Origin of the sequence: Flavobacterium silvaticum (genome assembly GCF_012911565.1) — a bacterium.
Lineage (GTDB): Bacteria > Bacteroidota > Bacteroidia > Flavobacteriales > Flavobacteriaceae > Flavobacterium > Flavobacterium silvaticum.
Genome location: NZ_JAAMPU010000095.1, coordinates 1 through 57671, shown reverse-complemented (window position 1 = coordinate 57671; position 57671 = coordinate 1). Strand labels below are relative to the sequence as shown.

General features: G+C 43.8%; 50 protein-coding genes and 4 tRNA genes (1 of these 54 running past the window's edge). 41 read left to right on the top strand and 13 right to left on the bottom strand.

Translation table 11 applies throughout. The features are described 5' to 3' along the window. From G6047_RS01705 to G6047_RS01675, 7 genes are all read left to right on the top strand, one after another. A protein-coding gene (locus G6047_RS01705; RefSeq protein ID WP_169525741.1) for a GSCFA domain-containing protein crosses the window boundary here: on the top strand, nucleotides 1–118 show its 3' portion. 833 nt of this gene lie to the left of the window's left edge; 118 of the gene's 951 nt are visible here — the last part of the coding sequence; the start codon falls outside the window, past its left edge; the stop codon is at nucleotides 116–118. A gap of 103 nt (nucleotides 119–221) precedes the next feature. Next, nucleotides 222–740, top strand: coding sequence for a DUF6252 family protein (locus G6047_RS01700; RefSeq protein ID WP_169525740.1), 519 nt, complete (start codon nucleotides 222–224; stop codon nucleotides 738–740). Nucleotides 741–850: 110 nt separating this feature from the next. Further along, complete coding sequence (locus tag G6047_RS01695; RefSeq protein ID WP_169525739.1) at nucleotides 851–1126, top strand: hypothetical protein; 276 nt, start codon at nucleotides 851–853, stop codon at nucleotides 1124–1126. A 52-nt stretch (nucleotides 1127–1178) separates the two neighbouring features. Then, on the top strand, nucleotides 1179–3113 hold the full coding sequence (locus G6047_RS01690; protein WP_169525738.1) for a tetratricopeptide repeat-containing sensor histidine kinase: 1935 nt from the start codon (nucleotides 1179–1181) through the stop codon (nucleotides 3111–3113). After that, the gene (locus G6047_RS01685; protein WP_169525737.1) at nucleotides 3110–4894 is read left to right on the top strand and encodes a tetratricopeptide repeat-containing sensor histidine kinase; all 1785 of its coding nucleotides are present in this window, start codon (nucleotides 3110–3112) and stop codon (nucleotides 4892–4894) included. The genes G6047_RS01690 and G6047_RS01685 overlap by 4 nt, the downstream gene beginning before the upstream one ends. A 190-nt stretch (nucleotides 4895–5084) precedes the next feature. Further along, complete coding sequence (locus tag G6047_RS01680; protein ID WP_169525736.1) at nucleotides 5085–5732, top strand: response regulator; 648 nt, start codon at nucleotides 5085–5087, stop codon at nucleotides 5730–5732. A gap of 34 nt (nucleotides 5733–5766) precedes the next feature. Continuing rightward, a complete protein-coding gene (locus G6047_RS01675) occupies nucleotides 5767–6384 on the top strand; it encodes a DUF4230 domain-containing protein (RefSeq protein ID WP_169525735.1) in 618 nt (205 codons plus the stop codon). On the opposite strand, the gene G6047_RS01670 is transcribed toward G6047_RS01675, so the two are convergent. From G6047_RS01670 to G6047_RS01645, 6 genes are all read right to left on the bottom strand, one after another. After that, nucleotides 6381–8141, bottom strand: a complete 1761-nt coding sequence (locus tag G6047_RS01670; protein ID WP_169525734.1) for an aromatic amino acid hydroxylase — start codon at nucleotides 8139–8141, stop codon at nucleotides 6381–6383. The genes G6047_RS01675 and G6047_RS01670 overlap by 4 nt on opposite strands. Nucleotides 8142–8270: 129 nt before the next feature. After that, on the bottom strand, nucleotides 8271–9023 hold the full coding sequence (locus G6047_RS01665) for a lamin tail domain-containing protein (RefSeq protein ID WP_169525733.1): 753 nt from the start codon (nucleotides 9021–9023) through the stop codon (nucleotides 8271–8273). Nucleotides 9024–9179: 156 nt separating this feature from the next. Beyond that, nucleotides 9180–9725: a DUF4136 domain-containing protein gene (locus G6047_RS01660; protein ID WP_169525732.1), complete on the bottom strand. Its 546-nt coding sequence runs from the start codon at nucleotides 9723–9725 to the stop codon at nucleotides 9180–9182. Between the two features lie 43 nt (nucleotides 9726–9768). Beyond that, nucleotides 9769–9939 carry a hypothetical protein gene (locus G6047_RS01655; protein WP_169525731.1) on the bottom strand — a complete coding sequence of 57 codons (171 nt, stop codon included), beginning with the start codon at nucleotides 9937–9939 and terminating at the stop codon, nucleotides 9769–9771. Between the two features lie 28 nt (nucleotides 9940–9967). After that, a complete protein-coding gene (locus tag G6047_RS01650; RefSeq protein WP_169525730.1) occupies nucleotides 9968–11959 on the bottom strand; it encodes a urocanate hydratase in 1992 nt (663 codons plus the stop codon). Next, on the bottom strand, nucleotides 11956–12132 hold the full coding sequence (locus G6047_RS01645) for a DUF5522 domain-containing protein (RefSeq protein ID WP_169525729.1): 177 nt from the start codon (nucleotides 12130–12132) through the stop codon (nucleotides 11956–11958). Before G6047_RS01645 ends, G6047_RS01650 begins: the two co-directional genes overlap by 4 nt. A gap of 31 nt (nucleotides 12133–12163) precedes the next feature. Between G6047_RS01645 and G6047_RS16740 the strand changes: the two genes are divergently transcribed. The 5 genes from G6047_RS16740 to hemL all read left to right on the top strand — a co-directional run bounded on the left by G6047_RS16740 (nucleotide 12164) and on the right by hemL (nucleotide 17565). Next, the gene (locus tag G6047_RS16740; protein ID WP_235946477.1) at nucleotides 12164–12490 is read left to right on the top strand and encodes a hypothetical protein; all 327 of its coding nucleotides are present in this window, start codon (nucleotides 12164–12166) and stop codon (nucleotides 12488–12490) included. 154 nt (nucleotides 12491–12644) lie between these two features. Beyond that, nucleotides 12645–14465: a T9SS type A sorting domain-containing protein gene (locus G6047_RS01640; protein WP_169525728.1), complete on the top strand. Its 1821-nt coding sequence runs from the start codon at nucleotides 12645–12647 to the stop codon at nucleotides 14463–14465. 55 nt (nucleotides 14466–14520) lie between these two features. Next, complete coding sequence (locus G6047_RS01635; RefSeq protein ID WP_169525727.1) at nucleotides 14521–15414, top strand: 1-aminocyclopropane-1-carboxylate deaminase/D-cysteine desulfhydrase; 894 nt, start codon at nucleotides 14521–14523, stop codon at nucleotides 15412–15414. Continuing rightward, a complete protein-coding gene (locus G6047_RS01630) occupies nucleotides 15407–16282 on the top strand; it encodes a glucosaminidase domain-containing protein (protein WP_169525726.1) in 876 nt (291 codons plus the stop codon). Before G6047_RS01635 ends, G6047_RS01630 begins: the two co-directional genes overlap by 8 nt. Beyond that, nucleotides 16282–17565 carry a glutamate-1-semialdehyde 2,1-aminomutase gene (gene hemL / locus G6047_RS01625; protein ID WP_169525725.1) on the top strand — a complete coding sequence of 428 codons (1284 nt, stop codon included), beginning with the start codon at nucleotides 16282–16284 and terminating at the stop codon, nucleotides 17563–17565. Before G6047_RS01630 ends, hemL begins: the two co-directional genes overlap by 1 nt. 49 nt (nucleotides 17566–17614) lie before the next feature. Here hemL and G6047_RS01620 read toward each other — a convergent pair whose 3' ends face one another. The 3 genes from G6047_RS01620 to lysS all read right to left on the bottom strand — a co-directional run bounded on the left by G6047_RS01620 (nucleotide 17615) and on the right by lysS (nucleotide 20260). Then, nucleotides 17615–17932 carry a hypothetical protein gene (locus tag G6047_RS01620; RefSeq protein ID WP_169525724.1) on the bottom strand — a complete coding sequence of 106 codons (318 nt, stop codon included), beginning with the start codon at nucleotides 17930–17932 and terminating at the stop codon, nucleotides 17615–17617. Between the two features lie 71 nt (nucleotides 17933–18003). After that, entirely contained in the window at nucleotides 18004–18450 is a 447-nt protein-coding gene (locus G6047_RS01615; protein ID WP_169525723.1) for a hypothetical protein, read from the bottom strand. Between the two features lie 109 nt (nucleotides 18451–18559). Next, entirely contained in the window at nucleotides 18560–20260 is a 1701-nt protein-coding gene (gene lysS / locus G6047_RS01610; protein ID WP_169525722.1) for a lysine--tRNA ligase, read from the bottom strand. A gap of 80 nt (nucleotides 20261–20340) precedes the next feature. Between lysS and lipB the strand changes: the two genes are divergently transcribed. After that, nucleotides 20341–21060, top strand: coding sequence for a lipoyl(octanoyl) transferase LipB (gene lipB / locus G6047_RS01605; protein ID WP_169525721.1), 720 nt, complete (start codon nucleotides 20341–20343; stop codon nucleotides 21058–21060). 1 nt (nucleotide 21061) lies between these two features. Here lipB and G6047_RS01600 read toward each other — a convergent pair whose 3' ends face one another. Further along, complete coding sequence (locus G6047_RS01600) at nucleotides 21062–21661, bottom strand: ribonuclease HII (protein WP_169525720.1); 600 nt, start codon at nucleotides 21659–21661, stop codon at nucleotides 21062–21064. A 196-nt stretch (nucleotides 21662–21857) separates the two neighbouring features. Between G6047_RS01600 and G6047_RS01595 the strand changes: the two genes are divergently transcribed. The 6 genes from G6047_RS01595 to G6047_RS01570 all read left to right on the top strand — a co-directional run bounded on the left by G6047_RS01595 (nucleotide 21858) and on the right by G6047_RS01570 (nucleotide 33257). Next, nucleotides 21858–25115 carry a SusC/RagA family TonB-linked outer membrane protein gene (locus G6047_RS01595; RefSeq protein ID WP_169525719.1) on the top strand — a complete coding sequence of 1086 codons (3258 nt, stop codon included), beginning with the start codon at nucleotides 21858–21860 and terminating at the stop codon, nucleotides 25113–25115. 10 nt (nucleotides 25116–25125) lie between these two features. Further along, the gene (locus G6047_RS01590) at nucleotides 25126–26625 is read left to right on the top strand and encodes a RagB/SusD family nutrient uptake outer membrane protein (protein WP_169525718.1); all 1500 of its coding nucleotides are present in this window, start codon (nucleotides 25126–25128) and stop codon (nucleotides 26623–26625) included. Nucleotides 26626–26648: 23 nt separating this feature from the next. After that, nucleotides 26649–27536 (top strand): DUF1735 domain-containing protein, encoded by an 888-nt coding sequence (locus G6047_RS01585; RefSeq protein WP_169525717.1) that lies wholly within the window; start codon nucleotides 26649–26651, stop codon nucleotides 27534–27536. Between the two features lie 475 nt (nucleotides 27537–28011). After that, nucleotides 28012–29604 (top strand): S8 family serine peptidase, encoded by a 1593-nt coding sequence (locus G6047_RS01580; protein ID WP_169525716.1) that lies wholly within the window; start codon nucleotides 28012–28014, stop codon nucleotides 29602–29604. A 112-nt stretch (nucleotides 29605–29716) separates the two neighbouring features. Continuing rightward, entirely contained in the window at nucleotides 29717–31708 is a 1992-nt protein-coding gene (locus tag G6047_RS01575) for a putative porin (RefSeq protein ID WP_169525715.1), read from the top strand. Nucleotides 31709–31895: 187 nt separating this feature from the next. Beyond that, entirely contained in the window at nucleotides 31896–33257 is a 1362-nt protein-coding gene (locus G6047_RS01570) for a pyridoxal-phosphate dependent enzyme (RefSeq protein ID WP_169525714.1), read from the top strand. Nucleotides 33258–33410: 153 nt separating this feature from the next. Here the strand turns inward: G6047_RS01570 and G6047_RS01565 are convergent, their stop codons facing one another. The 3 genes from G6047_RS01565 to G6047_RS01555 are packed head-to-tail and all read right to left on the bottom strand — an operon-like array spanning nucleotide 33411 to nucleotide 36788. Beyond that, nucleotides 33411–33884, bottom strand: a complete 474-nt coding sequence (locus tag G6047_RS01565; RefSeq protein ID WP_169525713.1) for a nuclear transport factor 2 family protein — start codon at nucleotides 33882–33884, stop codon at nucleotides 33411–33413. 4 nt (nucleotides 33885–33888) lie between these two features. Next, a complete protein-coding gene (locus G6047_RS01560; protein WP_169525712.1) occupies nucleotides 33889–35562 on the bottom strand; it encodes a peptide-N-glycosidase F-related protein in 1674 nt (557 codons plus the stop codon). 41 nt (nucleotides 35563–35603) lie between these two features. Further along, nucleotides 35604–36788, bottom strand: coding sequence for a hypothetical protein (locus tag G6047_RS01555; RefSeq protein ID WP_169525711.1), 1185 nt, complete (start codon nucleotides 36786–36788; stop codon nucleotides 35604–35606). Between the two features lie 47 nt (nucleotides 36789–36835). On the opposite strand from G6047_RS01555, the gene G6047_RS01550 reads away from it, so the two are divergent. The 22 genes from G6047_RS01550 to G6047_RS01445 all read left to right on the top strand — a co-directional run. Continuing rightward, nucleotides 36836–37078, top strand: a complete 243-nt coding sequence (locus G6047_RS01550) for a PspC domain-containing protein (protein ID WP_169525710.1) — start codon at nucleotides 36836–36838, stop codon at nucleotides 37076–37078. 40 nt (nucleotides 37079–37118) lie between these two features. Next, a complete protein-coding gene (locus tag G6047_RS01545; RefSeq protein WP_169525709.1) occupies nucleotides 37119–37976 on the top strand; it encodes a helix-hairpin-helix domain-containing protein in 858 nt (285 codons plus the stop codon). A gap of 10 nt (nucleotides 37977–37986) precedes the next feature. Then, entirely contained in the window at nucleotides 37987–39129 is a 1143-nt protein-coding gene (locus tag G6047_RS01540; protein WP_169525708.1) for an acyl-CoA dehydrogenase family protein, read from the top strand. Between the two features lie 109 nt (nucleotides 39130–39238). Then, entirely contained in the window at nucleotides 39239–40138 is a 900-nt protein-coding gene (locus G6047_RS01535) for a hypothetical protein (RefSeq protein ID WP_169525707.1), read from the top strand. A gap of 135 nt (nucleotides 40139–40273) precedes the next feature. Then, a complete protein-coding gene (gene rpsU, locus G6047_RS01530) occupies nucleotides 40274–40468 on the top strand; it encodes a 30S ribosomal protein S21 (protein WP_169525706.1) in 195 nt (64 codons plus the stop codon). Nucleotides 40469–40533: 65 nt separating this feature from the next. Next, nucleotides 40534–41436 carry a tyrosine-type recombinase/integrase gene (locus tag G6047_RS01525; RefSeq protein ID WP_169525705.1) on the top strand — a complete coding sequence of 301 codons (903 nt, stop codon included), beginning with the start codon at nucleotides 40534–40536 and terminating at the stop codon, nucleotides 41434–41436. 16 nt (nucleotides 41437–41452) lie between these two features. Next, nucleotides 41453–41755, top strand: coding sequence for a ribosome hibernation-promoting factor, HPF/YfiA family (hpf, locus tag G6047_RS01520; RefSeq protein ID WP_169525704.1), 303 nt, complete (start codon nucleotides 41453–41455; stop codon nucleotides 41753–41755). Nucleotides 41756–41844: 89 nt separating this feature from the next. Beyond that, nucleotides 41845–41918, top strand: a tRNA-Thr gene (locus tag G6047_RS01515). A gap of 69 nt (nucleotides 41919–41987) precedes the next feature. Beyond that, nucleotides 41988–42068: transfer RNA gene (locus G6047_RS01510), tRNA-Tyr, on the top strand. 341 nt (nucleotides 42069–42409) lie between these two features. Then, nucleotides 42410–42481: transfer RNA gene (locus tag G6047_RS01505), tRNA-Thr, on the top strand. A gap of 51 nt (nucleotides 42482–42532) precedes the next feature. Beyond that, nucleotides 42533–43726: an elongation factor Tu gene (gene tuf, locus G6047_RS01500; protein ID WP_169525703.1), complete on the top strand. Its 1194-nt coding sequence runs from the start codon at nucleotides 42533–42535 to the stop codon at nucleotides 43724–43726. Nucleotides 43727–43782: 56 nt separating this feature from the next. Next, nucleotides 43783–43853 (top strand) — tRNA-Trp (locus G6047_RS01495). Nucleotides 43854–43867: 14 nt separating this feature from the next. Then, the gene (gene secE, locus G6047_RS01490; RefSeq protein WP_169525702.1) at nucleotides 43868–44062 is read left to right on the top strand and encodes a preprotein translocase subunit SecE; all 195 of its coding nucleotides are present in this window, start codon (nucleotides 43868–43870) and stop codon (nucleotides 44060–44062) included. Between the two features lie 10 nt (nucleotides 44063–44072). Further along, entirely contained in the window at nucleotides 44073–44624 is a 552-nt protein-coding gene (gene nusG, locus G6047_RS01485) for a transcription termination/antitermination protein NusG (protein ID WP_169525701.1), read from the top strand. 66 nt (nucleotides 44625–44690) lie between these two features. After that, entirely contained in the window at nucleotides 44691–45128 is a 438-nt protein-coding gene (gene rplK / locus G6047_RS01480) for a 50S ribosomal protein L11 (protein ID WP_169525700.1), read from the top strand. Nucleotides 45129–45142: 14 nt separating this feature from the next. Continuing rightward, nucleotides 45143–45832, top strand: a complete 690-nt coding sequence (gene rplA, locus G6047_RS01475) for a 50S ribosomal protein L1 (protein WP_169525699.1) — start codon at nucleotides 45143–45145, stop codon at nucleotides 45830–45832. 19 nt (nucleotides 45833–45851) lie between these two features. Next, entirely contained in the window at nucleotides 45852–46367 is a 516-nt protein-coding gene (rplJ, locus tag G6047_RS01470; RefSeq protein WP_169525698.1) for a 50S ribosomal protein L10, read from the top strand. A 69-nt stretch (nucleotides 46368–46436) separates the two neighbouring features. Next, the gene (rplL, locus tag G6047_RS01465; protein WP_169525697.1) at nucleotides 46437–46814 is read left to right on the top strand and encodes a 50S ribosomal protein L7/L12; all 378 of its coding nucleotides are present in this window, start codon (nucleotides 46437–46439) and stop codon (nucleotides 46812–46814) included. Between the two features lie 244 nt (nucleotides 46815–47058). Next, entirely contained in the window at nucleotides 47059–50871 is a 3813-nt protein-coding gene (gene rpoB, locus G6047_RS01460) for a DNA-directed RNA polymerase subunit beta (protein WP_169525696.1), read from the top strand. 103 nt (nucleotides 50872–50974) lie between these two features. Beyond that, on the top strand, nucleotides 50975–55282 hold the full coding sequence (gene rpoC / locus G6047_RS01455; RefSeq protein ID WP_169525695.1) for a DNA-directed RNA polymerase subunit beta': 4308 nt from the start codon (nucleotides 50975–50977) through the stop codon (nucleotides 55280–55282). Between the two features lie 5 nt (nucleotides 55283–55287). Next, on the top strand, nucleotides 55288–55602 hold the full coding sequence (locus G6047_RS01450) for a DUF3467 domain-containing protein (RefSeq protein ID WP_169525694.1): 315 nt from the start codon (nucleotides 55288–55290) through the stop codon (nucleotides 55600–55602). 247 nt (nucleotides 55603–55849) lie between these two features. After that, on the top strand, nucleotides 55850–57671 hold a 1822-nt coding region (locus G6047_RS01445), incomplete at its 3' end, for a beta strand repeat-containing protein (RefSeq protein WP_169525693.1).

The window sequence follows — 57671 nt, the reverse complement described above, 5'->3', positions numbered from 1 at the left end:
GAAAGCATCGGAACACAGACCTTTCGATTTGAATTCCGATTCTTACAAGCGTCATTTGGAACTCATCGACAAGAGAATTTCGGCGTTGCAGCTCCAGTTCCCTCACATGGAATTCTAAAATACGGCAAATGCCTTATTGCCGCAGTTTGGGCTTAGTCGCAGATTTGTAACGGATTAAAACACCGAATCAAATCAAATACTAACTCAAATTGAACAGACAAATGAAAAAGTTTCAAATTTTCGGAAAAGCAATTTTATTTACGGGATTGATCGCGCTTGCTTCGGCTTGCAACGGTGATGAGGCTGTAGGGACAGGCGGACAATCTGGTTCCTATATTACGGCAAGTGTCAACGGATCTGGTTTTGAAGCAGCGGTAATGGGCGTTTCTACAGTAACGGCGGTACGCACAGGAACAGGTGCAGGAAACCTGATTATGATTACAGGAGCTAATCCGGACGCACATGCCATCACCATCAACCTTTTTGGAATCACCGCAACAGGCGATTATAATGTGACACCGGATTCTGACAGCGTGATGGCTTATGTAGACGGCATGGGTTCTTCTACGGCGAGTTATGATACAGGCGAATGCGAAGGCGCGACAGGAGTGGTACACGTAACCCAGATAAGCGATACGCAAATTGAAGGGACATTCGAGTTCACAGGAAAGTCTGAAGAAAACAGTTGTGCCGCAAAATCAGTTACCAACGGATCTTTCCGCGGCATTTTTATGCAGTAATAAATAGTTGTGTGGTAGCCGATCATATTATCGGCTTTTTGGAAGAATACGGCAATTGCCGTATTTTTTTTTAGTTGGTTGTGACGGAACTTTGAAGCAAAATTTCCACAATGATCCTGTCATCGGTGTTTGTATTTTTAGTCATGAGCTGCATTCTTGTCTGGCACCAGATCAAGATTCGTCGGCAAACGCTCATGCACGAACAAAGCATGCTGGCATTACATCAAAAGTTCGTCGAGGAAAACTACAACAACCTGATTGCAAAAGGGCAGGTGAAACTCAGTGACGAGATGCTCAACAGCATACGGCAGTCGAACACTATTATCGGTAGTGACATCTATCTCGCGTTCCGGGATACTATGGGCCAGCTTTATGGTAAGGAATAACTTAGGCTTGGATTTCAATACTTTATTATATTCGCTCCAAACCTGGCTTACAATGATGTATCGGATTTCACTTTTATTTCTTATCGCCGTTTTTCTTTTTGGCTGTTCCGATTCCGAAAGGCAAAAATCCGGTGAACGGTTATCGTCCAATCAAACAGCGATCATATCCGACTATTCCAAGGTCGATGCCTATATGCTCAAACCGATGGATTCGCTCACGGCGCTCGCTGCCAGAATGGAGATAAAGGCAATGCCTGAATCTGCAAAATACAAAGCAATGGCTCAAATCGTGACCGGCGTTGCGTATTCGGGGAATGCCAGGTTCCAGCTGTCGTTCAAATCGTTCGAAACGGCTTTGAAGCTATTGGAGAAAAAAGGGAACGACACGTTGCGGGCGCGGGCTTTATGCGGAATTGGAAATTATTACAAGAATACCAGCGACTACCCAAAGGCGCTGCAGTTTTTCCTGAGCGGATTGACCATTTACGAACGCACTAAAAATACGCGTGGCCTTATTGCGACCAACGGAAATATCGGGTCTGTCTACATGGAAAAGAATGATATGAAGCTGGCGCGGGAACACCTTGAAAAAGCGCTACGCATCGGAAAGGACAGCAGGCATAAATTCGCTTACCTGAATTCGGCACATACATTAGCCAATGTTTATGGCATTTCAGGTGAATTCCAAAAAGCGATGGAGTTGGATAAGATGGCTATAAAAATCTGCGATAGCATTGGCTTGGATAAATTGAAAACAGCTTTCCTGGACAACAAGGCGAATTGTTATTTCTACAGCGGACGCATCGACAGTGCGGAATACTATTTCAACGAATGTCTCAAAATTGATTTGAAGACAGGCGATAAAAAGCAAATTGCCGATACGTACAGCAACCTCGGAAATATAGAACTGGCACGTAGGCAATATGCAAAAGCGGAAACATACGTGAAACGAAGCATTTCCATGATTGGTGATATGGAAAGCAAGCACAACATACTCAAATGTTATCAGATCCTTATTGATATTTACAAAGCTTCGGGCAAAAAAGATCTGGCCTTGAAAACCCAGGATGAATATATGGATGCATACGCCCGCGAGATGAATGAGAAGAAGGAAGAAGCCCTGGCCGAATTCAAAGTAGTCCATGAAACCGAAAAAAAAGAACAGATCATTGCCCGCAACCGCATCGAACTTCTTGAAAAAGAAGATGAGGTACGGACGCGCAATTCGTGGATTGTCATTATTTCACTGCTTTCGGTGTTTTCTGCATTAGTACTTTTCCTCATCTATCGGCAACAAAAACTGCGGAATTACCAACAGGAGCAGGAGCACGAACTCAAAACGGCGATTGGTCGCATAGAAACCCAGAACAAGCTCCAGGAACAACGCCTGAGCATATCACGCGACCTTCATGACAATATTGGTTCCCAGCTTACTTTTGTGATTTCTTCGGTCGATAACCTGAGATACGCGTTTGATTTAAAAGGCAGTAAACTTGATGATAAACTCCAAAACATAAGTCAGTTTACCCAATCGACAATCGTGGAATTGCGCGATACGATCTGGGCGATGAACCATGCCGAGATTTCGTTTGAAGACTTGCGTTCCCGAGTCTATAATTTCATCGAAAAAGCACAGCTTGCAAGACAGGATATTGCATTTTCATTCGACATAGACAGCGGGCTTGGCGACCTCAAATTCAGTTCGGTCAAAGGCATGAACATTTATCGTACAATACAGGAAGCCATCAACAATTCGATAAAACATTCAAACGCGTCGAAGGTTTCGGTCTTTATCAAAAAAGAAATTTCGGGCATTGCTATTTTGATTGAGGACGATGGAAACGGTTTTGAAACCTCGGGCGTCGAAGGAAACGGGCTTCGGAATATGAAAAAACGTATCGAAGATATTGGCGGAACGTTCGCGGTTGTTTCATTTGTAAACAAAGGAACACAGATACAAGTGAACCTAACCGATCCCAAAGCATGAAACGGCTTTGGTTTTTCCCGATGCTTTTTTGGGCTGTACCTCTTATCGCCCAGAATCGGAAAACCATAGATTCGCTTAACAACATTCCATTTGAAACACGATTGGCACAGGCGTCCAAACTCGATGTGGTGTATTTAAAAAATGCCTCCGATTCCAAAAAGATAAAGTACGGTTTGGGCGAGGGAGAAAGTTACTCAAACCTGTCGCTCGTCTATAATTACAAAGGGAAATACAATCTGAGTACAGATTATGCCTTTCGCGCCATACAGGTTTTCGAACGCATTGGCAACCGTAAAAAAGTCGCCTTCCAATATGGTGAACTGGGTTATCAGATGAAACGCCGGAACATGCCCAAAGCACAGTACTATATGCTCAAAGCAAAGTCACTGGCCGAATCGATACCAGATACCACTTCACTTTTGAGCATCTACAACAATTACGGCGTGCTCAAGGAAATGCAAAATCAATTGGACAGCGCGCTGTATTTCTACAAAAAAGGATTGGTCATCAAGCGACATATAAAAGATGTTACCGGAATTCCGTTCAGCCTGAACAATATTGCCATAATTTATACGATGGAAGGCAACTATGACCAGGCTTATGCGTTGTTTTCCGAAGCGTTGCAGATGCGGCTTTCCAAAAAGGATTCCGTAGGTATTGCAGAAAATTATTGCTATTACGGGGATTTCTATTCGGCCAAAAAAGAATTCAGGCCGGCACTTGACAATTATCGCAAGTCGCTTGAAATCTCAAAGAAAAACAAATACGCCCACCTGATCCAATACAATTACGAGAGCATCGCGCTGATGCATCAAGGATTGGGCGAATACAAGCAGGCACTTGAGAATTACCGCCAGTTTGAAAAGGTAAAAGACAGCACCGTCAACTTTGATACGAATGCGCGTATCGCAGAGCTTGAAGTGCAATTTGAAACCGGCCAAAAAGAAAAGCAACTTGTTGAAAGCCATAATAAACTGTTACAGGAACAGGCAGAGTCGCGAAGGAAAACCATACTGTTTCTATTTATTTGTTCGGGAGTTTCATCTCTTGGCATCATCGGTTATTTATTGTATCGGCAACAAAAACTCAAGAACCGGCAAATCTTGCAGGAACATGAATTGAGATCAGCAATAGCAAATATCGAAACACAGAATAAACTGCAACAGCAGCGGTTGTCCATTTCACGCGACTTGCATGACAACATCGGGTCGCAGCTTACGTTCATCATCTCATCTGTCGAAAACCTCAAATACGCCTTTGATATTGCGGGTTCGAAATTAGATACGAAATTGTCAGGAATCAGTGAATTTACGCGTGATACCATTGTAGAATTGCGAGATACGATCTGGGCGATGAATTCGGGCGAAATAAAATTTGAAGACCTTGTTTCCAGAATCAGCAATTTTGTCGAAAAAGCACGTGAAGCGCAAAGCCAGATTGATTTTGAGTGTGTGCTTCCTCACGAAATGGAAAACCTTAGCATGAATTCGGCTGTTGGAATGAATGTGTACAGATGCATCCAGGAAGCCATAAACAATGCGATTAAATATTCCGGAGCGACTAAGATCAGGGTTGAGATTCGTCAATCGGAAACTATCGGAATTGACATTTCAGATAATGGTTCCGGTTTCAATCCTGAAAAAGTTGCACTTGGAAATGGATTGCACAATATGAAGAAGCGCATGGCCGACATTGGCGGCAAACTGCGTATTGAAACATCAGTTGGTAAAGGAACCAGAATCCATATCGATTTGGATCAATCGTTAATCCGCAAGACGTAAAAAATACGCCAAATGCCGTATTTTACGAATCAGGCCGGAATCTCATCTTTGTGGAAATCACAATGAAAATGGTGGCGAAGAAAATAGAAAACGTAAAGTTCTGGTGCGTCGTGACCATCATTGTATCCATACTGATCCTGAATTTTATATTCCTGATTTTTTATTGATAAAAATTGTAAGTTAGTTCTGGATGAACATCAAAATCGGCATTGTAGACGACAATCATTTCCTGACGCGCGCGATTCAGGAGAAGCTGTCTTTTTTTGAAGATTTGTCGGTTCGGTTTACGGCTGCCAACGGAAAGGAATGCATCGATAAACTTGAACAAAGCCATAACATCGATTTGATCCTGATGGATATCGAAATGCCGCAGATGAACGGAATCGAAGCTACATCGGTCATCAAAGCGCGTTTCCCGCACATCCGCATCATCATGCTGACGGTTTTCGATAACGACGAAAACATCTTCAATTCGATAAAAGCCGGTGCCGACGGTTACCTGCTCAAAGAAGTCAACGCGCGTGATCTGCATCAGGGAATAGTCGAAACTTTGAATGGAGGCGCGGCGATGAATCCGTCGATTGCCCTGAAGACGTTGAAGCTGTTGCGCAATCCGGTAGATTTCGATGCGCGGACATCAGACGACGTCAAATTATCCACACGTGAAATCGAAGTGCTCGAACAATTAAGCAAAGGATTGAATTACAACAATATTGCGGAGAATTTGTTCCTGTCGCCGAGCACGGTGCGCAAACACATCGAGAACATCTACACCAAACTCCAGGTGCACAACAAACTCGAGGCGATACAAAAGGCCAAAAGCAATAATCTGATTTGATCGAATTGCCTATCTTTAAGAAAAAGATAGCCTGATGCGCAAATATCTGTTGGTTGCCGTTTTGACGTTGCTTGTGTTTTTTGCGATACGCTATTTTATAGAACGCAAAGACGATTCATCGACACTCGAATACAACACCCAACTGATCCAGAAACAAATTGAAAATGTAGGCAAACTTGTGGTCACCGAAGGCCATTTCGCCGAAGTCATCACCTACAAAGACCGCGATAAATACCTGATGGATATGTTGTCTTTCGAGAAAAAAGCATTGGTCATTGTCAATGCAGATGTGTCGGTTTCGTATGACCTGCATCAGGTTACATATGATATAGACAAGAAAAATAAGACCATTGAAATTCTCACGATTCCAAAAGAAGAAATCAAGATTGATCCGCAACTGACTTTTTATGATGTAGAACAAACGACACTGAGCCTGTTTACAGGTGATGATTACAACAAGATCAACAAAAAGGTTCGCGATGATCTGATGAAAAAAGTCAGAGCCTCAAGCCTGCAATCGAACGCTCAGAACCGATTGGTCAGCGAGCTTTCAAAAATGCTTATTTTGACCAGTTCGATGGGCTGGACACTTGAATACAAAGGAAAACCTGTCGCCGATGAAAAGCAATTAGGCCAGCAACTCAAAAATTAATTCGCTTTTTCCTCCTCAAAAATAAGCTCGAGGCCGCCTTTGATGAGGTGTGCGATTTGAGGTCGCTTGGTTTTCAATTCTTCCAGATAGGATAATGCCTTTTCTGAAAGTACTGGTTGGTTCGCATCTTTGAGTAATTCAGCGATTTCAACAGATAGCAACCAATCTGTCGGGAATCTGGAAACCAATTCTTCAAAAACCGAAGCCAGTTTTTCAATTCCGTTTCCGCTTTCACGAATATCACGGACTTCACGATAGAGTTTTTCAAGTGCCGAACGGCTTTCAGATTCAGCTGCTTTTATGGTTTTAGAAGAAGGAACGTGCGTGATCAGATCAAAGCTTTTTACATCTGCAGGGCCTGAAAATGCCGAGACTACTTTTTTCCCGACGGCCATATCATACGTCCCCCATTCCGGCTGGAACAGGATTTCGTCTCCGTGTTTCACCGTACAGTTTTTAAAGCTGATGATGATGATTTCGCCCTGAAGATTCCTTGAACCTGTAATGATTTCGCCGGAAACCGTGATTCCGCCTTCGAATTCAAGCGTGATTTTTTCTTCTTCGTAGATGTCGTAAGCACGCAAATCACGCGGACTCATGTCTTCGATGGCAAGGTTAATTCCCTTGAGTTTGCCAATCGGGCTTCCAAAGCCTTCTGCGTGTGTATTCGTTCCATGGCCCACGAGTTCTTTTTCGCGATAGGACAAGGCTGTTTTTCCGGTCGTCTGGATGTAAACAGGTTTGGATTCGTGTTCGATTACATTTGTGAAAACTCCTGATATCTGGATTCCGGTACTTAATTCTATGGTTCCAAGTGCTTTTGAATCGATGAGTTTTTTGATTCCACGAAGCCCGCCGGTACGTAATGCCATGGTGTTTGCAAAATCTTCGAGAACCTGGCTCAGGAAAGCAAAATCGGGCGTGACGAACAGTTGAGGCTGGGGCTTTGTGATGTCGAAACTTTGCTCGGCTGCATCGATGGAATACGGTAGTTTTCTGACAGCATCGGTCATGCACCAGGCGCTTTCACCAATCGAGGATAACAAGCCGGCACCGTAGATTTTTGGGTTTTCAGGGGTTCCGATCAGGCCATATTCTACAGTCCACCAATGCAGGTTGCGGATTTGTGCCATCTCAGATGCTTCACCCATATTGTTTTGTAAATCTTCGACAGCCTGTTCTGCCTTTTGGATATCTTCTGCCGATGTTCCTTCGGCTTCCTTTAAAATCGAAAGCAAACGGATAGCTTCATACAATTCATAGTCTTTGTGGGAAGATATCGCTTTGCAGCCAATTTCACCAAAACGGCGCAAATATTCGGCGTATTCCGGATTCGCGATGATAGGTGCATGTCCGGCGCCTTCATGGATTATGTCCGGAGCAGGCGTGTATTCAATATGTTCGAGTTGACGGATGTCTGAAGCGATAACGAGAACATTGTAGGCCTGGAATTCCATGAATGCATTCGGCGGAATGAAACCGTCTACGGCAACGGCAGCCCAACCGATTTCTTTAAGAATTCGGTTCATGCCATACATATTGGGAATCTGGTCTATTTCGAGGCCGGTTTTTTTTAATCCATCAAGATAGGAGTGATGGGCGACCTTGGATAGATAAGCTACATTCTTACGCATCACATATCGCCAAACGGCCTGGTTTATTGGAGTGTAATCCTCATAATCCTGTGGTTTGATGAATTGTTTCAAATGAACCGGAAGCCGGTCAATTAATGGGTTGCTTTCGAATGTAGCGCTCATGCAGACATTTTTTGTAGTCGGGTAAAATTAGTAAAATGACAGTAAGACATAAGCAATTAAATCATAAAAAAACCGCTGTCTATTTATGACAGCGGTTATAATTTGGTTGACAGATTTCAGAATGGTAAATCAGTGTTTTACAAGTATTTTGCTTGTTGTATTTCCAACTTGTACGAAATACAGACCGTTAGAAAGATTTTGAGTCGGGATTTGGCTATCAGCTGAAATAACGCAGTTATACAGTTTTTGTCCAGATTCAGAATACACGTTCACGTTTACGGAAGCGTTGAAATTTCCACTGATTTTTATTTCGGTGTTTGCCGGGTTCGGATAAACGGCAAGATTCGCAACAGTTACACCGGTAAGTCCCAGTGATTCATTGTTCACTCCGAAAGTTTCTTCCTGGATCACGAATTCACCTGTTCCGTTCGGAATGCGTGCGGCGCTCATATTTGCTGTTTGCGGCCCAAATTCGACGCTGTCGATCGTGATCATATTTGGATCTGTCAATACCACGAATTCCCCGTCAACAGAAAGTTTCCAGGTGGCATGAAGCGGCCCTTGGTCTGCATCGTCATCTGCCCAAACAATCAGGTAACCGCCTGCGGGAATCAAAGTTCCTTGTGGAAATTGCCATTTTGTAGGATCGGCGGCATCATCTGAAAGGTAGAAATTGCTTAAGTCGACTTCAAAATCATTGTTGTTATATAGCTCAACCCAATCTTCGAATTCACCGGCATCATCTGTCACCGATGCGTTATTGCTCGCCATGAATTCATTGACCACAACGCCGGTTCCTTGAGGGAGAACGCCGTTAGTGCTGTTTTGTGCCAGGGCAATCGAGCCAAGAACGAGGAATGCAAAAGAGTAAATTTTTCTCATAGTTAGATTTGTTACGTTACAATTGCAAAAATTCGCTTTTTATCACGGTATAGAAAATGATTTACACGGGTTTAACGATTTGATAATATGGCGTTAGAATTTGTGTTCCGATTGTAAATAAAAAAACCGCGAATCTGGTCGCGGCTTTAGATTGTATTATTTTTTTGGAGCTCCGGGAGGAAAGTTCTGCAGGATGGCGCTTACGAATTCGTTTGCCCTTTCATCTTTCTTGTCGACATCTTTGGTCAATGTTCCTATGCCTTCGCCTTGCCACAACAATTCTTTCTTTTTGGCGTCGATGAGGTCAATGAATAATGTTCCTTCTGTGTATGTGTTGACACTGGTGTTATATCCGCCGCCCCACATGTACGGATTCCAACCCCAACCCCAACCGTAGCCCCAGCCGGCGTTAAATTGATTTACGTCTACTTGTGTTCGGGCTTTGGTGAAAATATTTACGAGTAAATCAGGTGTTTCACTTTTGGTATAGCCTTTTGCAGCCAGGGAAGTTTCGATGGAACGAAGGATTCTTTTTTTGTCGAGGTCTGATATTTCGGCCTTGTCGATTCCGGTCTTATAGAAGCCGTACGTTTTGTAGGCAGAAAAATCGACACTTTTGTCATAGTCTGATGCCACTCGCACAGCGCAGCAGGAACTCACCACAAAGGCAAGCAGAACGGGTAATACTTTAATGGTTTTCATAGCGATTTAATTAGCGATTTTTAATTTTTAATGATCTTAAAAATCATAGGTTTTTTTCTTTCTTTTCACGAAAACTTCTTACAATCGCCACCACACTGAAACCAATGGAAATCGAAACGGCCAACGCCTGTAGCAATAAGCCACTCATGAATTTGGCAAGAAGCAAAAAGCCTATTCCCATTATCACTAGCGAAATGCTATTCAGTTTGTCCATTTGGATAATCGGTTCCAAAAAACCACAATTAATTAGTAAAGATGGCGTCGTCTACTTCGTTTGGTATAGTAACGCGGAGTAAGGGTTCCGATTGCATCGCCTGTTTGATGGCGAAGACAGCTCCGTCGTTCCTGGCCCAACTGCGGCGTGAAATACCGTTGTTGACGTCCCAGAAAAGCATCGATTTGAGTCGCTTCCCTGATTCTTCGGAGCCATCAAGAACCATACCGAATCCGCCGTTTATAACCTCGCCCCAACCTACGCCTCCGCCGTTATGTATGCTGACCCAGGTTGCTCCGCGAAAGCTGTCGCCGATTACATTCTGTATGGCCATATCTGCTGTAAAGCGCGATCCATCGTAAATATTCGATGTTTCACGGTAAGGTGAATCTGTACCGGAAACATCGTGATGGTCGCGTCCAAGGATTACGTTCTGGATTTCACCTTTGGCGATGGCATCGTTGAATGCTTTTGCGATATTGATCCGGCCTTGTGCATCGGCGTATAGAATTCTAGCCTGTGAACCGACTACGAGTTTGTTCTCACGTGCGCTGCTGATCCATTTGATGTTGTCTTCCATTTGCTGACGGATTTCAACCGGTGCAGACTTTGCCATTTGCTCAAGGACGGAAAGCGCAATTGCATCGGTCTTAGCCAAGTCTTCGGGGTCACAGGAAGCACAAACCCATCGGAATGGCCCGAATCCGTAATCGAAACACATAGGTCCTAAAATATCCTGCACATAACTCGGGTATCTGAAATCGATGTTGTTTTTTGCCATCACATCGGCTCCGGCACGTGAACTTTCGAGCAAAAAAGCATTTCCGTAGTCAAAGAAATAGGTGCCTTTTGCGGTGTGCCTGTTGATTGCGGAAACCTGTCGCCTCAATGATTCCTGTACTTTTTCTTTAAACTTTTCTGGTTCCGATGCCATCATCGCATTCGATTCCTCAAGAGACAAGCCAACCGGATAATAGCCACCGGCCCATGGATTGTGAAGCGATGTCTGGTCGGAACCCAAATCGATGAAAATATCTTTATCTGCGAATTTCTCCCAAACATCAACGACATTTCCGAGATAGGCGAGGGAAACCGTTTCTTTGGTTTGTTTTGCCTTTTGAACACGTTCGATCAACGAATCAATGTCTGTCAGAACTTCATCAACCCAACCTTGTGAATGACGGGTGTGCACAGCTTTCGGATTGATTTCGGTACAAATGGTGATGCAGCCTGCGATGTTTCCGGCTTTTGGCTGTGCGCCACTCATTCCGCCAAGGCCAGATGTCACGAATACTTTTCCTTCAAGGCCTTCGCCGTTTTTGGAGATTTTGCGTCCGGCGTTCATGACCGTGATCGTTGTTCCATGTACAATGCCTTGCGGCCCGATATACATATAGCTTCCGGCTGTCATTTGTCCGTATTGAGTCACGCCAAGTGCGTTGAATTTTTCCCAGTCGTCCGGAGCTGAATAATTCGGTATCATCATGCCGTTTGTCACGACCACTCGTGGCGCATTTGCATGAGATGGAAAAAGCCCCATAGGATGCCCGGAATACATGGCCAGCGTCTGTTCGTTTGTCATTTCTGACAGATATTTCATGGTGAGCAGATATTGCGCCCAGTTCTGGAACACGGCTCCGTTTCCGCCATACGTGATCAATTCGTGCGGATGCTGGGCCACGGCATAATCAAGATTGTTCTGGATCATGAGCATGATGGCTTTTGCCTGGTCGCTTTTTCCGGGGTATTCTGAAAAAGGCCGTGCCTTCATTTCATAATCCGGACGGAATCGGTACATATAAATGCGTCCGTAAGTTTCGAGTTCGTTTGAAAATTCAGCGGCAAGTTCCTTGTGGTGGCGCGGCTCAAAATAGCGAAGTGCGTTTTTTATGGCAAGCTTTTTTTCGTCCGGAGATAAAATCTGTTTGCGTTTCGGGGCGTGGTTCACGCTGGTATCATATGGTTTTGAAGCAGGTAATTCGGCAGGAATGCCAACGGAAATTTGTTCCTGGAAAGTCATTTCTTGAATTTATTTGTTTTTTTGTCGTAACCGTAAGGGCAATGGCGGCATCCGCTGCGGCAACAATAGCCTCGTTTGAGGTGGTATTTTTCTGTGAATACTTTATAGCCTTCGGGTGTCAGATAGTAATCTTCACCTTCAATCAGCTTATTTTCGCCTGTATTGCCATTCATGTTACGGCAAATTTAGGAACTTTGACTCGTGATGTTCGTAGTCATTTCAAAATATTTGGTTCCGAAAGGTTTTCGCGGAATAACATTGTTTCCCTTTATTTTTTTAAGGGAAAAAAGTCATGCATCTGATAAAATAATCCTTAACCATGAAAGAATCCATTTGAAACAGCAACTGGAAATGCTTATTTTGCTTTTCTACATTTGGTATGGTTTGGAGTTTATGTATCATCTCGTCAGAAGCAAAAACAGCAGAGTCGCATATCTTAAAATCAGTTTTGAAAGAGAGGCATATGCCTTTGAAAAAGACACTCTATACTTGAAGAAAAGAAAATTCTGGGCCTTTTTAAACTTCCTGTGAGTTACGTCAAAAGGCGTATTGGTGTAGGATTTTTTTGATTGGATATGGACCAGAAATAATCCTTTTGGATGACATTCGTATATTTTAAATGCTTTTGGTGCATAATTGTTTTATTTTGAAGGAAATAAAAGTATTTTTATAAAAATTTTTTGTGATGAAAAAGGTCCTGTTTCTGGCAACATTATTCTTTTTGGCAGCTTTGCCTGGAAGCGCGCAGCTCTATGTAAGCCCCGGAAGTTACGTCTACAATAATAACCAGTATGTTTATGTGAAGCAAGGAGTGAACCTTCAGAACAATTCCAATTTTTATTTAAGGAATGGCGCACAGCTTCTCCAGGGCACGACAGGTACAAGTGCGAATCAGGGTCAGGGAAATTTGTCTTTGTACCAGGAAGGTACCGTAGATAATTTCGAATACAATTACTGGTGTTCTCCTGTTGGCGGGGCATTGGCCGCAGTAGGGAATTCAAACTTTGGGATTACGCAATTATACAGTCCGGTTGATGTGACAAACAGTACGGCAGCTATCATGCTTCCTACTTCCAATACAAACGGAATCGCATCGCCTTTGTCGATTTCACAGCGCTGGGTTTTTAAATATACCATGAGCACCAACTATTCTGCCTGGTCTCAGGTGAATTCGGCATCTACGATTGCTGCAGGTGAAGGTTTTACCATGAAAGGAACTTCCGGGACGGATATGACCATGGTCAACGGTGTCGCCAATAATCCCGGGGCTGCACAACGTTACGACTTCCGTGGAAAACCTAACGACGGAAATATCAACATTCCACTTGCAACAGGGCAGTGGACGCTTACCGGTAATCCATATCCATCAGCAATAGACCTTGCGGCTTTTCTTGTGGCCGAAACAAATTGTACCGGTTCGGCTTACTTCTGGGAACAGGACAAAAATGTGAATTCGCATTTGCTTGTGGCGTATCAAGGTGGTTATGGAACGTATTCAGGAGGAACTAATATTTATGTGCCAGCTGTCTTTACCAATTATGATGGCGCCGGAATTCCACTGGCGACGGTCGGATCCGGATCGTCTTATGCGCGTCGTTTTTCGCCTATAGGTCAGGGATTTATGCTCGAAGGTGCTGCCAATGCAAGTGCTGTCATGAAAAATAGCTATCGTGTCTTTACAAATGAAAATGCATCGACATCTGTTTTTGAACGTGTGATGGCAAGTACTGAAAGTGAAGAGCCAACATTCGATAATTTGCCTCAGATTCCATCGGTTTCAGGATTTGATTATAGTTCGGTCAGCAATGCTCCGACACCACAGATCCGATTCAATGTTTCGTTGAATGATTCGGGAATCCGCCAGATTGTACTTGCGTTTAAAGATGAAGCTACAGATGGTATCGACCATGCGCTCGACTCAAAATCGCCAGGTGATGCACTTCCGGCAGATTTATATTTTGCGATTGAAGGTAAAGAGTTCGTCATATCAGCAGTAAACTTTGATGTGAATAAAAAGATTCCGATAGGTCTTAAGAATGCCGCCGATGCATCTTACAAAATAACTGTAAGTGAAATGATCAATTTTGACGAGGCGGATCATGTCTACGTTCATGATAAATTAAACGATGTGTATCACGAGATTACATTGGACGAATTCCAGATCGACATGCCTGCGGGAAACAACAGCGAGCGTTATGAGATTACGTTTACCGATCAGGCTCTGGGATTGCCTCAGGCTACGAAACAGGAATTGCTTGTGACCCAGAATAATGCAAGCCAAGTGTTGACGATACATAATCCGGGCTTGGTTGATGTGACCGATGTCTATCTTTTCGATATCTCCGGCAAACGCGTAATGGAACTCAAAAATCAGGAGCGAAAAAGCAGTTATGAATTGTCGACTGCGGGGTTAAGCGAATCTGTGTATGTGGTCAAGATCGTCTCGAAGGAAAAGAGTGATTTTGCCCAAAAGATACTCGTCAGTCACAGTAAAGCATCGGAATAAATAAAAATATCAAAGCAGCCTCAATGGTTGCTTTTTTTTGTTCTTTGTAGCACTTATGTCTTCTGTATTCAACCAAAAAATACTGCTCCCGAATTGTTCTGCCGATGTATGGCTCAAAAGAGAAGACCTTATCGATCCGGAAATTCCGGGTAACAAATTCCGCAAGCTCAAATACAATATTGATTTCGCCATTGCAAACGGTTTTGATACACTGCTGACTTTCGGAGGTGCTTTTTCCAACCATATCGATGCGGTCGCTTATGCCGGAAAACGGTTTGGATTAAAAACGATTGGAATCATCAGAGGCGATGAATTGGCTTCAAAACCTTTGAATCCGACACTTTCACGAGCGGTAAGAAACGGCATGCGGCTTCATTTTATCAACCGTGAGGAGTATCGGAAAAAAAATGAGGAATCATTCATAAACCACCTGAATACAAGCTTTGGCAAATTTTACCTGATTCCGGAAGGTGGGACGAATGAGCTTGCGGTACGCGGTTGTGAAGAAATTCTCACTGATGCAGATTTTGAGTTTGACTATATTTGCTGCGCCGTTGGAACTGGCGGAACGCTGGCAGGATTGTCACGATCGCTTGGTGAAAGACAGAAACTTTTGGGTTTCAGTTCACTCAAAGGGGATTTTTTAAAATCGGAAGTGGAACAATGGACAATGCGAAGCAATTTTGACATCATCACTGATTTCCATTTTGGCGGTTATGCCAAAGTCGATTCGGTATTGGTTGCTTTTATCAAACATTTCGAAGCACAAAATAAAGTCACGATCGATCCCGTTTATACAGGCAAAATGCTCTTCGGGATTGATAAGATGAGCGAGAGCGGTTTTTTTAAAAGTTCTGATCGCGTTTTGGCCATCCACACCGGCGGTCTTCAGGGAATTGAAGGAATGAAACAGAAAATGTCATCGATAGATATAGAATCAAATGAATAAGAGAATCCTGTTGCTAGTACTTTTGGCTATTTTTGCCAGCTGTAATTCTTCCAAACAGACAACCTACAAGCGACCGTCGACTTCCCATAAAAAGGCTGTTGTCCGTAAACCCACGACAAAAGTAACTACGACTAAATCGGCTACTGCTTCCTCAAATTCGGGGAATTCATCAGCTGCCTCAAAATCAGAAACACTTGAAGCCGTTACAAGGGTAAAGGTGACTACGGAAATGGTAAACGAATATATTGCCAAGTTCGAACCGATTGCGCGCGGAAATATGCAACAGTATGGTATTCCGGCCAGTATCATCCTCGCTCAGGGAATTCTGGAATCGGGTGCGGGAACAGGTCCTTTGAGTTCATCTGCAAACAACCATTTCGGAATCAAATGCCATAAGGATTGGACAGGTGAGAGTGTGAGGCATGATGACGATTCGGAACAGGAATGTTTCCGCAAATACAACAATCCGGCAGAATCGTATCGCGATCATGCCTTGTTCCTTACCGGAAGACAGCGGTACTCGGCTTTGTTCGAATTAGATAAGGACGATTATAAGGGTTGGGCAAAAGGACTTCGTTCAGCAGGTTATGCAACAGATCCGAAATATCCTGAAAAACTTATCGGGCTTATCGAACGATACAATCTGCAAAAATACGATGCCATGGTTTTAGGTGTCGATTATGAGCCGGTTCCGCAACAATCCACGTCTGTCATGATTGCTGATAATTCCTCACAATATCAGGTGATTGCCGGAGATACATTATATTCTATTTCCAAGCGATTCAACATTACGGTCGATCAGTTGAAGTCTATGAATAACCTTCAGGATAATGCGCTTTCAATCGGCCAAAACCTAAGAATAAAATAATGCGATATCAAAGAAGCAGCGCTTTGTTTACCGAGGCAGGGCAATATATTCCCGGAGGTGTGAATTCTCCGGTTCGGGCTTTCAAGGCTGTAGGCGGAACACCGGTTTTCATGAAAAGCGCAAAAGGGGCTTATCTTTTTGACGAGGATAACAACCAATACATAGATTATATAAATTCATGGGGACCGCTGATTCTGGGGCATGCAAATGAAGCTGTTGAAAAGGCTATCATTCATCGGGTTAAATCAGGAACCACATTCGGAACACCGACTGCACTCGAAACGGAAATTGCTTCCCTTGCGGTTTCAATGGTTCCGAATATCGATAAGATACGGTTTGTAAATTCAGGGACAGAAGCATGTATGAGTGCAGTACGGCTCGCCCGCGGATTTACCAAACGCGATAAAATTATAAAGTATGCTGGTTGCTATCACGGCCATTCCGATTCTTTCCTGATAAAGGCAGGAAGCGGAGCCTTGACATTCGGTTCTCCGAATAGTCCGGGTGTAACAGAAGGAACTGCGAAAGACACCTTGCTGGCCAAATACAACGATTTGGATGAAACGACTCAAATCGTGAACGCAAATCCAGATTCGATTGCCGCAATTATTTTAGAACCCGTTGCGGGAAATATGGGTTGTGTGCCGCCCGAACAAGGATTTTTGAAAGGACTTCGCGAGTTATGCGATGCCCACGGTATTCTGTTGATTTTTGACGAAGTCATGACCGGTTTCAGATTGGCACGCGGTGGCGCACAGGAACTTTTTGGAATAAAGGCAGATATTGTTGCTTTCGGCAAAGTAATAGGAGGCGGATTACCAGTTGGGGCTTTTGCGGCACGAAATGAAATCATGGATTATCTTGCTCCTTCAGGGCCCGTTTATCAGGCTGGGACACTTTCCGGAAATCCTATTGCAATGGCTGCGGGATTGGCGATGCTTAAATCACTTGAAGCGGATAGAAGTGTTTTTGAGCGTCTGGATCAAAAAACCGCTCGTCTTGAAAGTGGGATTAGAAGTGTATTGTCTTGCGGATCTGAACCTTTTACTATTAATCGTTGCGGCTCAATGATATCGGTGCATTTTTCAGATACACCGGTCGTAGATCTTGATACAGCTTCTGTTGCCGCGACAAATACCTTCAATGAATTCTTTCACTTTTTGCTTGACAGAGGTGTGTACATTGCGCCATCAGCCTACGAAACGTGGTTCATTTGTGATGCATTGAGTGATGCTGATATTGATCGCACCATTGAAGTGATAAGTGCATTCGCAAAACGATAAAACAAAAAAATCCGTCGGTTAAGACGGATTTTTTATTTCTGAAACTCAATTATTGAGTAATCTGTAGGAATAATTCTTTATTGCCTTTAAGCTTTGTCATTTCTTCCTTGCTTAAAAAACCTTCCATTTTCTTTTCAAGCATCCACGGAAGTTCCTGCTTCACTTTGTCGCTTGATTTTGGATCTTCTTTGATTTTATGCTTGTAATCCATCAATTGTGTCAGGATGTCGCTCTTTTGCTTGTCAAGACCCAGAAATTTTTGTGCAGCTGCAACTTCTGTTTGTGTGGTGCTTTTTTTGGCTTCCTGAGCTGTTGCAGATAAGCTACAGGCAAGAGCGATGGCGGCCATTGCAATTATTTTTTTCATTTTTCTATAAATTTATCAGATACGTCTCCAAATCTAAAGGAATTTAGTTTAATCTGCAAAAGAAATGCAATTTATTCCTGTTCGTGTTTGGGTTGTTTGTGGTTTTTTCTCGTTTCTTTATTGTGTCTTACTGCTTTGTCCTGCAATCTCTTCCAGGTCTCATATTGGTTTTTATCCAGGATTTTTTTTGCTTTTTCGTTAATGGCGATTCGCTGGTCAAGCATTTGGCTTTTATGAGCGTAGATTTCGTCGGCGGTTGGCTTTTGTCCGGATTCGCGTTTGGCTTTCATTTCGTCCATCATGGCTTTTCCAGATGTCATTTGTTCATCAATTAAAAGTGCCATGTCTTTTTGTTGGGAATTGCTCAGGTCAAGGTCAAGTGTGAGTTTTTTTAAGCGGAGCGACTTCTTTTGTTCCAGTGTCAGTTCGGGATGTTTCTTGTCATGATGACGATTTTCCGGTTGGGCAAATGCTGCCATATTTACCAGTAGGATCAAAGTTGCAATTACAGGTTTCATAAATCGTTTCTTTTAAAATTCGGGCCTAGGATGCATCTGTTTCCAAATCGTTTAACGGCAAAAAAAAAGAGAAGCCTAAACTTCTCTTAAATTGTAGTAGACAGGATGCTTATCCGGCTAATTCAACCGTTTTGCTGTCACCTTCCACGATTACTTTTACAAGTCCTTGTTTTGACAGGCCTTTCATGGCGGCATCCCATTTTTTACCGCTGAGACCGGCTTGGATTTTCAACGCGTCAAGCGCAAGTGATTTGGTCGCCTTGAGGATTTCTGCAATGGCTTTTTCATCTTCGGTCAATGCAGGTGCGTTTTTCTCGGGACGCATCTGAGGGAAGAACAAAACTTCCTGTATTGATGCATTATTTGTCAGGAACATGATCAATCTGTCCATCCCGATACCAAGCCCGGAAGTTGGTGGCATTCCGTATTCAAGTGCACGAAGGAAATCGGCATCGATGAATTGGGTAGCTTCGTCATCCCCGCGTTCGGCCAGTTTCAATTGTGCTTCGAAACGTTCGCGTTGGTCGATAGGGTCGTTAAGTTCGGAATAGGCGTTCGCGATTTCTTTTCCGCAGACCATCAATTCAAAACGCTCGGTCAATTCCGGATGTTCACGGTGTTGCTTGCACAACGGACTCATTTCCTTTGGATAATCGGTTATGAATGTAGGCTGGATAAAGTTTCCTTCGCATTTCGCTCCGAAAATTTCGTCGATGAGCTTTCCTTTACCCATAGTTTCATCAACCTGGATTCCCATTGATTTTGCTGCAGATGCAATTTCCTCTTCTGTCTTTCCGGAAATGTCGAAACCTGTGAATTGCTTGATGGCATCGGTCATCGAAATTCTTGGATACGGCGCCTTGAAATCTACTTTGTGTTCTCCGAAAGTCGCTTCAGACGTTCCATTGACGGCAATTGCACAATGTTCCAGAAGTCTTTCGGTGAAATCCATCATCCAATTATAATCTTTATAAGCCACATAAATTTCCATGGCCGTGAATTCCGGATTGTGGGTACGATCCATCCCTTCGTTGCGGAAGTTTTTGGAGAATTCGTAGACACCGTCGAATCCGCCGACGATGAGTCTTTTCAGATACAACTCGTTAGCGATTCGCATATACAATGGAATGTCGAGTGAATTGTGATGAGTAATGAACGGACGCGCCGCTGCTCCGCCGGGAATGGGTTGCAAAATTGGCGTTTCGACTTCCAGATACCCTTTTTCGTTGAAGAAAGAACGCATCGCATTGAATAGTTTCGTCCTTTTTATAAAGGTTTCCTTTACGTTGTCGTTTACAGTTAAATCTACGTATCGACGACGGTAGCGTTGTTCGGCATCGGCAAAGGCATCATGGATTTTTCCATCTGCATCTGTCTTTACAACCGGAAGCGGGCGAAGGGCTTTTGCAAGAACCGTCAATTCGCTCACGTGGACAGAAACTTCGCCGACCTGTGTTTTGAATACTTTTCCGGTTATTCCGATAAAGTCGCCAATGTCAAGCAGCTTTTTAAAAACGGAATTGTACATGACGCGTTCTTCATCCTGGGAGATATCGTCACGTGAAATATAGACCTGGATTCGGCCTTCGGCATCCTTGATTTCTGCGAAAGAGGCTTTTCCCATGATGCGCTTACCCATCAAACGACCGGCGAGCGTAACCTCTTTACCTTCAAATGAGGCAAAGTCGTTTATGATTTCCGATGAATGTGCGGTTACCTTGAATTCATTGGCCGGATAAGGTTCTATGCCGAGTTGGCGTAGTTCGGTCAATGCCTCGCGGCGCAAGAGTTCCTGTTCAGATAAGGCCATGGGATGCTTGATTTTAAGAGCGCAAATGTACGGCAACGCCCTGAGATTTACAACGGTGATAAATGACGTATCTTTGCGATATGAATAAGACAGTTTTGCTAACCGATCTTGGCCTTCGCGATTACAAGGAGGTTTGGGAAATGCAGGAGGAATTGTTTCGCAATATCGTCGACCTGAAAATTGCTAACAGACGAGAATCTAAAAATGACGAGACGCCAAATTATCTTCTGTTTGTAGAACATCCGCACGTTTATACTTTGGGTAAAAGCGGTCATGCCGAAAACATGCTTTTGAATGAGAAGCAGCTTGAAGCCAAAGGAGCTACTTTTTACAAGTCGAATCGCGGAGGCGATATTACCTATCACGGGCCTGGGCAGATTGTAGGTTATCCGATTCTGGATCTTGATAATTTTTTTACGGATATTCATAAGTACATGCGCTATCTGGAGGAAACCATAATCCTCACTTTGGCTGAATATGGATTAAAGGCAGATAGAAGTCCGGGGGAAACCGGAGTCTGGCTAGATGTCGGGACGCCTTTCGCAAGAAAAATAGCGGCTTTAGGGGTTCGTGCTTCAAGATGGGTCACAATGCACGGATTCGCCCTTAATGTCAATGCAGATCTTGGCTACTTTGACAATATAATTCCTTGCGGCATCAGAGGGAAAGGAGTTACGTCTCTTGATGTTGAAATCGGGCGTAAAGTTCCGCTTGATGAAGTCAGAGAAAAATTAATCGGTCACTTTGCGCATCTTTTTGAAGCGAAAATGGTATCTGCCTTGGTTTTGTCAGATAACTAAATCAAAATTCCAGTTCCAATTGTTCCGGAAGTAACCTGAAAGAAGTCCGGTGATAGGGTGAAGGGCCGTATTTCCGGATGGCTTCTCGGTGTTCCAATGTTGGATAACCTTTGTTCTTCTTCCAGTTATAGACCGGATATTCCTCATGAAGCTGATTCATCAAGTCATCCCGATATGTTTTTGCAAGTATTGAAGCCGCGGCAATGCTTAGGTACTTACTGTCGCCTTTTATGATGCAAGCGTGCGGAATATTGTCAATTGGTTTAAATCTGTTTCCATCTACTATTATATAGGAAGGAATTGTCTGAAGTTTGTGGATGCATTCCTGCATGGCTTGTATCGATGCGTTCAGAATGTTGATTTTATCGATTACTATATGGTCTATATGAGTGACTGAAAAGCACAGTGCTTCTTTTTCTATGAGTTCCCGAAGTTGGAATCGGCGGCTTTCAAGTAATTGTTTGGAATCTGTGATGAATTCATTGTGAAAATCATCTGTTAAAATTACGGCAGCTGCAGTTACCGGGCCAGCCAGGCAACCTCGTCCGGCTTCGTCTGTTCCTGCTTCAATTGGAAATGATGAGTATCTGTTACTTAACATTAATTTAAAATTACAGCAAATTTATCAAAATGACGCAACCTTTTTAATTCTATGTCATCATTGAGTCAGTTATTTGAAAATATTCCAGTGAATTGGGCTTTTCGCATTAAATAAGTCAATAATATTTAATTCCAATATTTGCTTATTTAAGTTTTTATTAGGAAGTTTGCGGAATAACTAACTCAAATAAATTAATATGAGATCGAAGTTTAAATGGATTTTTACGCTGTTAGTAGCGTTTTCTTTACAAATTGCTTTTGCTCAGCAGAAGACGGTTACTGGTACCGTTACGTCTGCAGCAGACAAAATGCCATTGCCTTTTGTGAATGTTAAAGTTCAGGGGGTAGCAGGTGGCATCCAGACAGACATCGACGGTAAATATTCTATTTCCGTCTCTGTAGGTCAGACACTGGAGTTTTCATTCACAGGAATGCAGACAGTTGCCCAGAAAGTTGGTGCTAATAGCACAATCAACATTACGATGCAGGAAGATTCGACTTTGCTTGATGATGTTGTGGTTGTTGGGTATGGTACGACAACTAAAGAGCAGTTTACTGGAACTGCTGCGAAAGTAGATATGAAGAGTGTGCAGGCGAAGACTCAGTCGAACATCACTCAAGCGTTAAGGGGTGAGGTTGCAGGTGTAAACGTTATTACTACTAATGGTGCGCCAGGTAGTGATGCAACAATTCGTATTCGTGGTTTCGGTTCTGTAAATGGTAATCGCGACCCATTGTATGTTGTGGATGGTGCTCCTTTTAGTAGTGATATTAGTGCAATTAATCCTGCTGATATCGAAAATATGACGATATTAAAAGATGCTGCTGCTACTTCGATTTATGGATCTCGTGGAGCAAATGGGGTAATATTGATAACTACGAAAAAAGGTAAAGCTGGAAAGTCTGTTATTTCAGTAGATTTTAAAACCAGTATTAACACGCAAATGCTTCCGACTTACAGCGTCATTGATTCTCCTGAAGAATACATCGAAACTGCATGGAGTGCTCAGCGTAACAGAGCTTTTTTAAACGGAGAAGCAAACCCTGCTGTATGGGCGAGTAATAATTTATATGCTACCGGAACTACGACCGGCATAGATCCTCATTACAACATTTGGAACGTGGATGGGTCTCAACTAATTGATCCTGCTACCGGAAAAGTTGCAGCAGGTGTACAGCGTAAATATACTCCTACTAAATGGTCCGATGCTGCTTTTAGAACTGCGTATCGTCAGGAAGCGAATTTGCAGATGAGCGGTGGTAACGAAACGACTCATTACGCTACATCTTTCGGATATCTTGAAGATGAAGGGTATGCAATCAACTCAAGTTATAAACGTTATACGGCACGTCTCAGCGTGGATCACAAACCAAAAGACTGGCTAAAAGTCGCGGGTAATATGGCTTATACGGGTGGTCGTTATGTAAACTCATCAAGTGACGAAAATTCTTCAGGATCTTCAGGGAATATTTTTGCTTTGACAAGCACAACTCCTGCAATTTATGATGTTTATTTGAGAGATGATAATGCTAATCTTGTAGCAGATCCAATTTTCGGAGGCTCTCAATATGACTACGGTGGGTTATATGGACGTCGTGCTTGGAACCTCACAAATGCGATTGCGGATTCTAATTACGATTTGGCTAAAACTGAATCAAGTACATTGCTTGGTAATTTTAACATCAATGTTGATTTGACGAAGGGTCTAACGTTTGAAACAAGATATAGTGGTCAGCTGCAAACCTACAATGAGGTTCAGCGAAATAATCCATTTTATGGTGGTTGGTCAGGAGCAGATACTTACGGTTTTCTTTACAACTCAAGATATACTGAGACGAATCAAAACTTTTTGCAACTATTAAGGTATAATAAAGCTTTCGGACAGCATTCTTTTGAGGCTTTTGTTGCGCATGAAACAACAAAATGGCAACAGAAGAGAATGGAAGCTTCCAAGACTCACGTAATTCTACCACAGTCTCCAGAATCTGAAGATCTAGATAACTATACTTCTCCATATGGAGTTGCATCGTCCTACACTTTGGGATATACTTTGGAAAGTTATTTCGCGCAACTTAATTATAACTACGCGCAGAAATACTTTTTAACAGGATCAGTAAGAAGAGACGGGTCTTCAAGATTTATAAATGACAAATGGGGAACATTCGGCTCAGTTGGTTTGGGTTGGGTAGTGTCTAAGGAAAATTTCCTTTCTAAAGCTAGCTTTGTTGACTATCTTAAGTTAAAAGCGAGTTGGGGTGTAATAGGTGACCAAGGAACTTCGCTGCGTTACGGTTGGCAAATTTTGAATATAAACCAGACTGATTCTGGAGATTATTCTTTCACTCCAACTAACGAACTTGCAAATCCTGATCTGACTTGGGAAACATCTTATATCTCTCAGGTTGGCTTCGAAAGCACGTTGTTTGACTTTCTAGATGTTAACGTAGAATATTACGTTAAAGATACAAAAAACCTGTTTTTTACTCAACAGTTATCACTTTATGAGGGCTACGAGACGCAGCAATATAATGATGGAAAGATGCGTAACAGCGGATTGGAATTCGATGTTGCTGCTCAACTAATCAAATCAAAATCGGCTGAAGATTTCTCTCTTACTGTTGGAGTAAACGGTGAGTTTCTAAAAAATGAAATTCTTGAAATGCCAAAAGACCAAGCTGGCCAGCCTAAAATATTGAATGGTACTTTAGCTAAAGGTCATTCTATATTTGATTTCTATATGCGTGAGTGGGCAGGAGTTGATCCAGCCACTGGAGAGGGCCTTTGGAATTTATATTATAATGACATGAATAGTAATGGTGTTTTCGATTCTTCTGATGAGGCTATTTCGACTTTGACGATTTATGAAAGCACACACCCTGATGCTAACGTCCAAAAGACAACTACCAATAATTTAAGTCAAGCAACGCAGAAGTTTGTTGGAAAGTCTTCAATACCAACAGTTAGAGGTGCATTCCGTGTAAACGCTACTTACAAAAACTTTGATATAAGCACTCAATTTGGTTACAGTATTGGGGGGTATGTTTATGACAATGGTTATTCTACTCTTATGAGCAACTCCAATTTGATTGGTTCGGATAACTGGAGTACAGATATTAGAAATGCTTGGCAGCAGCCTGGAGATATTACGAATGTGCCTAGATTATCTTCTGGATACGCAGTAAACGATACGCAAGTTAATGGTACTTCTACGAGGTTCCTCACTAAAGCTGATTATTTGTCTATAAATAACGTTAGATTAGGGTATACTCTTCCAAGCAGATTTATTGACAGGATGGACATTAAGTACTTGAATTTGTACGTTTCTGGCGATAACCTAGCAATGTGGAGTGCACGTAAAGGTCTTAACCCACAAACGATTTCTGGAAACGCTAACAACTCTGGAATCTATATGCCAATGACTACGTTCAGTTTAGGTGCAAAAATTGAATTCTAAAAAAAAAATTATGAAAAGAAAATTAATTTGCTCAGTTTTACTCACTTCCCTTCTTGCTGTGGGATGTAGTGAGGACTTTTTGGATCCTGTAAGAAATGATACTGTGCTGACGACGGCAGACATTTCTGATTATGTTGATGTGAATCCAGCTTTAGTTGACGGTTCTCTTGAAGGAATATATAGTTATATGATAACTCCGCGTGGTGTACTAGGCGCAGCAGCTAACCGACACTACGATTTCGGTCATAAATCCTTGGATATCTGGTCTGATATGGTTTGCGGAGACATGGCGCTTTCTGCTAATTCATACGGTTGGTATCAAGATACTGCTAATATGATTGTCACTGTCGATTATACTCAAGAAGAAAATCGAATTATATGGCAATATCTGTATAAAGTGGTGAGTCTCTCCAATCTAGTAATTAACTCATTGGGAGGTAATGATGCCGTTCAGGAAACAGATCAGACGCGTCATGCTATGGGACAGGCTAAAGCCTTGCGTGGTTATGCTTACTTCTATCTTACGCAGTTTTTCCAAAAGACCTATAATCCGGAAGAGTCTATCTTGCCATATACAGATGGTGAGACTTCAATTCCATCCAAAGTGCCTGCCTCTCAAATTTACGATTTGATTATTAGTGACTTGACAGAGTCTATCGATTTGCTTGGCGATTTCACTAGAGAGAACAAGCACCAAATTGATAAGTCAGTGGCTCAAGGACTATTGGCATACACTTACGCTGCTATGGGCGAAAATACGCAGGCTAAGGCGCTTTGTGACCAGATTATTGCGTCAGGATATCCGTTGACCACTACTGCTCAATTGTCTTACCCAGGTGCTGGTTCAGGATTTAATGACGTTACTACGCCTTCATGGATGTGGGGTTATGACATCACGGAAGCTATGGGGCAGCAGTTAATCAACTGGTGGGGTCAGGTGGATTACTATACTTTTAGTTATGCTGCCGCTGGTGATAAGAAGGCAATGGATAACAATCTGTATTCAAATTTCCCAACTAATGATGTACGCAGATCTCAATTTTCAACCGTAACTTCTCGTTTGTTAATGCCGACCAACAAATTCTTCGATCCTGGAAGAACTGCGTCTGGACAACAAGTGATTACTACAGATTATATTTTTATGCGTGTAGATGAATTTTATCTGTTAGGTGCTGAATGTGCCGCCAAAGCTGGTGACGAAGCTGGAGCCAAGACTTTGATGATTCAGTTGCTTACTGGGCGCCTCGGGGGTGCTACAAATGCTCAGAACTACATAAACCCACTATCTGGTCAGGCTTTGCGTGACGCTATTTACTTGCAAACGCGTCTTGAGTTGTGGGGTGAAGGAAAGAGCTATTTCGCTATGAAGCGTAATCAGGCTACGGTTACCAGAGGTACTAACCACGTATTCAGGCCAGGTGCATCGTTTCAATATAATTCAGACGAAATTTCATTTCAAATACCTCAATATGAAATGAATAACAACCCGGCAATTACTTCTCAGAATTAAGCAATTAACTTAATTATTATATTATGAAATTAAATAAGATATTCCTTTTTCTGCCTGTCTTACTCATATCTATTTTCACTTTGGTTAGTTGCGAAGATGATTCTGTAGATAAGGCCAGCACGCCCAATGACCTTGTTTCATTTGGAGATTATCCGCAGGTAGTAGGTATTAATAGTGGTGAAACAATTCAAATTGAAGGCAAGGTTTATGCTACAACCACAACGAGTTCTGATCGTGTAATAAATTTACAAGTCATTTCACAGTCGTTATATAATGATGCTAATCCTGCTGACCAGGCTGTGGCAATAACTACTGCTAACCCCGATTATTTTTCGGTTCCTGCAACAGTAACTATCCCTGCAGGTTCACGTGAAGGTGTTTTTCAGGTTTCAGTTACAGGCCTCGATTTATACGATGAAAACGGCGTAAACGGAAAGCGTATCGTAATTGGTATAGTTCCTTCTACAGATTACGCTTCAAATGCAACCTATATAGGTACTCATGCTGTTTTGCCTACGGATGTAGAAGACTTCGAGGTAATTAGCGACCGCATGGTTTTGAAAATTCGCGAGAATTTTCTCTGTAGCGAAAATCACATTACTGTCCAGATTTTTACCGACGGATATGGCGAAGAAACGTCTTGGGAGCTATATGATGCTGATTTGGTTTTGATTGCTAGTGGCGGTCCTTACGCAACAGCGACTCCAGGTGGAGGTGAAACCCGTGACTTATGTCTTGCAGATGGACATTATGTATTTGTAGCATATGATGCTTTCGGTGACGGTATGAACGATGGTACTAACGCCGGTTATTATAAGTTAAGCAAATATGATGCTGAAGGTACAGAAACTGTTATCGCCCAAAATGGTACTTTCGCCACTGACGAAACAGTAGAATTTGATTTGCCATAATAATTAGTGAATCATATTATAAATTTAAGGCCGCTCATGAGCGGCCTTTTTATTGATTTATACAATTATATATAAATGTTAAATGATTTTTACCTTTTAAATAAATGTTATCTTTGGCTTTTTCATTTCCAAAAATGCTATATTCATGAATAACTTTAACTTATTATCATTGTTGTTATTAGCCGGTTTTTCGCTTCAGGCACAAAGTCCGTCCGATATCAAACAAATTACTTCACAATACAATACTCAGGAGATAGAGCTTTTAAAAGAAAGGTTGTCTGCTAAAGAGCTTGCTAAACAGAATCGTGTTGCAGATTTTTTGATGCAAAATCCTTCGTCTAAACTGGAATTCTACAGCGAGGGTACTAAATATCGCATGATTGATATTATCCAAGGTAATCCAGTATATATTGCTACTGATAATGCCAATGCTGCCAAAGCCACGCGTACATACAGGCTTTATCCAGGGGGATCCATGGGTTTGTCTCTTGATGGCGATGGAATGTCTATGGCCATGTGGGATGGTGGATGGGCTCGTAAGACCCACGCCGAATTCAATGTTGATGGAACTTCAAAAGTAACCACAGCAGATGTAGCGTCTACTACCGAATCAGATGGTCATGCTACTCACGTAGCTGGTACTTTGGTTGCCAAAGGTGCTGTTTCATCTGCTAAAGGAATGGCTCCAAAGGCTAGCTTGCGTTCCTATAACTGGACGAATGATATCACGGAAGTGATCACTGAGGCGGCAACAAACGGCCTTTTATTTTCTAATCACTCCTATGGTGTTCCTATCTATAATGATGCAGGTGAAATGCAGGTGCCTAACTGGTTTATGGGCTGCTACAATGATGATGCACAGGATTGGGATGCTGTCGCTGTTGCCAATCCCTATTATCTTATGGTTACTTCTGCGGGTAATGAAGGTGGCAGTTCCTATGATGGAGGAATTGCTCCGGGGCTTGATAAGCTTACAGGGGAAAAGAACTCTAAAAATAATCTCGTAATAGCTAATGCTAACCCAACAGTACATCCTATTACAGGGGTTATTTCTGCGCTTCCAATCAACTCAAGCAGCAGCCAGGGGCCATCAGATGATGGACGTATCAAACCTGACTTGGCTGGCGATGGAACAAATCTATTCTCGTCTTACAATACAGACGATACCTCCTACGAAACATTGACAGGTACTTCGATGGCCTCACCTAACGTAGCCGGATCTTTATTGCTGCTGCAACAACACTATCGCAATCTGTATCCAACATATATGCGTTCTTCTACCGTTAAGGCTTTGGTTTGTCATTCAGCGTTGGACGATCCTGAAACACCGGGTCCAGATCCAAGATTTGGTTGGGGATTGTTGGATGCCCAGGCAGCCGCTACTGTAATTTCACAATCTACAACAGGTCAGAGCCTTCTTTTGGAGTTGACGTTGGAAAGCGGACAAGACTATGTATATCATTTCTCTTCAAATAGTTCCGATCCAATCAAAGCTACAATATGCTGGTTGGATCCAACCGGAAACAGCCAGGCCGGTCAGTTGAATAGTACTACGCCTGCATTGGTAAACGATCTTGACCTGCGTATCTCGAATAGTTCAGAAACATACTTCCCTTGGAAATTAGATTTGGCGAACCTTACCGATGGTGCAGTTAAAGGAGATAACATTGTTGATAATGTAGAGCGTGTGGAAGTCGATGAGGCTGCTACAGGAGATTACACTCTTACGGTATCAAATAAAGGTTCATTGAATGGAGGCAGCCAGAAATTCTCACTGGTGCTTTCCGGTGCGGGAATCGTACTCGGTGTAGACGATCATTCAATGGGAGAAATGGGAGTTTGGCCGAACCCGGCAAAGAATCTGGTTAACATTAAACTTACCAATCCAATAGGAAAAGGAACTATCAATATGTTCGATGTTTCCGGTCGTCAGGTTTATAGCCAAAACGTAACAGATAATGCTAACTTGGTCTACAGCGTCAATACAGAATCCTTGTCAAGAGGCGTATATTTCCTTAAAGTAAACAGTGGTTCACAAACCTATGTCAAAAAGGTTATCCTCGAATAATACGGATTCGAATAAAATAATAAGCGGGCCTGTGCCCGCTTTTTTATTGGTCTTTAAAACGGATTTTTAATTCGTCGGTGACTTTTTATACCTTTACCCTCTTTTGAGCGCAATGAGATTATTTTTTGTAACAGCCTTTCTATTTGTCTTTTTTTCCGGTAACGCTCAAGTACAACTGAGGGGCGCCCGTTCAGGCTCTGGTTCAGATTCAGATTCCGAAAAAAAATCAGATACCATAAGAAAGTCTCTCCGCGGCTCCTCAAACAAAGATAAGATTGCCCCAATCGACCAGTATCGCATCATCAACCTCGAACGTGATACCACTTATTTCGATACGTCGCTGACTATCAAAAAAGAATACGCCCACAATTACTTAAGGAAAGATACTTTTGGCCTGTTGCCATTTGCAAACGAAGGCCAGACCTATATGACGCTTGATCGTTCCAAACCCAAACGGTTGTTTCCGCAGGCAGGTTATTCGGCAAAAATGTTCGCTTTTTATCAGCCTGAAGATGTCGATTACTATTCCGTAGCGACACCAGTTACCGAGCTATACTTCAAAACCACAATGGAACAAGGCCAAAGTGTAGATGCCTTCCTTACCGTCAACGTAAACCCCAATTTTAACTTCTCACTCGCCTATAAGGGATTGCGTTCCATTGGTAAATATATCAACCAGTTGTCAAGCACCGGAAACTTCAGGTTCACGACAAGTTATTCGACAAAATCCAAGCGCTATATCCTCAATTCACATTATATGTCGTTCGACTTCCTCAACGGCGAAAACGGCGGATTGATAAACATTGAAGATTTCGAAAGTGAAGACGACCGTTTTAAAAACCGCGCCCGTCTCGATGTCTACATGCGCGATGCCAAATCGTTCATCAAAGGCAAGCGGGTGTTTTTCGATCATTCGTTCCGGGTAAACGCCAACGATGTCCAAAACAATCTTTCCGTCTTCCATCAGTTCAACTACGAAAACCAGTATTACGAATACAATCAGGCTACGCTGGGCACGGCTGTTCCGGTTTCAGAAGGTTCCACCACAACAACTACGATCCAGCGCTTCGGTACATCTTATAAAGCATCCGGAATCAACGACCAGGCACATTACAATAAAATGTACAACAAAGCCGGTATTGAATTCGAAAACAAAACCATCGGCCACTTCAAGGCATTCATAGAAGACTTCCGTTACAATTATTATTTCGGGCGCATCCTGATCACTGAAGACAACATAAACGACGGAACGTTGTCAGGGGATACCCAAACCCTCGGCGGAACCTATTTCTACAAAAAGGGCAATTGGAACGGGGAAGCCACGCTTTCCAATTCCGTCGCTGGCCAATCCACGTCGTTGTTCAATGCAAAGGCTTCATACCAAATCAATGAGAAGAACAAGCTCAAACTGGAGTATCTGCGCCAAAGCAGCATTCCGGATCATATCTACAACCTTCAGCAAAGCAGTTATGTAAATTACAACTGGTCGAATGATTTCCGCAATGAAAAACGCAACGCCGTATCTGCCGAAATCCTCACCCAGTGGGTCAATGCCTCAGCTTACATCAGTAATACCACGGATAAACTGTATTTCGCCAATACGTCGGATGATGACAATTACCAATTGATCAAGCCGTTCCAGTACGAGAAAAGCATCCAGTATATTTCCGTAAGGGCCAACCGCGAATTCAAATTCTGGAAACTCGCGTTGGACAATACCTTATTGTTCCAGCAGGTGCAACAGGACGACCCAATAATGAACGTTCCCAAGTTCGTGACCCGAAACACGCTTTATTTTCAGAATCATTTCTTCAAAAAGGCGTTGTTGCTCCAAACCGGTGTCACCTTCAACTATTTCACGAAGTTCTACGCCGACGATTTCAATCCGGTCATCAACGAGTTTTTCGTCCAGAGCAAAAAAGAAATCGGCGGCTATCCCATGCTCGATTTTTTCCTCGATGCAAGGATCAAGACCTGCCGCATCTATTTCAAGCTGGAGCATTTCAATTCCGCGTGGACGGGCAACGATTACCTTACCGCACCAAATTATCCGTACCGTGACTTCATGATCCGGTTCGGGCTCGAGTGGAATTTCTTTAAATGATTCTTGGGCGTGCCGGCGCATGAAGCTTTCTTTTCTGCTGCCACAATCATTGGCGCCGTCGGGCTCACGGCACTCGCTTCCTGTACTCGTTCCTCATACAAGAGAGCTCAGACAAATGCCGCAATCCCTCACGCGGCACCAAACATATAAAACCAAATCATTACTTTTGAAGCCGAATAGCATAAAAATGAAATACGCAGACAACATCCTCGGAACCATCGGCAACACGCCAATGGTCAAACTCAATAAAGTCACCAAAGAAATCGATGCCCTCGTTTTGGCCAAGGTCGAAACCTTCAATCCCGGCAATTCCGTCAAAGACCGAATGGCCGTCAAGATGATTGAAGATGCCGAAGCAGACGGACGGCTTAAACCCGGCGGAACCATCATAGAAGGTACGTCCGGCAACACCGGAATGGGTCTGGCACTCGGAGCCATCGTCAAAGGCTACAAACTCGTGTGTGTCATCACCGATAAACAATCGAAGGAAAAAATGGACATCCTTCGCGCCGTCGGGGCCAAGGTGGTCGTTTGCCCAACAGATGTGGAACCTACGGATCCGCGATCCTATTATTCCGTGTCGCGACGCCTGTCCGAAGAAACCCCGAATTCGTGGTATGTCAATCAATACGATAATATGTCGAACACCCAGGCGCATTACGAACAGACCGGCCCTGAGATCTGGGAACAGACAGACGGAAAGGTAACGCACTTTGTCGTTGGGGTCGGAACCGGCGGAACCATTTCCGGTGTTGCCAAATACATCAAGGAACGCAACCCTAATGTAAAGATCTGGGGCGTCGATACGTATGGATCAGTCTTCAAGAAATACCACGAAACCGGAATCTTCGACGAAAACGAAATCTATTCGTACATCACCGAAGGAATAGGCGAGGACATCCTTCCCAAGAACGTCGACTTTTCTTTGATCGACGGCTTTACCAAAGTAACCGATAAGGATGCTGCCGTCTACACCCGCAAACTCGCGCTTGAAGAAGGCATCTTCGTAGGGAATTCCGCCGGTGCCGCAATCAAAGGAGTTTTGCAATTGAAAGAACATTTCAGGCCCGATGATGTCGTGGTCGTCCTGTTCCACGATTCCGGAAGCCGTTACGTTGGCAAAATGTTCAACGATGACTGGATGCGCGAACGCGGTTTCCTCGAAGAAGAAGTCGCCAAGGCCGAAGACCTGATCAAAGACCATCTCGATAAACCACTGGTTGTGGTGCGTACCGAAGAACTCGTATCCCACGCCATCGAACGGATGCGCAAATACAAAATCTCCCAGATTCCGGTGATAGACATCAACGGTTTTGTCGGTTCGCTCGACGAATCGGACTTGTTCCGTCATTATGTGACCGATAAAAACCTGGCCGAAAAGCCGGTGCGTGAAATTATGGGCAAACCGTATCCGGTAGTCAAAGCAGGAACGCCGGTCGAAGAAATATCGAAATTATTCTCAAAAGACAACCAGGCTGTTTTGGTTGAGTTAGGTGAAGGCCGTCATCATATCGTAACCAAATATGACATCATCGGTTCGATAAAATAAATTTCGGAAGTTATTAAAGCAAGAGGCGGGAAGTAAAATTGGGTAAGACAATTTTATTTCCTGCCTCTGGTTTTTTGGTGCGATATGGATAGATTTAATATCGGTCTGATTGTGGCGAAATGTCGGTTAAAACCAAAATCGCCACAGGAAGTATCAATGCAGACTGACTACTTTGGCGATTTTCCAGGTTCCGTTTTCATTCTTCCAGATGATGATGAATTTGCTTGGCTTCGATTCGGCATCGGGTTCCTGGTTGTTGAAAAATTTGTGGAAGCCTATTTCGACTGCGCCGTAGCCATTGATCGGGTACACCTCGATGCTTCCTTCGATCAGCTGTCTTGAAACTTTTCCGCAGATATTTTTTTTAGTCGCTTCTATAAGTTCGCTTTTGGATTGCATCAGGCCGCCTTTGTCATGGAAGAATTCAATGTTGTCGGCATAAATCGAAGCTTGCTTTTCCAGATCGCAATTGTTGTAGGCATCAAAGAACGTTTTGTCCATTGCTGCGATTTCGTCGAATACCTTTTTATCGACGGGTTCATACTTAGGGATTTGATTTTGGCCGGACCTACATGCGATGAAGCACATCAGGATTGGAAAAACAAGAATGGGAAAGTATCTTTTCATAAGATTATTTCGGTTTGTTATTTTCTTCGGCGACAGTTCCTTCCAAAACGCCCGAAACCGACCACGAACTAAAGCTCCCGCCTTCGGGTTCGCCCACAGGAATTTTTACTGAAATGGTATGTTGTCCAGCAGATAAGTCTCCAAGTTCAATCCAAATCGGGTTCGTCGCAATTCCCGGACACCAGTTCGACCGGCTGTAATCTGACGAAGACAATCCATTATCGAAATTCCCCGATGCCGGATTGCTCAACCGGTACGAGCCGCAATCTGTCCGCCAGGGCGTAAAAGAAAAGACTTTGTTCCCGTCGAGGAAAAGGGTGTTTGGTTTCGGAATGAATTCGTCCCCGTTTTCCCAGCCGCCGTGACCTGTAGTAATGTATCTGAGCTTTGCATTTTTGAGCGGTTTCTGTAAAGTGAATGCCGTTTTCATGCCATCGCCGGATTTGAGTTCCAGATTGAATTCACGTCCCGATGCTCCAATCTGGCTGCTGTTGAACAACGCAAACGCAACAGTATTGGTAGGTATCATAATCCCATCGCTGTCGTGAATGCTAAGATTCGCACTCACGTTGTGCCCGCCTTTGTCATAATTGCCAATGGTGACCCCGACCAGAATTTCTTTTCCGCTCAAAGCCGGAATCAAATCGGTAATTTCCTGACGGTAGTAAACACTGTCCTGCCACTTGAGATTCTTCTGCTCCAGATCATTGTATTTGCCGATGCCGAAAGGCGTGATAAAGTGGATAAGCTCAAGTGTCTGCAATGACGGATCTGAATTCAAAAGGATTTCATTGTTTGTATTTTGGGAATACTCAGATTTGTCTGCCAATGCTTTGAGGACGGCATCGGGATCATCTGTCGGAATCACAAATAAAACGCCTGTCCTGTCGTATGCATCGCCGAGTGAACGTTCCGATACATCGGCAAACAGCTGGCAGTTTTTGGGAATTTCGGGAAGCTTTATTTTTTTGATCAGCGTCGATCCGTCGTTCAATCGCAACATCCCAGCATTAGATTTCATTGACGGATCAAAATTGACCTGGACGTTATCGAACAAATTCACGCGAGTAAACCTGCTTTTCCAGACCAGGTCGCGATAGGTAACCTTGTCGACCGGCTTCGCGGGTAAAGCTGCGTTCAACGACTCAGGAATCTTTTTGATCTTTTCGATTTTGATTGCCTGTATCACATAATTTCCATTGCGGACCACTTCAAGCACAAGCCCGAGTTTTTGTCCCAGAACCGATGGCGCGGCATTGATTCCGGCCGTTGTATACCAAACTTCAATCGTGTTGGAATTGATGACCGTCTTTGCCATCTTACAATCATAACCCAATATTTTTTTGGTCTTATCGATAAATTCGAATTGTTGTTTTTCGATTGAAGTGGAATCGGTCGTTGCGGCAAACGTATTTTTTGAAAGCCCGGCAATCTGTGTATATCTGCCTTTTGACGGCTCAACACGTAACTGTTCGGTTGGGAATTTTGCCGTAGCATTCATCATGGATTCAGATGTGATCCAGTTGCATTGTGAATCGGCGTACACCCAGATGTTTTCTTTGTCGTCCGGTTTTCCATTCGAGAAGCGCTGATAGCTGATTTTTACCGGAGCATTGATTTTTTGCGCTGTCGATACGAAGCCTATCAATAAAAAAAAGAGCAGGTACTGAAATTTCATCCGGATTGGTTTTGAATGACAAATATAAGTTGCAATCCGGGTTATTTAGGATTGGATGATTCGGGATACAGCCCGATTCGGTGCGTGCGCAGTTGATAGCTTCTCGTCAGCGTTTCCCCATTCAGTTTGTATTTCACGGCTCGTGATTGCTGGGCCGGCATATGGCAGCCGATACAGTTTGACGGATTCGATGCGATGGTTTCTGGCGAATGTTTGGGTGCCGCATGGCAACCCATGCAAGTTTGGTTGTACATCTTATCATTCGCAGGTTTGTCTTTATGCGGATTATGGCAGGTCATACAATCCATCGTCCTGCTTTTCTGGAAACAGTTGCTCTGCGTGAGTAAGCCGTATTGGTTTCCGTGGACATCGTATTCTGTATTCGGGGACGGGCTGTAGAAATTTGACATCGCATCGCCTGGCCTGAACTCAAAACGCGATTTCATTTTCATGCCGTCGTTTCCGGAGTGACATACGGCACAGGCATCGAGCCGTTGTTGTCGTGTAAGTTGTGAAAAGCATGCAATCGATCCTTTTACCGGAGATTTTGCATGACTCTTACCGGGGCCATGGCAGCGTTCACAATCAATTCCGTGGACAACGGTTTTTGGATCGATGTCATCTGTCATTTCCATATTGACCATGTTGCGTTGGTCAGATCTTGTCGTCAACGGTCTTTCGGCCGCATTGGAAGTATGGCAGGCGAAACAGTCTTTTGGAATCGAACGTTCAAAAAAAGGTTTGTCAGATGGATAACCCGGACTCGTTCCCCATTGTTTTTCGCCTATGTAATAACTGACGGGCATTTCATAAAGCTTCTTTTTATTCCACGAACCGAACGTCTGCGCGTGCCGGAAACCAAAAACCATGTCGAGGGCATAAGACTGGATCATTTTTCCATGCTGCATCACCTCTAAGTCCAATGTCGAATCTGCTTGTGCGAGTGCAATCGATTCGCCCGAACCAAACGTAAACAAAGCGCCGTTTTTATGGAATTTTTCAAATTCAGACAACCGGACATCCGCAGTTGAATTGAAGTGGCCCGTATGAATAAAATCATCGTGGATTTGTTTGTGGCAGGAAGTGCATTCGTTCGGGCCGGCATAGTCTGTCCCGCGTGGGTCGAAATATTCCGAAGCTTTTTCGGAACAACTTAGGAATGATGCTATCGAAAAAACAAGCAGTGCTTTTGAAATGAATTTTCGATATGAAGAGACAATCTGCAAGAAATCATGTATTTTAGTAGAATCGAATATACGCCAAAATTATGTTGATGGAACAGCGTCGCCTTCCGTGGGTCATCCGGCTCAAATACTACCTTGAAAAATATGGGTTCCAGGTTTCTTCACGCCTGGCCGATAAACTTGGGATGCGTGCCAACAGCGTCCGCCTTTTCTTTATTTATATTTCGTTTGTCACCGCCGGGCTTTGGTTCGGAGTTTACTTGACACTTGCGTTCTGGATCCGGCTCAAAGATCTCGTTCGTGCCAAACGAAGTTCTGTTTTTGATTTATAGCCAATTTCAATTATCCGCCATCCAAAAATGTACACGCCTTATGAAAAATCCACTTTCCCTTTATTTTCGGTTTGACCGGTTGCAGCGCTATGGCATCATTATTTTGCTTTCGCTGGTTTTTATCCTTCAGGTCGTTTATTTTACAATTTTGTGTTCAGATGAATCTTCTTCATCCGGCTTTTCACGATGGCCTGAAATGGAAAAGGCACTCGCGAATCTGCCAAAAGAGAAACCGGCAAAGCCAAAAAACTATCCGTTCAATCCCAATTTCATTACCGATTACAAAGGATATCGATTGGGTTTGACGACCGATGCGATCGACCGGTTGAAAGCCTTCAGGGAGAAAGGACTGTTTGTCAATTCTGATCTGGAATTCAAACAGGTCACCGGAATTCCCGATTCTACATTGAAGCGTATTTCCCCATTTTTCAAATTCCCCGATTGGGTCAAAAACAAAAACAGGAAAACCGATTGGAAGTTTCCCGACAAGAAAGTTATCGAAAAGCAAGATCTGAATACCGCCGATTCCGAGGAGCTTGAGAAAGTCTATGGAATTGGCGAAGTACTGGCGAAACGGATTCTGGAGACAAAAGAGAAACTCGGAAGTTTTGCGGATTCGCAACAACTATTGCTCGTATATGGATTGCGTCCGGAAGTTGTCGAAAAAGTCGAGGAACGATTTTATGTCAAGGCGAATACAAATTTTAAGAAGTTGAAGATCAATGATGCCGGATTGAAAGAAATCGCTGCTTTCCCGTATTTCAATTATACAAGTGCCAAAAAGATAATTTCGGCCCGGACCATGTCTGGAAAAATTCAGAATACTGATGATTTGTCAAAAATTGTCGATTTAAATGGTTATAATTTAAAAACAATAGCGTTATATTTGGAATTCTAAAATATATTTTATGAGTTTTGAATATTTGGAAGCTGAATCCATGATCAGTGAGGCCGTTCGTGATTTTGCAGAACAATATATCCGACCCCATATTATGGAGTGGGATGAATCTCAGACTTTTCCTGTCGAACTGTTTAAAAAGCTTGGTGAGATGGGATTTATGGGAGTGCTGGTTCCTGTGGAACTTGGCGGTTCTGGAATGAATTACCATGAGTACATTAATGTAATCGAAGAAATTTCCAAGGTCGACCCTTCCATCGGATTATCGGTGGCGGCCCACAATTCGCTTTGTACGAATCATATCCTGACTTTTGGGAATGAGGAGCAAAAGCTGCGTTGGATACCGAAGCTGGCAACTGCCGAACATATCGGTGCCTGGGGTTTGACCGAACACAATACAGGTTCAGATGCCGGTGGAATGAATACCACTGCCGTTCGCGACGGAAACGACTGGATCTTAAACGGTGCAAAGAATTTTATCACCCACGCCATTTCCGGAGATATCGCTGTTGTCATTGCACGTACCGGAAACAAAGGCGATTCGAATGGAACTACTGCTTTTGTGCTTGAAAAAGGAATGAAAGGATTTACATCGGGTAAAAAAGAGAACAAGCTTGGTATGCGCGCCAGTGAAACCGCCGAGTTGATATTCGCCGATTGCCGCGTACCAGATTCGAATAGATTGGGCAATGTGGGTGAAGGATTCAAACAGGCTATGAAAATCCTTGACGGCGGGCGTATTTCAATTGGAGCATTGTCGCTCGGGATTGCAAAAGGTGCGTTTGAAGCCGCACTCAAATATTCAAAAGAACGTGAGCAATTTGGAAAACCGATAAGCGAGTTTCAGGGAATTGCTTTTAAACTGGCCGATATGGCAACCGAAATCGAGGCTTCGGAATTATTGCTTCACAAAGCGGCACATTTAAAAAATAACCATCAGCCTGTCACCAAAATTGGAGCGATGGCAAAAATGTATTCATCCGAGGTTTGCGTAAAAGTGGCAAATGAAGCGGTCCAGATCCATGGTGGTTACGGGTATACAAAGGATTTTCCGGTGGAGAAATTTTACCGCGACGCCAAATTGTGCACGATTGGTGAAGGAACTACGGAAATACAAAAGGTTGTAATTTCCCGAAGCCTGCTGCGCGAATAAAAAAGATGCATTTTTTGATATATAAACGAATCTGAAAGGGTTCGTTTTTTTTTGCTTCGATAATAGATTTGAAATCCAGACGTTTGAAAGAAAACCAATTGATAAACGTATGAAAATTAAATTTCTTCCCATTTTAGGGATTCTGCTTTTTTTGGCGGCATGTTCCGAGGATAATTCCAACGAGGAACCTGCGACTTTCAACCTCACACATTATAAGGAAACCAGATCTTATACATTTCAAGGTGTCGACTATCAAAATATTAGGGATGTCCAGATTGAAGGCAATAAAATTCAGTCTTACACTTACGAATCATTTACGGATGGAATAAGTCAAGGCCTGATATCTGAGGACGATTACACTTATAATGGTGATGGAAGGGTGATTGCCAAAATAAATTCTGATTCAGATTCGAGACAGTATTATTATGACTCCCAGCAACGTGTGATAGGAATAAGTGCGGTAATTGGAGGCACTGAAGCATATGTGCGTTTTGTTTATTTGCCAGATGGAATTGTTTATAATGAAAGGATCAATGCTCCATACGACGATTCAAATGCGCACATATCGTCTCGGTGCATTATCAAATTGGATGATGAAGGTCATGTGATTTGGGCAGGTGTGGATCCTGATAAAAATGGCATTGCGGATTCAGTACGGAATTATGTATACTCAGGCCAGGATCTTTCGCAGGTCGTTTTTCCCGATGGTTCCGTAAGCAACTTTGTATATGGTACAGCCAAAAATTCGATGCTTTTCCTAACATTGCAATCGTATGGGCATGATATGTATAATCTGATCAATGCTCCATTATGGGCACAGGGGAATGAAGAACATATCCGAGACATCATGGATTCGGAACATCTTTTAGTTGATACTGACACGGATTCGTCAATGCTGGAACTTTTTGAAAATAATTTTGTACAAAAGATTACCAAATATGAATACCATGAATGGACGGGAGAGCCGGTTACAGTAATTACATCAACTACTGAATTTTTCACAGACTGACATACGCGTGAGAAAATTATTCTTTATTAGATATTGATATTATTTATTCCGGATAAAAAGAATAAAAAATAATAATAGAAATAAAAAATAATCCTATCTTTGCCGCTCAAAATTTTAACGAAAGGAGGTGTCCACATGCTGATTATACCAATTAAAGACGGAGAAAATATCGATAGAGCGCTTAAGCGTTACAAGCGTAAATTTGACAAAACCGGGACTGTACGTCAATTGCGTGCGCGTCAGGCTTTTGTAAAACCGTCTGTATCCCGCAGAATGGAAATCCAGAAGGCGTCTTATATCCAGCACCTGAAGGATAGCCTCGAAAGCTAGAAATTCATTTTGCTAAAATACTTACCGTCTGCTTAAAGTTTTATCTTTGGGCAGACGGTTTTTTTATGACTCCAAACTTCCAGGCCTTCGAATCGTATCTGCTGCGTGAGCGCAACTACTCCGGTCATACCGCCAAGGCTTATTTGGCCGATTTGGAAGAGTTTCGTGTTTTTCTGGAAATGGACCGACTTTCAGTTCCGGAAGAAGCGAGTTACGGCGAAATCAGGAACTGGATTGTAGCCTTGGTTGAAAGTGGATTGCAACTGTTATCGGTCAACAGAAAGATGTCTTCGCTTAAAGCGTTCTATAAATTTCTTCAAAAGATTGGTGTTGTTTCGGTCAGTCCGATGGCGAAACACAAATCGCTAAAGTCTCCCAAAAAAATCCAGCTGCCTTTTTCGGAAACTGAAATGGATGAAGTAGTTACGCTTGAATTCAAGGATGGTTTTGAAGGTTTTCGGGACAGATTGATCATTGATTTGTTTTATGGCACGGGAATGCGCCGAAGCGAGCTGATCCAGCTGAAACTGGCTAATGTAGATTTAGGCTCGATGACCTGCAAGGTGCTGGGGAAGAGGAATAAAGAGCGTGTTGTGCCTTTGGTTCCGGGGTTGGCTGATTTGATCCGTACATATCTTTCTGAAAGAAAAGCACTTGAAGAAATTACCGATACTGAATTTTTCTTTGTTTCTATAAAAGGAGTTAAATTGACCGATTCCTTTGTGTACCGATTGATTAATCGCTATTTTAGTAGTGTGTCGGGCAAGATAAAAAAGAGCCCGCACATCCTGCGACATTCCTTTGCGACGCATTTGCTTAACAATGGTGCCGATTTGAATTCGGTCAAGGAATTGCTCGGTCATGCAAGCCTGGCATCAACACAGGTTTACACCCACAGCAGCCTTGCGGAACTCAAACAGGTCTATGGCAATGCGCACCCACGGAATCGCGGAACACAGGAATACTAATTTAAAACAAGTGATTATGAAAGTTAATGTGCACGCGGTGAATTTCACTATCGACGGCAAACTCGTAGACTTCATCCAGGAACGGGTGGACAAACTGGAAAAATATTATGACAGGGTGGTATCGGCGGAAGTATACCTCAAGGCTGAAAATATTAGTGAGAAAGAAAATAAGAATGTCGAAATGAAAATACATGTACCGGGTGACGAATTCATAGTCAAAAAACAATGTAAGAGCTTTGAGGAAGCTGCCGATCAATGTGCTGAATCCATAGAAAGATTATTGCTCAAACGCAAAGAAAAGATCAGAACACACATCTGAAAAATTTTTCAGAAAAATGTTTTGAATACCAAATTAAAAGATATACATTTGCAGTCCGTTAGAAATAGCGGGCTTTTTTTATGAATAATGCCGGTGTAGCTCAGCTGGCTAGAGCAGCTGATTTGTAATCAGCAGGTCGTGGGTTCGAGTCCCTCTATCGGCTCAAAAGAGCAAAATTACTGTCAGTTTTTACTGTCAAATGTTCTTTAAGGTATTGTAATGAAAAAGGTTAGGGGAGATACTCAAGCGGCCAACGAGGACGGACTGTAAATCCGTTGAGCAATCTTCGCAGGTTCGAATCCTGCTCTCCCCACAAAATTTTTGATTTAAGCCGTGTCGCGACTTTGTTTGTGCCAGTGCTAGGGTCAAAAATTAATGAGGTTCCGTCGTTAACGATTTTGGTTTCGGTGAACTCTTGAAAGTTGCCCATCGGTCTTGCATTTGAAAAGCAGGGTATTGACGGGGTCTTTCAGGTGCTTTGGAAACATAAATTCAAGTGAAAACTACCATTTTCCCACGGACCTTAAAATAAAATAAACTTGCGGTGTCTGCCGGAAGTTTATGGCAATCCTTCGGGAGTGCCAGATTCTAACTTTTGAACCTTAAACAGCTTCCACTTGTTTATGGTTCAAAATTAGGATTTTAAATGACCTTGCCGGTGTAGCTCAGGGGTAGAGTGCTTCCTTGGTAAGGAAGAGGTCACGGGTTCAAATCCCGTCATTGGCTCAATTTGAGAATTTGAACACTAATATATAACTAAGATTAAAATCAAGTAAAATGGCAAAAGAGAATTTTAACCGGAACAAGCCGCACCTTAACATTGGTACGATTGGGCACGTTGACCACGGAAAAACGACCTTGACTGCTGCTATCACTAAGGTATTGGCAGAAGCCGGTTTTTCTAAGACAGCTGCAAAATCTTTCGACCAGATCGATAACGCTCCGGAAGAAAAAGAAAGAGGTATTACTATCAATACTTCACACGTAGAATACGAAACAGCTAACCGTCACTACGCTCACGTTGACTGTCCAGGTCACGCGGATTACGTTAAGAACATGGTTACAGGTGCTGCCCAGATGGACGGTGCTATCCTTGTTGTTGCTGCAACAGACGGGCCAATGCCACAGACTCGCGAGCACATCCTTTTGGGCCGTCAGGTTGGTATTCCAAGAATCGTTGTCTTCATGAACAAAGTGGACATGGTTGACGATGCTGAGCTTTTGGAGCTTGTTGAAATGGAAATCCGTGACCTATTGTCTTTCTATGAGTACGATGGAGATAACGGACCAGTTATCCAGGGTTCTGCTTTGGGTGGATTGAACGCTGATCCAAACTGGGTTCCTAAAATCCTTGAACTAATGGAAGCTGTTGACAACTGGATCGAAGAGCCAGTACGTGACAACGCTAAGCCTTTCCTTATGCCGGTTGAAGACGTGTTTACTATTACAGGTCGTGGTACTGTTGCTACAGGACGTATCGAAACTGGTGTAGCTAACACAGGTGATCCGGTTGAAATCATCGGTATGGGTGCTGACAAATTGACTTCTACAATCACTGGAGTTGAGATGTTCCGTAAAATCCTTGACCGTGGAGAAGCTGGAGATAACGTAGGTCTTTTGTTGCGTGGTATCGATAAAGCTGACATCCGTCGCGGTATGGTTATCATTAAGCCAGGATCTGTTAAGCCACACGCTAAGTTCAAGGCTGAGGTTTATATCTTGAAAAAAGAAGAAGGTGGTCGTCACACGCCATTCCACAACAACTACCGTCCGCAGTTTTACGTTCGTACAACTGACGTAACCGGAACTATCCAGTTGCCTACAGGAGTTGAGATGGTTATGCCAGGTGATAACTTGACTATCGAAGTTACTTTGTTGAGCCCAATCGCTTTGAGCGTAGGTCTTCGTTTCGCTATCCGTGAAGGTGGACGTACAGTTGGTGCAGGACAGGTTACTGAGATCCTCGACTAATTAGATTAAATTATATAAGAAACCAGCGGTGCCCTTGTGCTGCTGGTTTTTATCAAACGGGTGTAGTTCAAGGGTAGAATAGCGGTCTCCAAAACCGTTGATGGGAGTTCGAATCTCTCCACCCGTGCAAATAAAGTACAAATGAAGGTTTTTAATTATATATCCGAAGCATTTGGGGAGTTGCGTGACAACGTGACCTGGCCGGAATGGGCAGAGGTTCAAAAATACACCATAGTTGTGGCTGTATTCTCGGTTGTTTTCGCATTAGCTACCTGGGGTGTCGATGAGACTTTCTCCAAAGCTCTTGCAGGTTTCTTCACTTGGGTAAAAGGATAAAAAATTCGCGATGACAGACAGTAGTTTGAAAAAATGGTATGTTGTCCGTGCGGTTAGCGGTCAGGAAAATAAGGTCAAGAATTATATCGAAACCGAGATCAACCGGTTGGGTATGAGTGATCATATTTCCCAGGTTCTTGTCCCGACTGAAAAAGTGGTTCAGGTACGCGACGGCAAAAAAGTCACCAAAGACCGTGTGTATTTTCCGGGATACGTGATGATTGAGGCAAACCTTGTTGGTGAGATTCCCCACATCATCAAATCCATCACCGGAGTTATTGGATTCCTTGGCGAAGTAAAGAACGGAGATCCCGTGCCTTTGCGCCTTGCCGAAGTTAACCGTATGCTTGGTAAAGTCGATGAATTATCTGTTAAGGCAGATGGTCCGAACATTCCGTTCAACATCGGCGAAACCATCAAAGTTATCGACGGGCCTTTCAACGGGTTCAACGGTACAGTCGAGAAGATTAATGAAGACAAGCGCAAGCTCGAAGTCATGGTTAAGATCTTCGGACGTAAAACACCTCTGGAGCTTAGCTTCATGCAGGTTGAAAAAGTATAATTTGTTACATTTTATATAATCACATCAATCGCTTCCAATTGATAGATGTGCTAAATTTTTTAAACAATGGCTAAAGAAGTTAGTAAAGTAGTTAAACTACAAGTTAAGGGAGGTGCTGCGAATCCGTCGCCACCGGTTGGACCTGCTTTGGGAGCTGCTGGGGTTAACATCATGGAGTTCTGTAAGCAGTTCAATGCCAGAACACAGGATAAACCCGGCAAGATTTTACCGGTACAGATTACCGTGTATAAAGACAAATCGTTTGATTTTGTCGTGAAAACTCCTCCGGCAGCCGTACAATTGATGGATGCTGCTAAGCTGAAAGGCGGATCAGGTGAACCTAACCGTAAAAAAGTGGCTAGCGTCACTTGGGATCAAATCAGGGCTATCGCCGATGATAAAATGGCAGATTTGAATGCCTTTACCATCGAAAAAGCAATGAGCATGGTCGCAGGTACTGCAAGGTCAATGGGTATAACCGTAAGCGGGACTGCTCCGTTCTAATTCAGGAAAAAGACATGGCAAAATTGACAAAGAAGCAAAAAGAAGCTGCTTCGAAAATCGAAAAAAACAAACTGTACTCTCTGAAAGATGCATCCAGCCTGATCAAACAGATCGCTTCTGCAAAATTCGATGAGTCTGTGGATATCGCTGTACGTCTTGGAGTAGATCCTCGTAAAGCGAACCAAATGGTACGTGGTGTTGTAACACTTCCACACGGAACAGGTAAAGACGTTCGCGTCCTTGCATTGGTCACTCCGGATAAGGAAGCTGAAGCGAAAGCTGCAGGTGCTGACCACGTTGGTCTTGATGATTATCTGCAAAAAATCAAAGACGGTTGGACTGATATCGATGTGATCATCACTGTACCTGCCGTTATGGGTAAACTAGGTCCTTTGGGTCGTATTCTTGGTCCTCGCGGATTGATGCCGAACCCTAAGACAGGAACGGTTACCATGGATGTAGCGAAGGCAGTTGCCGAAGTTAAAGCAGGTAAGATCGACTTTAAAGTGGACAAAACAGGTATCGTTCATGCCGGTATCGGAAGAATTTCTTTCGACGCTGACAAGATCGCTGAAAACGCCCACGAAATAATCCAAACACTAATCAAACTGAAGCCGACTGCGGCCAAAGGACAATACATCAAAGGAATCCACTTGTCAAGTACAATGAGTCCTGCGATTCCTTTGGATTCCAAAGCTGTATAATCAGTAAAGTTTTTTAATCATGACTAGACAAGAAAAATCACAGGTTATTGAAGACTTGACTGCACAGTTGGCCGGAACGAATGTTGTATACCTGACAGACATTTCCGGACTTGACGCAGAAGCGACTTCTAACCTTAGAAGAACTTGCTTTAAAGCGGGTATCACTTTGAACGTAGTGAAGAATACCCTGCTTGAGAAGGCGATGGAAGCTTCTGACAATGATTATGGCGATTTGCCGACAATCCTTGCCGGGAACTCAGCCATCATGATCGCAGAGAACGGAAACGCTCCTGCCAAAGTAATCAAGGAATTCCGCAAGAAATCTGATAAGCCGTTGCTCAAAGGTGCTTTCATCCACCAGGCTATTTTTATCGGAGACAATCAGCTGGATGCACTGATCGCCCTTAAATCTAAGGAAGAAGTTATCGGTGAAATCATCGGGTTACTTCAATCTCCTGCTAAAAATGTTGTTTCTGCCCTTAAATCGGGTGGTGGCAAGATTGCCGGAATCCTTAAAACCCTGTCTGAGAAATAAATCAGGCAAGCGAAAATCGCGCACTAGTACCAATTATATTTCATTACAAATTATTTAAATCGAGAAAAAATGGCAGATTTGAAACAATTCGCAGAACAACTGGTTAACCTTACAGTAAAAGAAGTTAACGAGCTTGCAACAATCCTTAAAGACGAGTACGGAATCGAGCCTGCAGCTGCTGCTGTAGTTGCTGGTCCAGCTGCTGGTGGTGGTGAAGTAGCCGCTGCTGAAGAGCAAACAGAATTCACTGTAGTATTGAAAGATGCTGGTGCTTCTAAACTTGCTGTAGTTAAAGCTGTAAAAGAACTTACAGGTCTTGGATTGAAAGAAGCTAAAGATTTGGTTGACGCTGCTCCATCAAACGTGAAAGAAGCTGTTTCTAAAGATGAGGCTGAAGGCCTGAAAAAATCTTTGGAAGAGGCTGGAGCTGTAGTTGAGCTTAAATAAGTCCAACCGCTTTTAATAAGCTAGGTTTAGGCCTTGGGAAATGCTCCCAAAGGCCTAAACCATTTTTCGTATAATAAAATTCTTAGCGTTTTATTATCAACCCGGTAGCAATACCAAAGCTTTTAGTCAGTACGAAGAAAAAATGGGCGAGCTTGGTTCATTTATAAAGAGGTGCTGACCTAAAAAAGAAAAGCAGTGTTTTACACAAAAACTACTTTTTTTTAATCAAAATTTTGTCCATTTGATGATCACAAATCAGAATGAAAGATTAAATTTTGCCTCCACCAAAAACATCCCGGCCTATCCGGATTTCCTCGATGTTCAGGTAAAATCTTTTAAAGACTTCTTCCAGTTGGAAACCAAGTCTGATGAAAGAGGCAACGAAGGTCTGTACAACACCTTCATGGAAAACTTTCCAATAACTGATACCCGCAACCAGTTTGTACTGGAGTTCCTCGACTATTTCGTCGATCCACCGCGTTACAGCATCCAGGAGTGTATCGAAAGAGGACTGACTTACAGTGTGCCGTTGAAAGCACGTTTGAAACTGTATTGTACAGATCCCGAGCATGAAGATTTTGAAACGATCGTACAGGATGTGTACTTAGGAACTATTCCGTACATGACGCCAAGCGGAACCTTTGTTATCAACGGAGCCGAGCGTGTCGTAGTATCACAGCTTCACCGTTCACCTGGCGTTTTCTTTGGCCAGTCTTTCCACGCCAACGGAACCAAATTATACTCTGCAAGGGTAATTCCGTTCAAAGGATCATGGATCGAATTCGCTACCGACATCAACAATGTCATGTATGCGTATATCGACCGTAAAAAGAAATTACCGGTTACTACCTTGTTCCGCGCCATCGGTTTCGAACGCGACAAGGACATCCTTGAAATATTCGACCTTGCCGAGGAAATCAAAGTTTCCAAGACAGGTCTTAAAAAGTACATCGGCCGTAAGTTGGCTGCAAGGGTACTGAATACATGGCATGAAGATTTCGTTGATGAAGATACAGGAGAAGTTGTATCTATCGAGCGTAACGAAATCATCCTTGACCGCGACACCATCCTGGATAAAGACAATGTCGAGGAAATCGTCGAAGCCAACGTGAAATCTATCCTGTTGCACAAGGAAGATAACAATCAGGCCGATTACGCCATCATCCACAACACGCTTCAGAAAGACCCGACAAACTCGGAGAAAGAAGCCGTCGAGCACATCTACCGCCAGTTGCGTAACGCAGAACCGCCTGATGAGGAAACAGCACGCGGCATCATCGAGAAGCTGTTCTTCTCGGATCAGCGTTACAACTTAGGTGAAGTCGGTCGTTACCGGATGAACAAAAAGTTGAACCTTGATATTCCAATGGAAAAGCAGGTCTTGACCAAAGAAGATATCATTACCATAGTCAAATACCTGATCGAACTCATCAACTCTAAAGCAGAGATCGATGATATCGACCACTTGTCAAACCGTCGTGTACGTACTGTCGGTGAGCAATTGTCACAGCAGTTCGGTGTCGGTCTTGCCCGTATGGCCAGGACGATCCGTGAGCGTATGAACGTTCGTGACAACGAGGTATTTACCCCGATCGATTTGATCAACGCGAAAACACTTTCGTCTGTGATCAACTCGTTCTTCGGAACCAACCAGCTTTCTCAGTTCATGGACCAGACGAATCCACTTGCCGAGATCACGCACAAGCGTCGTCTTTCTGCACTTGGACCAGGCGGTCTGTCACGTGAAAGAGCAGGATTTGAGGTTCGTGACGTCCATTACACGCACTACGGTCGTTTGTGTCCTATCGAAACTCCGGAAGGTCCGAACATCGGTCTTATTTCCTCGCTTGGTGTGTATGCCAAAGTGAACGGAATGGGCTTCATCGAAACGCCTTACCGTGTGGTTACGGATGGTAAAGTAGATTTGAAGGCAGAGCCGATTTATCTTTCTGCAGAGGAAGAAGAAGGAAAACTGATTGCGCAGGCAAACATCGATATGAATGAAGATGGAAAAATCACAGCTGACCGTGTCATTGCACGTGAAGAAGGTGACTTCCCGGTTGTCGAGCCAACGGTAATCCATTATACAGACGTTGCCCCGAACCAGATTGCGTCGATTTCCGCATCCCTGATTCCGTTTTTGGAGCATGATGATGCGAACCGTGCGTTGATGGGATCGAACATGATGCGTCAGGCCGTGCCATTGTTGCGTCCTGAAGCCCCGATCGTTGGAACTGGTCTGGAAAGACAGGTTGCTTCTGATTCCCGTGTATTGATCAATGCAGAAGGCGACGGAGTTTGCGAATATGTAGATGCCAACATCATTACGATCAAATACGACCGTACTGACGAGGAGCGTTCGGTTTCATTCGATCCGGATGAAAAAACATACAACCTGATCAAATTCCGCAAGACCAACCAAAGTACGTCGATCAACCTGAAGCCGATTGTCCGCAAAGGCGACCGCGTGAAGCTTGGACAGGTTCTTTGCGAAGGTTATGCGACCCAAAACGGTGAGCTTGCCCTTGGCCGTAACCTTCAGGTGGCGTTCATGCCATGGAAAGGGTACAACTTCGAGGATGCAATCGTGATTTCTGAGAAAGTCGTTCGTGACGATATTTTTACATCAATCCACGTTGACGATTATTCCCTCGAAGTCCGCGATACCAAACTGGGTAACGAGGAATTGACGAACGACATCCCGAACGTATCGGAAGAGGCTACCAAAGACCTCGATGAAAACGGTATGATCCGAATCGGTGCAGAAGTAAAACCTGGCGACATCCTTATTGGTAAGATCACTCCAAAAGGAGAATCTGACCCTACGCCGGAAGAAAAATTGCTTCGTGCGATCTTCGGTGACAAAGCCGGTGACGTGAAAGATGCTTCATTGAAAGCTTCTCCATCGCTTCACGGTGTCGTCCTTGATAAAAAATTGTTCGCGCGTGCTATGAAAGATAAGCGCAAGCGTACAAAAGATAAAGACGATTTAGGTAGTCTGGAAATGGAGTTCGAAGTCAAATTCGTCGAGCTTAAAGACAAACTGATCGACAAATTGTTCAACATCATCAACGGTAAGACATCTCAGGGTGTCATGAACGATCTGGGTGAAGAAGTCCTTCCGAAAGGAAAGAAATACACGCTCAAGATGCTTCACGCCGTAGAAGACTTCGCTCACCTTTCAAAAGGTCAGTGGGTTGCCGATGACGAAACGAACAAGCTTGTCAACGATTTGATCCACAATTACAAGATCAAACTGAACGACCTGCAAGGTGCATTGAGACGTGAGAAATTCACAATTACCGTTGGAGATGAATTGCCGGCTGGAATCCTGAAACTTGCCAAAGTGTATATCGCCAAGAAACGTAAGTTGAAGGTTGGTGATAAAATGGCTGGACGTCACGGTAACAAAGGTATCGTGGCACGTATCGTTCGTGAAGAAGACATGCCGTTCCTTGAAGATGGAACTCCTGTGGATATCGTATTGAACCCGCTTGGTGTACCATCTCGTATGAACATCGGGCAGATTTACGAAACCGTTCTGGGATGGGCCGGTAAAAAATTGGGTAGAAAATATGCTACACCAATCTTCGACGGAGCCACGCTTGATCAGATCAACGAACTGACGGACGAAGCAGGAATCCCAAGATTCGGACATACCTACCTGTACGACGGAGGAACCGGAGAGCGTTTCCACCAACCGGCGACAGTAGGTGTGATCTACATGCTGAAACTCGGACACATGGTTGACGATAAGATGCACGCGCGTTCTATCGGGCCATACTCTCTTATCACACAGCAACCGCTTGGTGGTAAGGCGCAGTTCGGTGGACAGCGTTTCGGGGAAATGGAGGTTTGGGCTCTTGAGGCTTACGGAGCTTCGAGCACACTCCGCGAGATCCTTACGGTAAAATCAGATGACGTTATTGGTCGCGCCAAAACTTACGAGGCTATCGTAAAAGGTGAAACCATGCCGGAACCAGGCTTGCCGGAATCATTCAACGTATTGATGCACGAACTGAAAGGTTTGGGGCTTGATATCCGTTTGGAAGAATAGTATTGAGTAGTGGGTATTGAGTCCTGAGATATGACTCAATACTCATACTGATATCTCAATACTAAAAACAACAACTTTCATTTAAAGATCAGTTAGTATGACTATGATGAATAACAGAAATAATAAAGACAAAAACCCAATCAAAAGATTTGACAAGATCTCAATAGGGTTGGCGTCTCCGGAATCAATCCTTGCGGAATCAAGAGGGGAGGTTCTGAAACCTGAAACGATCAATTACCGTACGCACAAACCAGAGCGTGACGGGTTGTTCTGCGAGCGTATCTTCGGGCCTGTAAAGGATTTTGAATGTGCCTGCGGTAAATACAAACGCATCCGATACAAAGGAATCGTATGTGATCGTTGCGGTGTTGAAGTGACCGAGAAAAAAGTACGTCGCGACAGGGTAGGGCACATCAATCTTGTGGTGCCTATCGCTCATATCTGGTACTTCCGCTCGCTTCCGAACAAAATTGGCTATATCCTTGGGCTTCCGTCAAAGAAGCTGGATATGATCATCTATTACGAGCGTTATGTGGTGATCCAGGCAGGTATCGCAAAAAATCCTGATGGGGAAACACTTAACCGTCTCGACTTCCTTACAGAAGAAGAATACCTGAATATCCTTGACACCCTTCCACAGGAAAACCAATATCTTGACGACAATGATCCGAACAAGTTCATTGCCAAGATGGGAGCGGAGTGTATCATGGATCTTTTGGCCCGTACCGATCTTGATGCCCTTTCTTATGAATTGCGTCACTCGGCAAATACCGAAACGTCTAAGCAACGTAAGACAGAAGCGTTGAAGCGCCTGCAGGTTGTGGAATCTTTCCGTGATGCCAATGCAAACCGTGAGAACCGTCCGGAGTGGATGATCATGAAAGTGGTTCCGGTCATCCCGCCTGAATTGCGTCCGTTGGTGCCGCTTGATGGTGGCCGTTTCGCGACTTCAGATTTGAATGACCTGTACCGTCGTGTCATCATCCGTAACAACCGTTTGAAGCGTCTGATGGAGATCAAAGCTCCGGAAGTGATCCTTCGTAACGAAAAACGTATGTTGCAGGAATCGGTAGATTCATTGTTCGATAATACACGTAAGGCATCTGCCGTAAAAACAGAATCGAACCGTCCGCTCAAATCGCTTTCCGATTCATTGAAAGGAAAACAAGGACGTTTCCGTCAGAATCTGCTTGGAAAACGTGTGGATTATTCGGCACGTTCGGTTATCGTCGTTGGACCGGAACTAAAATTATACGAATGCGGTCTGCCCAAAGACATGGCTGCAGAACTATACAAACCGTTCGTTATCCGTAAGCTTATCGAGCGCGGAATCGTGAAGACGGTAAAATCTGCAAAGAAAATCATCGACAAGAAAGAGCCTGTAGTTTGGGATATCCTGGAAAACGTGATCAAAGGTCACCCGGTTCTCCTGAACCGTGCCCCAACTTTGCACCGTTTGGGAATCCAGGCGTTCCAGCCAAAACTGATCGAAGGAAAAGCGATCCAGCTTCACCCATTGGTCTGTACGGCGTTCAACGCGGATTTCGATGGTGACCAGATGGCGGTCCACTTGCCACTTGGCCCTGAAGCGATCCTTGAAGCTCAATTGTTGATGCTTGCGTCACACAACATCCTGAACCCTGCGAACGGTGCGCCAATCACGGTACCTTCACAGGACATGGTTTTGGGTCTGTACTACATGACCAAAGAGCGTTTGTCTACTGCCGATATCAAAATCCTTGGTGAAGGCCTGGTGTTCTATTCTGCAGAAGAAGTGAACATCGCCCTAAACGAAGGCAAACTGGAACTCAACGCCCGTGTGAAAATCCGTGCGAAAGATTTCAACGAAGAAGGCGAACTGGTTTGGAAAATCATCCAGACAACTGCCGGCCGTGTCCTCTTTAACGAAGTAGTTCCGGAAGCTGCAGGATATATCAACGAGGTATTGACCAAGAAGTCGTTGCGTGACATCATCGGGAAAATCCTTGCCGTAACGGACGTTCCTACTACAGCTGCGTTCCTTGACAATATGAAAGACATGGGTTATCGTTTCGCTTTCCGCGGCGGACTGTCGTTCTCTTTGGGCGATATCATCATCCCGGAAAGAAAAGAAGAACTCATTGCCGATGCCAACGAGCAGGTTGAAGGTATTACCATGAACTATAACATGGGTCTTATCACGAACAACGAGCGTTACAACCAGGTTATCGATGTATGGACTTCGACCAATGCTTTGCTTACAGAGCTTGCCATGAAGAACATCCGCGAAGATCAGCAAGGTTTCAACTCGGTGTATATGATGCTTGATTCAGGGGCGCGTGGTTCTAAGGAACAGATCCGTCAGCTGACAGGTATGCGTGGTTTGATGGCCAAGCCGAAGAAATCGACCGCTGGTGGTGGTGAAATTATCGAAAACCCGATCCTTTCCAACTTTAAGGAAGGTCTTTCGATTTTGGAATATTTCATCTCGACGCACGGTGCACGTAAAGGACTTGCGGATACGGCTTTGAAAACGGCCGATGCGGGTTACCTGACACGTCGTCTGCATGACGTTTCACAAGATGTCATCGTAAACGAAGTAGATTGCGGAACCTTGCGCGGTGTAGAAGTGACTGCCTTGAAGAAAAACGAGGAAGTCGTTGAAACGCTAGGTGAAAGAATCCTCGGACGTGTTGCACTTCAGGATGTCGTCAACCCGTTGAACAATGAAATCCTTGTTCACGGTGGCGACCAGATTACCGAAGCGGTGATGCGCAGGATCGAAGAATCTCCGGTAGAAGCCGTAGAAGTCCGTTCGCCATTGACTTGCGAATCTTACAAAGGAATCTGCGCCAAATGTTACGGTCGTAACCTGGCAACGGGCAAGATGACCCAAAAAGGTGAAGCTGTCGGTGTAATCGCAGCACAGTCTATCGGTGAGCCTGGAACACAGCTTACACTTCGTACGTTCCACGTTGGTGGTACGGCGGGTAACATTTCTGAAGAAAGCAGAATTGAAGCGAAGTTCAAGGGGCGTATCGAAATGGAAGACCTTAAAACGGTTAAAGGTGAGGATTCAGAGGGGAATACCGTCGATATCGTAATCTCACGTTCAACTGAACTGAAGTTGGTCGACCTTTCTACCGGTATCGTATTGAATACACATAACATCCCTTACGGTTCAAGCATCTTCGTAAAAGATGGTGACGTGGCCGATAAAGGAACCGTGATCTGTAAATGGGATCCGTATAACGGGGTTATCATTTCTGAATTTACCGGTAAAATCGCTTATGAAGATCTTGAGCAAGGACAGACTTTCCAGGTTGAGATTGATGAGCAGACTGGTTTCCAGGAGAAAGTAATCTCTGAAGGACGTAACAAGAAACTGATCCCGACACTCCACATTTACGGTAAGGACAACGAGCTTATCCGTTCGTACAACCTTCCTGTGGGCGCTCACCTTATGGTTGAGGACGGAGAGAAGATCAAGGCTGGAAAAATCCTTGTGAAAATCCCGCGTCGTTCCTCTAAAGCTGGTGATATCACCGGAGGTCTTCCGCGTATTACGGAGCTTCTCGAAGCACGTAACCCGTCGAACCCGGCTGTGGTATCTGAAATTGACGGTGTCGTTTCTTTCGGAAAAATCAAACGTGGTAACCGCGAGATCGTGATCGAATCCAAATTCGGTGACGTCCGTAAATACCTTGTGAAATTGTCTAACCAGATTCTGGTACAGGAAAATGACTTCGTGAAAGCTGGCCTTCCTTTATCTGATGGTGCGATCACTCCGGAAGATATCCTCAGAATCCAGGGACCATCTGCTGTACAACAGTATCTGGTCAACGAGATTCAGGAGGTTTACCGTTTGCAAGGGGTTAAGATCAACGACAAGCACTTTGAGGTTGTCATCCGTCAGATGATGCGTAAAGTACAGGTCCAGGATCCGGGAGATACACTGTTCCTTGAAGACCAACTCATCCATACCAAAGACTTTATCGTAGAAAACGATAAGCTCTACGGAATGAAGGTGGTCGAGGATGCAGGTGATTCCGATAATCTTAAGCCAGGTCAGATCGTGACTCCACGTGAACTTCGTGATGAGAATTCATTGCTGAAGCGTAACGATAAGAACCTTGTCTCTGCCCGCGATGTCATCACGGCTACGGCTACTCCAATACTTCAGGGTATTACGAGAGCGTCATTGCAGACCAAGTCGTTCATCTCGGCTGCATCGTTCCAGGAAACCACCAAAGTATTGAACGAAGCTGCGGTTGCAGGTAAAGTCGATTCGCTTGAAGGTTTGAAAGAGAACGTCATTGTGGGTCACAGGATTCCGGCTGGTACAGGTATGCGTGATTACGATCAGGTCATTGTAGGTTCTAAAGAAGACTACAATGAAATGATGGCCAACAAAGAAGAATACAATTATTAATAGTCATGGCTGACAACAATCAACCTCAGCAAGGGTCTATCAATATCGAGCTTGATGAAGCAACGGCAGAAGGGATTTATTCCAATCTGGCCATCATCAACCATTCGGCTTCTGAATTTGTTTTGGACTACGTGTGCATCATGCCCGGAACGCCAAAGGCCAAAGTCAAATCACGGATTATCCTTACGCCTCAACATGCCAAAAGGTTGTTGAAAGCATTAGGGGAAAATATCCACAGGTTTGAACAGGCGCACGGTGAAATCCGCGAGTTTGAGCAAGCGCCAATCCCGTTGAACTTTGGTCCGACAGGTCAGGCGTAACATATCAATATCTAGTAAAAAGGCTGCAAGAAATTGCGGCCTTTTTTATTTGCCATATCTGCGGTATTCTCAAATTCAGGAATTCATTTTTAGAATTTATTAACACGCAAACGTTATAGTTGGCAATAATGAAATCTACATCGATTTCGTAACTCTATAATTATATACTTTCGTTTGTCCGAAACATATAGTGATTTCTAAAACAAGGAATTACAAAAGTTGGGATTCAATTTAACCAAACGGATTTATGAAAAAACTTTTACCTCTATTATTTCTTGCATGTTGCTGGCCGGGTATAGCCCAAACGGTGAACTACACCATGCAGACCGGAAATTTCAATGCGACACAAACAGTCAATACGAACGGCAGCTACTTTGCCGGTGCTTTCAACAACAATGGGACGGAAATCGGGACATATGCTAACGGAAACGGGTCACCGTACATAGGCGATCCGGGAGTAGCTTTATTCCAGACCTTTAACATCGGCGGTACGGGTTCTGCTTCTGCACGTGCTTTGCAGGTAGGCGATGAGTTCTCGATAACTTGTTATGTTGGCAATTCATCTAACTTTTTCGATAACAGTTCTGCGGGTATTTCTTTCAATGGCGGTACAGCCAATGGTTCCGTATCGAATTATTCCACATCGCAAAGGGCAAAATTCCAGATCAACAAGAATGGCAACTGGTTCCCTATGGCGGCTTCTTCATTGATTGGTTACGCCACTCCGGCTCAGGATGTGACTTTTACATTCAAGGTTACATCTGCCAAAACACTTAATATTGGAGTAAATACATCCAATGGAGTATATAATTACGATGTGTTGATGGCCAATTCTCCATCAGGGTCAGGTAGTAACATCCAGAGTTTTGCGATATGGAACCAGTCCAGTGGCAGCTCTAATAATATGTATTGGAAAAATGGATCGCTCACCAGTACAGGTAGCGTGGAAATAGGTGGAGGAAATGCCAGTGTTACTTTCGATGGTGTGATTTCGGACGGATTACTGGCAAACTCAACCGCTACGGTAAAAGTGAATAGCCTTACAAAAAGCGGAACCGGGACCTCGACGTTGAGCGGTGTAAATACCTATACGGGAAGTACGACAATTTCCAATGGTACGCTTGCTGTTTCAGGTTCACAGGCTTCCGTTTCTTATTCAGTGGCTGCAGGTGCTATCCTGCAATTACTATCTTCTAACGTAATCAATGATACAGCGGGCCTGACCTTGAACGGAGGTACTTTAAATACAGGATCAGGGAATTCCGAGACTTTGGGAACTTTGAATCTGTCAGCTTCATCGGTAATTGCATTGGGATCAGGAAATCATTCCCTCACTTTTGCGAACAGCAGCGGTGTAACATGGAATGGATCTACGCTGACCATTACCGGATGGAACGGTACGGCCGGACAATCCAATACGTCCGGCGGGAAAATTTTTGTAGGTGTCGGCGGATTGACCTCTGGCCAGCTTTCCAAAATCAATTTTTCAGGATTCAGCGGAACGCCGGTAATTTTACCTTCAGGGGAATTGGTTCCTGCTGCGCCTCAATTGTCGGTCACCTCCGGATCATTGGATAATGGATCGGCATGTGTGGGTGCTTCGGCCTCTGCAATCACTTATACTATTTCGAATACGGGAGGATCGGCTACGAATGTATCGGTTGTTTCAAACAATAGTGAATTTGTGGTGAGCAACCTTTCGTCAACATCAATTGCCACTAACGGAACTGCGACCTACATGGTAACTTTCACTCCTTCGGGCAGCGGGAACCGCACGGCAAATATCACCATCACATCAACGCCGGCCGGAAACACTCCTGTAGTGAGTGCAGTCTATGGTAATGGTAACGCCAATGTCACTTACTACGCCGATGCCGACGGAGACACCTACGGTAACACCGCAGTTTCCCAATCGAGCTGTACAGGTTCGCCTGCAGGTTACGTGACCGACAACACCGATTGCAACGATGCCGACAACACGAAACACGCTTCGTTCCCTTTCTATGCGGATACCGATGGCGATACGTTCGGGGCCGGTTCTTCGGTGAGTGTCTGTGCTGTCGATGCCA

Coding starts and splice junctions, on each gene's coding strand:
- G6047_RS01700 (WP_169525740.1), top strand. CDS start 222: ATGAAAAAGTTTCAAATTTTCGGAAAAGCAATTTTATTTACGGGATTG.
- G6047_RS01695 (WP_169525739.1), top strand. CDS start 851: ATGATCCTGTCATCGGTGTTTGTATTTTTAGTCATGAGCTGCATTCTT.
- G6047_RS01690 (WP_169525738.1), top strand. CDS start 1,179: ATGATGTATCGGATTTCACTTTTATTTCTTATCGCCGTTTTTCTTTTT.
- G6047_RS01685 (WP_169525737.1), top strand. CDS start 3,110: ATGAAACGGCTTTGGTTTTTCCCGATGCTTTTTTGGGCTGTACCTCTT.
- G6047_RS01680 (WP_169525736.1), top strand. CDS start 5,085: ATGAACATCAAAATCGGCATTGTAGACGACAATCATTTCCTGACGCGC.
- G6047_RS01675 (WP_169525735.1), top strand. CDS start 5,767: ATGCGCAAATATCTGTTGGTTGCCGTTTTGACGTTGCTTGTGTTTTTT.
- G6047_RS01670 (WP_169525734.1), bottom strand. CDS start 8,141: ATGAGCGCTACATTCGAAAGCAACCCATTAATTGACCGGCTTCCGGTT.
- G6047_RS01665 (WP_169525733.1), bottom strand. CDS start 9,023: ATGAGAAAAATTTACTCTTTTGCATTCCTCGTTCTTGGCTCGATTGCC.
- G6047_RS01660 (WP_169525732.1), bottom strand. CDS start 9,725: ATGAAAACCATTAAAGTATTACCCGTTCTGCTTGCCTTTGTGGTGAGT.
- G6047_RS01655 (WP_169525731.1), bottom strand. CDS start 9,939: ATGGACAAACTGAATAGCATTTCGCTAGTGATAATGGGAATAGGCTTT.
- G6047_RS01650 (WP_169525730.1), bottom strand. CDS start 11,959: ATGACTTTCCAGGAACAAATTTCCGTTGGCATTCCTGCCGAATTACCT.
- G6047_RS01645 (WP_169525729.1), bottom strand. CDS start 12,132: ATGAATGGCAATACAGGCGAAAATAAGCTGATTGAAGGTGAAGATTAC.
- G6047_RS16740 (WP_235946477.1), top strand. CDS start 12,164: ATGTTCGTAGTCATTTCAAAATATTTGGTTCCGAAAGGTTTTCGCGGA.
- G6047_RS01640 (WP_169525728.1), top strand. CDS start 12,645: ATGAAAAAGGTCCTGTTTCTGGCAACATTATTCTTTTTGGCAGCTTTG.
- G6047_RS01635 (WP_169525727.1), top strand. CDS start 14,521: ATGTCTTCTGTATTCAACCAAAAAATACTGCTCCCGAATTGTTCTGCC.
- G6047_RS01630 (WP_169525726.1), top strand. CDS start 15,407: ATGAATAAGAGAATCCTGTTGCTAGTACTTTTGGCTATTTTTGCCAGC.
- hemL (WP_169525725.1), top strand. CDS start 16,282: ATGCGATATCAAAGAAGCAGCGCTTTGTTTACCGAGGCAGGGCAATAT.
- G6047_RS01620 (WP_169525724.1), bottom strand. CDS start 17,932: ATGAAAAAAATAATTGCAATGGCCGCCATCGCTCTTGCCTGTAGCTTA.
- G6047_RS01615 (WP_169525723.1), bottom strand. CDS start 18,450: ATGAAACCTGTAATTGCAACTTTGATCCTACTGGTAAATATGGCAGCA.
- lysS (WP_169525722.1), bottom strand. CDS start 20,260: ATGGCCTTATCTGAACAGGAACTCTTGCGCCGCGAGGCATTGACCGAA.
- lipB (WP_169525721.1), top strand. CDS start 20,341: ATGAATAAGACAGTTTTGCTAACCGATCTTGGCCTTCGCGATTACAAG.
- G6047_RS01600 (WP_169525720.1), bottom strand. CDS start 21,661: ATGTTAAGTAACAGATACTCATCATTTCCAATTGAAGCAGGAACAGAC.
- G6047_RS01595 (WP_169525719.1), top strand. CDS start 21,858: ATGAGATCGAAGTTTAAATGGATTTTTACGCTGTTAGTAGCGTTTTCT.
- G6047_RS01590 (WP_169525718.1), top strand. CDS start 25,126: ATGAAAAGAAAATTAATTTGCTCAGTTTTACTCACTTCCCTTCTTGCT.
- G6047_RS01585 (WP_169525717.1), top strand. CDS start 26,649: ATGAAATTAAATAAGATATTCCTTTTTCTGCCTGTCTTACTCATATCT.
- G6047_RS01580 (WP_169525716.1), top strand. CDS start 28,012: ATGGGTTTGTCTCTTGATGGCGATGGAATGTCTATGGCCATGTGGGAT.
- G6047_RS01575 (WP_169525715.1), top strand. CDS start 29,717: ATGAGATTATTTTTTGTAACAGCCTTTCTATTTGTCTTTTTTTCCGGT.
- G6047_RS01570 (WP_169525714.1), top strand. CDS start 31,896: ATGAAATACGCAGACAACATCCTCGGAACCATCGGCAACACGCCAATG.
- G6047_RS01565 (WP_169525713.1), bottom strand. CDS start 33,884: ATGAAAAGATACTTTCCCATTCTTGTTTTTCCAATCCTGATGTGCTTC.
- G6047_RS01560 (WP_169525712.1), bottom strand. CDS start 35,562: ATGAAATTTCAGTACCTGCTCTTTTTTTTATTGATAGGCTTCGTATCG.
- G6047_RS01550 (WP_169525710.1), top strand. CDS start 36,836: ATGGAACAGCGTCGCCTTCCGTGGGTCATCCGGCTCAAATACTACCTT.
- G6047_RS01545 (WP_169525709.1), top strand. CDS start 37,119: ATGAAAAATCCACTTTCCCTTTATTTTCGGTTTGACCGGTTGCAGCGC.
- G6047_RS01540 (WP_169525708.1), top strand. CDS start 37,987: ATGAGTTTTGAATATTTGGAAGCTGAATCCATGATCAGTGAGGCCGTT.
- G6047_RS01535 (WP_169525707.1), top strand. CDS start 39,239: ATGAAAATTAAATTTCTTCCCATTTTAGGGATTCTGCTTTTTTTGGCG.
- rpsU (WP_169525706.1), top strand. CDS start 40,274: ATGCTGATTATACCAATTAAAGACGGAGAAAATATCGATAGAGCGCTT.
- G6047_RS01525 (WP_169525705.1), top strand. CDS start 40,534: ATGACTCCAAACTTCCAGGCCTTCGAATCGTATCTGCTGCGTGAGCGC.
- hpf (WP_169525704.1), top strand. CDS start 41,453: ATGAAAGTTAATGTGCACGCGGTGAATTTCACTATCGACGGCAAACTC.
- tuf (WP_169525703.1), top strand. CDS start 42,533: ATGGCAAAAGAGAATTTTAACCGGAACAAGCCGCACCTTAACATTGGT.
- secE (WP_169525702.1), top strand. CDS start 43,868: ATGAAGGTTTTTAATTATATATCCGAAGCATTTGGGGAGTTGCGTGAC.
- nusG (WP_169525701.1), top strand. CDS start 44,073: ATGACAGACAGTAGTTTGAAAAAATGGTATGTTGTCCGTGCGGTTAGC.
- rplK (WP_169525700.1), top strand. CDS start 44,691: ATGGCTAAAGAAGTTAGTAAAGTAGTTAAACTACAAGTTAAGGGAGGT.
- rplA (WP_169525699.1), top strand. CDS start 45,143: ATGGCAAAATTGACAAAGAAGCAAAAAGAAGCTGCTTCGAAAATCGAA.
- rplJ (WP_169525698.1), top strand. CDS start 45,852: ATGACTAGACAAGAAAAATCACAGGTTATTGAAGACTTGACTGCACAG.
- rplL (WP_169525697.1), top strand. CDS start 46,437: ATGGCAGATTTGAAACAATTCGCAGAACAACTGGTTAACCTTACAGTA.
- rpoB (WP_169525696.1), top strand. CDS start 47,059: ATGATCACAAATCAGAATGAAAGATTAAATTTTGCCTCCACCAAAAAC.
- rpoC (WP_169525695.1), top strand. CDS start 50,975: ATGATGAATAACAGAAATAATAAAGACAAAAACCCAATCAAAAGATTT.
- G6047_RS01450 (WP_169525694.1), top strand. CDS start 55,288: ATGGCTGACAACAATCAACCTCAGCAAGGGTCTATCAATATCGAGCTT.